We start from the raw sequence: 54,321 nt of genomic DNA, 5'->3' as shown, positions 1-54,321 counted from the left end.
CAACTGCTGGACGCGGCCCTGTCGCACGTTCCCTTTGACGGCTGGTCCGAAGCCACCTTTCGCGCCGCCATCGCTGATACTGAAATCGATGAAGGTCTGGCGCGCGCAATCTGCCCGCGCGGCGCGGTGGACCTCGCCTTGGCGTACCATGCGCGCGGCGACGCCGAGATGCTGCAGCGGCTTGAGGTCGAGGACCTTAGTGATCTGAAATTTCGAGAGAAAATCGCCGCTGCAGTGCGCTTTCGGCTGGAGGCGGTCGTCGACAAGGAAGCGGTGCGTCGCGGCGTGACGCTGTTCTCTCTGCCCACCCATGCCGCCGATGGGGCCAAGGCGATCTGGGGGACTTGCGATCTGATCTGGACCGCGCTTGGGGACACGTCCGAGGATGTGAACTGGTACACCAAGCGCATGACGCTTTCGGGGGTTTATTCCTCGACCGTGCTGTTCTGGCTGGGCGACGACTCGCCCGGTCATCAGGCAACGTGGGAATTTCTTGACCGCCGCATCGGCGATGTCATGCAGTTCGAAAAGGTCAAGGCCCAGGTCAACAAGAACCCGTTGCTCAAACCATTTCTCGCGGTGCCAAACTGGTTGGCGGGACAGGTGCGCGCGCCTTCGAAATCCGACCCGGATTTGCCCGGTTCGCTGTCCCCCCGGAAATAGACACAGAACGGTCGCTTGCGGCTATGCGGTGCGGTTGCCGCCTGCTAGGCAAGTGCCAAAGGAGATATGCCGATGACCCAAACAATGCGCGCCGTCGAAATCACCACCCCCGGTGGGCCGGACGTTCTGCAATTGACCGAACGCCCGATGCCCGAACCGGCAAACGGACAGGTGGTTCTGAAAGTGGCCTATGCAGGCGTCAACCGCCCCGACGCCCTGCAACGCGCAGGGGCCTATGATCCGCCGCCGGGGGCCTCGGACCTGCCCGGTCTGGAAGCCTCGGGCGAGGTGGTCGCCGTCGGCACCGGTGTCGAAGGGGTGTCGGTTGGCGACAAGGTTTGCGCACTATTGCCAGGCGGGGGCTATGCCGAATACGTGGCCACACCCGCCGCGCACTGCCTGCCGGTGCCAGCGGGAATGAATATGAAAGAGGCCGCCTGCCTGCCCGAAACATTCTTCACCGTCTGGTCGAATGTATTCACCCGCGGTGGGTTGAAAGCGGGCGAACGGTTTCTGGTTCATGGAGGATCGAGCGGGATCGGAACAACCGCGATCCAATTGGCCAACGCTTTCGGTGCACGGGTCTTTGCCACTGCCGGATCGGACGAAAAATGTGATGCTTGTGTGAACCTCGGTGCCGAACGGGCGATCAACTACAAGACCGAGGATTTCGTCAAAGTGATGCGCGGCGAAGGTGGAGCGAATCTGATCCTCGACATGGTGGGCGAGGACTATATCCCGCGCAACGTCAAGGCACTGGCCGAGGATGGGCGACTTGTACAAATCGCCTTTCTGCAAGGGCCGGTGGTCGAATTGAACTTTGCCCTGATGATGGTCAAGCGCCTGACACTGACCGGCAGCACCCTGCGCCCGCAAAGCGATCTCGCCAAGGCGCAGATCGCACAAGACCTGCGTGAGGCGGTCTGGCCGCTGTTGGATACGGGCAAGGTGGCGCCGGTGATGGACAGCGAGTTTGATCTGGCCGATGCGGCCAAGGCACACGCGCGTATGGAAAGCTCGGGCCATATCGGCAAGATCGTTTTGAAAGTCGCGGGATAGCCCGACAGGCGGAACGCACCGGCCAAGGGCCGGTGCGCGCTGCGACCAAGGCTCAGGCGATGGCGCGGCGATAGAGGTGCCAAGTCGCGTGGCCCAGAAGCGGCATGACAAAAATCAATCCCAGCAGCAGTGGGATCGATCCAAGCACCAGCAACGCCGCGACGATGAAACCCCAGGTCAGGATGACCACCGGATTGTGGCGCAAGACACGAACCGAGGTGACCACCGCCACCGGCACACCTACCTTGCGGTCAAGCAACAGCGGGAAGCTGACAACACTGATGGCCAGCGCAATCAACGCAAAGCAAAAGCCGACGGCGGTTCCGATGACGATCATCGCCCAGCCTGCGCCCGTCGTCAGGGTGTCGCGGACAAAGGACGACAAAGAGGCCGGCGTTTCCGGGCCAAGAGTGTGCGCATAGATGCTTTGCGCGGTCATCAGCCATACAAGAAACAGCATCGTCAGATAAAATCCGAGAGCGAGGATGGCCCCGAAAGAGGGAGAGCGGAATACGCCAAAGGCGTCCAGCCAGTGCACTTCCTTGCCCATTTCCCTGCGGCGGCTGATTTCATAAAGGCCCACGGCGGCAACCGGACCCAGGATCGCGAAACCGGCGACCAGAGGTGCCAGAAGCGGGACCATATTCTTTTGCAGCCCGAGGCCGAATAGCACGATCCCGGCAAGCGGATAGATGATTGCTATGAAAATGGCATCTGCGCGCGTCGCCAGAAAGTCTTCGCGACCTGCGCGAAGAGACGCCTTGAGATCTTGCATCGTCAGTGTCTGCACCATCGGCGGATGCTCGACATCTGTACTGCCGATCTGACCGATGCTGTCAGTCAGGTGATCGCTGGTGGCGCCGAGATTGCGGGCGGCCCAGCTGATCGGATTTCCGATTGTTTTTGCCATGATCATCCCTTTCCTTGGCGGAGATGCGCCTCGGAATGATCCGGCTGACATGACGCTATTGGCCGGACCGACCGGCAGCGCCTACAAGCATTATAACACGGCCAGGCCTAAAACGCGGATCACCTCTTTGCGATCAGAGGATTGTTCAATGTGCAGGGTATGTTAGCCTGAACAAGAGACAGAGGAGACAGTCATGAACGATACAGCGCGCACCGTGGTCATTCATCAAACAGGTGGACCGGATGCCCTGCGGATCGAGGATCGCGCCGTCGGCGAGCCTGGTCCGGGTGAGATCCGCATTCGCCACCGCGCCTGTGGGTTGAACTTTATCGATGTCTACCAGCGCTCTGGCCTATATCCATTGGCGTTGCCGCACGCTTTGGGGATGGAGGCCTCGGGCGTGATTGAAGCTGTAGGAGAAGGCGTAACTCATCTTGCGCCGGGTCAGCGCGCTGCCTATGCGGCGACCCCGCCCGGAGCCTATTGCAACGCGCGGGTGATGCCGGCCGCACAGGTCTGCCCGCTGCCGGATGAGGTTGGCTTCGATGAAGCGGCGGCTATGATGCTCAAGGGGATGACGGTCGAGTACCTTTTTCATCGCACCACGCCGTTGAAACGCGGGGATACGGTGTTGTTTCATGCGGCGGCAGGCGGAGTCGGTTTGATCGCCTGCCAGTGGGCCAAGTCAGAGGGGATCACCCTGATCGGAACCGCCGGGTCGGAAGAGAAGTGCAAACTTGCCCGTTTTCACGGTGCCGCGCATTGCATCAATTACCGGACTGAGAATTTTGCCGAAAGGGTTCGGGAATTGACCGGAGGTCAGGGGGTTGATGCCGTCATGGACTCTGTGGGCGCGGATACTTTCGAAGGGTCGCTGGATTGCCTCAAACCTTTGGGCATGATGATTTCGTTCGGCAATGCCTCGGGGCCCGTGCCGCCTTTCAATCTGGCGGTTCTGGGGCAAAAGGGCTCGCTAAAAATCACCCGCCCAACGCTGTTCACCCATATTGCCGATCACAGCGTCTGTCAGGCGATGGCGCGGCGCCTGTTCGGCAAGGTCACCGGTGGTGAGGTCAAGATCCGCATAGATCAGCGCTTCCCGCTTGAGCAGGTGGCGGATGCACACCGGGCGCTAGAGGCGCGGCAGACCACAGGCAGCACGATTTTGGAGCTTTAGGATCTGGCCTGGGTAACGATTGTCTGGCGGATAGAGATGGTTGGTTGAGAAAGCGAACGAGGTTTCCGCTGGTTACAGCTTCTCGGAATGAATGAACCGGCGCGGTGGGCGCGCCGGTTCGGGAGGACACCTGCCCCAAATCGGGGAGAGAAGGGCAGGTGATCGAGTTTTGTCAGCCGAAAACGCGGCCCAGAGCGCCGTCAACGGCATCGGTGATCTGATCGATGTCATCCGGCGTCGCAATCAGCGCGGGCGAGAAACACAGGGTGTTGTTGCGGCCCGGCAGCGACCGGTTGGTCACACCGATGATCACGCCCTGCGACATGCAGTCTGCAACTACTGCCTGCGCCAGTTTCTCGTCCACCGGTTCCTTGGTCGAACGGTCGGCGACCAGTTCGGCACCCAGGAACAGGCCCTTGCCGCGCACATCACCGACAACCTTGTGCTTCTCCATCAGTGCCTGCAGGTTGCCCATCATCCGGGCGCCCATTTCGGTGCAGTTGCCCAGCAGGTTCTCGTCCTCGATGATGCGCATATTCTCGATCGCCGCGGCGGGACCGGCGGTGCAGCCACCAAAAGTCGAGATGTCGCGGAAGTAGCCCATCGGATCGCTGGCGTCTTCCTTGAACATGTTGAACACCTCTTCGGTGGTCACCATACAGGCGATCGCGGCATAGCCCGAGGCAACACCCTTGGCCATGGTCACGAAATCCGGCTTGATTCCATATTGCTGGTAACCGAACCAGGTACCGGTGCGGCCAACGCCGCAGACGACCTCGTCAATATGCAACAGCACGTCGTATTTCTTGCAGATTTCCTGCACCCGTTCCCAGTATCCGGTGGGCGCTTCGATCACGCCGCCGCCCGCCGTCACCGGCTCAAGGCACAGCGCGCCGACGGTATCGGGGCCTTCGCGCAGGATCACCTCTTCGATCGCATCTGCCGCTGCACGGCCGAATGCTTCGCCGGACAACTCCTCTTTACCCAGTTCGTGCTTGCGATATTCCATGCAGTGCGGAACGCGTACGAAATCGGGCGCGAACGGGCCGTATTGTGCGTTGCGTTCGTCCTGGCCACCCGCTGACATGGTGGCAAGGGTCGAGCCGTGATAGTCGCGATCGCGATAAAGGATCTTGGTCTTTTTGCCGCCATAGCGCTTGTGCGCGATTTGGCGAACCATCTTGAAGGCCTTCTCGTTCGCCTCGGAGCCGGAGTTGGTGTAATAGACCCGGCTCATGCCCGGCATCTTGTCGATCAGTTTTTCGGCAAAGATCGCACCGGGGATCGAACCGGCGGAATTGGCGAAATAACACAGTTTCATCAGCTGGTCATAGACCGCCTTGCAGATCGATTCGCGGCCATAGCCGACGTTGACGGTCCACACACCGCCGGAAACGGCGTCAAGGTGTTCCTTACCCTTCTGATCCCAGACGCGCATGCCCTTGCCTTCGACAATGATACGCGGGTCATTGGTTTCAAATGGTTTATGCTGGATCAGATGATGCCAGATATGAGCGCGGTCGGCTTCGACCACACGGGAGAGATCGTTTTCGTTGAACGTGCCGTCCATGACATGTCCTTTCAAGATGAAGCGGTGCTCGGTCTACGGGGCACAGCCCGCCAGAGCAGATTGTTTTCCATAAACCAGATCACCGCGAAAGGGCGCAATTATATAGGGCCAGTTCGTTTGATCACTTATCTCCAGACCGTCGACGCATGGGTATTATTACAGGTTTGTCAGATGCTGTGCTTTGTGCTCAAACTTCGGTTCGAAGATCAGGGAGGAAACGGGTGATGACTTTGCCAAATATCTATGAGCGCCATCTGGACCAGAACCGGGCCAACTACACGGCCTTGTCACCACTCAGCTATCTGGAACGCACTGCGGCGGTATATCCCGACTATCCGTCCGTCGTGTACGGTGATCGGCGTTATACATGGGCCGAAACCTATGCCCGTTGCCGACGTCTGGCCAGTGCGCTTTCGGTCCATGGGATCGGGCAGGGCGATACGGTATCGATCATCGCCGCCAACATTCCCGAGATGTACGAGGCGCATTTCGGGGTGCCTATGGCTGGTGCTGTTTTGAACGCGATCAACACGCGGCTGGATGCCCCCATCGTCGCCTTCATTCTGGAGCACGCCGAGGCCAAGGTTCTGTTGGTCGATCCCGAGTTTTCGGGTGTTGTCAAAGACGCTCTTTCCCAGATCGACCTTCCCGATCTTCTGGTGATCGACATCGAAGACCCGAGTTTCGAGCGTGGCGAAAAGCTGGGGACGCTCAGCTATGAAGCGCTTCTGGCCGAGGGCAATCCGGATTTCGCGTGGGGACTGCCTGGTGACGAGTGGGATGCGATTGCACTGAATTACACCTCTGGAACCACCGGAAACCCCAAGGGCGTCGTTTATCACCATCGCGGTGCTGCGCTGAATGCTACGTCCAACATCCTCACCTGGGGAATGCCGCAGCATTCGGTCTATCTTTGGACCCTGCCGATGTTTCATTGCAACGGCTGGTGTTTTCCCTGGACTATGGCCGCGAATGCGGGAACATCGGTCTGTCTGCGCGCCGTGCGGGACGAGCCGATCTTTAACGCTTTTCGGGAAGAGAAGGTCACCCATTTCTGCGGCGCGCCCATCGTGCTGAACATGCTGGCGAACGCGCCCGATCATCTCAAGAATTTTGATTGCCAGATCAAGGCGATGACCGCTGGTGCACCACCACCTGCGGCTGTGATCGAAAAGATGGAGGCGATGGGCGTAGAGGTCACGCATGTCTATGGCCTGACGGAAACTTACGGACCCTCTGTCGTCTGCGCCTGGAAAGAGGAATGGAATCAGAAAGGCGCCGAGGAACGCGCCGCGCTCAAGGTTCGGCAGGGGGTCAAATATCTGGCGCTGTCAGGTCTGATGGTGGCCGACCCCGAGACAATGGAACCGGTCCCGGCCGATGGCGAGACCATGGGCGAGATCTTTATGCAGGGCAATATCGTGATGAAGGGGTATCTGAAGAACCCCGATGCCACCGATAAGGCATTCAAGGACGGCTGGTTCGCGTCGGGCGATCTGGGGGTGATGCACCCTGACGGGTATATCGCGCTCAAGGACCGGTCCAAGGACATTATCATTTCGGGGGGCGAGAATATCTCTTCGGTCGAGGTCGAGGGTATTCTTTACAAGCACCCCTCGGTCATGGAAGCAGCGGTGGTGGCGCGACCGGACGAAAAATGGGGAGAAACACCCTGTGCTTTTGTCGAGCTGAAACCCGGGCGCGAAGCGACGGAGGCGGAATTGATTGCGTTCTGCCGGGACAACATGGCCCATTTCAAGGCACCCAAAACGGTTGTGTTCGGTGCATTGCCGAAGACATCGACCGGCAAGATACAGAAATTCATCCTGCGGGATCAGGCGCGGGCACTGACTTAGTCGTCAAAGCCGTCGAAGATCGACAAATCCAGGTCCAGCATTTCGCCCATCCAGATTGCCCGATCCCGGTGATCGGCCAGATGGTCGCCGGTTTCCGGGTGTGTGAAAATGGTCAGACCCTGCCGGTCGAGCATCAGCCACGGAATCACCCGGTCGAAGGCTTCGGGGCCGAAAGCCAATTGGCAACTCCATCGCGGGTGGGGTCCGACGTTTTTTGAATGCACGCGGCCCATCTTGACCGGAAACAGGCGCGTAGCCTCTTCGCAGATTTGTCGGGCGGTTTCTTGTGTTTTCTCGTCGAAATAGACGTGGGCATGATAGCCGGTGATGTCGGGCATAACGTTCTCCTGGACCAGGTCAGAGAAGACTATCACCCAAGCCAATTCTGGCAATTCATCGCCACCAAACAGATCGTGTGCAACCGTGCGGGCGCGTTTGGCGACGATAAGAAAACGGTTCACAATGGCTCTATTCTCCCTTAGAACGCACCATTCTCTTAAAGTCTGGCCAAGATCATGTCACAGAACCGATCCGAACTGCTGATGCCTGCGGGCAACCTGCGCAAGCTGAAGATGGCGATCCTATACGGGGCCGATGCCGTATATCTGGGTACGCCGGATTTGTCGCTGCGCACGAAATCTGAGTTTTCGCTGGATGAAGTGATTGAGGGCGTCGAATTCTGCCATGAACATGGTCGGCGGGCGTATCTGACGCTGAACCTGTTTTCGCACAACAAGGATATTCCCAAGCTTGATGAATACATTGACACGGTGCGCAAGGTTAAGCCGGACGGCCTGATCGTGGCCGATCCGGGCGTGTTCCAATACGTGCGCGAACGCGCGCCGGAACTGCCGCTGCATGTCTCTACTCAAAGCAACATCTGTTCGTGGCTGTCGGTAAAATTCTGGCAGGATCAGGGGGCCGAGTTGTGTGTTTTGGCGCGTGAGGTATCCTTTGCGGAACTCAAGGAGATCCGCGAGAAATGCCCGAATATCAAGCTTGAGGCCTTTGTGCACGGGGCCATGTGTATGACCTATTCAGGCCGCTGCCTGTTGTCGAATTTCATGGCCGAGCGCGGTGCCAACCAGGGTAACTGCGCCAACTCCTGCCGCTGGAACTATTCATTCCGCATGCGGATGAAGGACGGCACGGTGCAAGATCTAAACATCACGGACGAGAATGCCGATCTGTTCGAGTTTTTGCTGGAAGAAGGGTGCCGCCCCGGCGAGTTGATGCCCATCGAGGAGGATGGGCGGGGATCGTATATCCTGAACTCCAAAGACCTTTGCATCATGCCCAAACTCAACGAGTATCTTGAGATCGGCGTAGATAGCCTAAAGGTCGAAGGGCGTGGCAAGTCGGAATACTATGCCGCCATCGTCGCGCGGGCCTATCGCATGGCCATCGACGACTATTATGCCGATCCCGAGAACTGGGACCCCAAACCTTACATGCGCGAGTTGGAGGCGGTCGGAAACCGGGGGTACACGCTGGCCTTTCATGATGGGCGCCTGTCAAACTATTCGCATGGCTATGAACACACCGCCTCGCTTGCCCAATGGGAATATGCAGGCGTTGTGACCGAGGTGACTGATGATGCATTCCTTGTTGAGGTGAAGAACAAGCTTGAGGCCGGCGAGGTGCTTGAGTTTGTCTCGCCCATCGCGCGTGAAACGGTATTGTTGAGGGCCTACGATTTTGAACGTGCCGAAGATAGCGAGCGTTTGGATGTGATACACGGAAGCACCAAGACCGTGATCCGTCTGCCGTTCACGTTGTTCGATCACGAGGACATCGACGAACTGCGTGGCCGCTTCCCGGTGTTTTCGGTTTTGCGCAAGGAACGTGCCCTGACAGACGAACAGTGGAACAGGGTGCGTTTCGACAAGCTGACGCAAGGTCTGGAAATATCGGGCCGCGACAATCCGAAAGCTTATGAGCGCCGCCGCGACGCACTGGTCGACAGCATCGGCGAAGGGGCGAATGACCGGCGGTTCAAGACCAACCGGGTCGGTACCGAAGGGTGCTGCGGTCGAGGCTGCAACGGATGCCTGATCTTTTGGCAAGACGATCAATATGCTCAGGCGCGCGAGGTTTTGATGAAGCGCAAACAAGGCGAACAGCTTTCCCGCGCCGAAGCGTCGAGCTTGCGCCAGGTTGAAACCGCACGCTAGAGGCTTTTGATCATTTCCAATGACGTGAATTGGAACCGCTCGGGCATAGTGGCCGAGCGGTTTTTTGTCTGGCCCATGGTAACAGAATTTCATTCTTGACAAAAATAATAAGGAAAAATATCCCCTGCCTTCAGACGGAGGCCGCGATGTTTTTTCACCTCGACAGTTTGAGAGCATTTGGAGACCACCCATGTCTGGTTATGGGCGGGGAAAAGGTGACGACCTATGCCGATCTTGCTGACATGGCAGAGGCATTCGGTCGGCGTTTGCCGACAGATCGTGGCGTGATCGCTATCGAGATGACCGCAACGGCGGAGGTCATCGCGGCCTATATCGGTGCATTGGCGGCGGGGTATGCTGTCATGCCTTTGCCTGATGGCGATCTTGAGACAGCGCGCAACCTTGAGACCCGGTTTCACCCAACGGCGAGCTTTCGCTTGACGGGTGGGCGCAGGCGCCTTTTCATGCATGATTGGCAACTGACCGACCTGCATCCCGACCTTGCATTGTTGTTGCAAACGTCCGGCAGCACCGGACATGGGCGCGGGGTTCGTCTGTCGTTTGGCGCGATCGAGGCCAATGCCAGAGCCATCGCTGAATATCTGGAAATCGGGCCGAAGGACCGTGCGGCGCTGGTTCTGCCGCTGCACTACTCCTATGGCCTGTCTGTCCTGCATTCACATCTGGCAAGCGGGGCCAGTCTGTGGCTTGCGCCGGGTTCAATACTGGACGTGGGGTTTTCCGAGCAATTGTCGCAATCCTGTGCGACTAGCCTGGCGGGCGTGCCGCATCATTTCCGTTTGTTGGAAAGCGCCGGTCTCGGAGATACGCTTCCGTCGATTGTCAGGACCCTGACCGTTGCGGGTGGCGCCATGCCACCTGCGCAAGTGTTACAATGGAACGCCAGGATGCAGCGGCGCGGCGGACGGTTTTTCGTGATGTATGGTCAGACCGAAGCTACCGCGCGTATCAGCTGGCTGCCGCCAAAGCTGGCAGCATCGCATCCTGACAGCATCGGCATTGCCATTCCAGGCGGTCGGATGTTTTTGCGAGATGTTGACGGCCTTGAGGTTTCCGAGGCGGAAACCGAAGGGGAACTGGTTTTTACAGGTCCGAACGTGATGATGGGTTATGCCCGCGATTATTTGGACTTGGGCAAACCGGCAGAGTTGGACGCGTTGGCGACTGGCGACCTGGCATGTTGTGGTGCAGATGGCGTATTCCGAATTACTGGACGGCTGTCGCGCATTTCCAAAATTGCTGGGCTGAGAATTGGTCACGACGCGTTGGAAAATGCGTTGGCGGAACTGGGGTTCGAGGTTGCGGTTTGGGGGGATGACAGCTCAATCCGGATTGCCGTTTGTGGTGCGTCTACAGGAGTTGCCGACAAAGCGGCCCGCTTGGCCGGAATTGGCAGTCAGCATTTTCAAGTTGTTCATGTCAGGGCGTTGCCGCGGCGACCGAACGGCAAGATTGACTATCCTGAACTAAAGGCCAAGGCAGCGGCAAGCGATGAACCGCAGGATCGCGGAGTTCTGGTTGCATTCCAGGCTGCATTTGCGCCCAAGATCGTGGGTGGGAACGACAGTTTTGCCTCACTCGGGGGTGACAGCCTGTGCCATGTGGAACTGTCGCTGGCTCTTGACACCTGCCTTGGCGGCGCTCCGGACGGCTGGGAAAAGATGCCGGTCCAAGAGCTTGAGAGAACCAGGCCCAATCGTTCGCCCTACGTGCCGACCGAGATCATGGCCCGCGCGCTGGCCATTCTTGCAGTTGTGACGGCACATCAGACCCTATGGCCGGTCTATGGCGGGGCGGCCGCGATGGTGATGCTGATGGGAATGAGTGTTGCCAGCTATCGCTGGGATGCCTTGAAAACAGGAGACCTGCCCAGTTTCCTGACCCCGATGATCGCAGTTCTGGTTCCGTATTATCTGATCCTTGCAGTCTATGCACTGGTCTGGGGTCAGGTCCCCTGGGCATCGGTCTTTCTGGTCGGGAACTTTGCGTGGACCACACCAGAAACACATCTGATGCTGCCGTACCTTTATTGGTTCGTCGAAGCCTATGTGCAGATGACCCTGTTGCTGGCCGCTCCGTTTCTGTTTCCACCGCTGCGCAACTGGCTGGCACGACAAAGTCGATTTGCGATCGGTCTTGGGTTGTTGGGAATCGCCGTTGGCCTGCGCGTTACGATACCCGAGCTATTCCCGATGCATGGGCGGGCGCAATTCACGGTGCCATGGGTTTTTTACCTGTTCGCGCTTGGGTGGTGCATCGTATCAGCCCGCACAAGGACTCAGCGCCTGATCCTGCTGGTGGCTGCTTGTCTGATCATGCCGCTGGCCGCGTATCTGGGTGGCAACTGGTACGGAGGCTGGATCAAATACTTGAGCCTTCTGGCCCTTGCCGCCCTGTTGGTATTTGTACCGCGCATTCCTGCGCCAAAGGGTTTGGTTCGCCCGATCATGCGGTTGGCGCAAGCGGCGTTCCCCATCTATCTGCTCCACCGCTACGTTCCCGAACTCCTTCTTCCCCTTGCCGGTATTGATGGAGACACGCCGTGGGTCGACGCGCTGGCGATTGCTGGGGGGATCGCGCTTGGTCTGGCGGTTGCAGACCTGCAAAGGCAGATCGGCAATATCGGGTTCGTTTATCGGTCTCGGGAAACCCGCGCCGAGGCGTGAATTCAACGCTCTTTAGTTCGCTGTGGGTGCATTTTCGTCGGGGTGAGCTGCGGCAAAGGCCGGGTGATCCGCGCAGGCGGCTTCGACCGCCAGCAGGCGCGGCAGATCCGAAATCTCAACATCCCAACGGCGGGCGTTGTAGATCTGGGGCATCATGCAGATATCAGCCAGACCGGGTGCAGAGCCAGTGCAATAGGGAGCCTGAGAGTATTCGGACAAGAGTGTATCGAATGCGACCAACCCGGGGCGGATGAAATGGCGCATCCAGTCGCCGGGCATGCCCTCGGCGCCACCGCTCAGCATTGTGGCGTGTTTTGCAACCTGCAGGTTGCAGACGGGATGGATGTCGACCGCAATCGAGTGCGCCAGAGCCTGTGCCTTGGCGCGTTGGGCAGGGTCTTTAGGCAGCAGGTTCAGGCCCCGTGTTTGGTCAAGATAGTCCAGGATGGACAGGGACTGCGTGAGCTTTAGACCATCGATTTCGAGAACCGGGACAAAGCCTTGCGGATTGCGGGCCAGATGTTCGGGGCTACGCTGTTCGCCCTTGGTCAGGTCGATTACAACCGAACGAAAGGCAATCCCCGCCAGATTGAGCGCGATCCGCAGCCTGTAACTGGCTGATGACCGCCAGTAATCATAAAGCACTACATCGTTCATCCTGGTCTCCCAAATGACAAGGCAACCGGTGCGGGGCCGGTTGCCTGTATCGTGTCACCCCTGTCTTCAGAGGTTACTCAGTTCCTTGGCGTGCAGCCAGTCTGCATGTTTGGGTGCCTTCTTGGTCTTTGACCATTCTTCCAGCATCTCCCATTTTACGTCATTCAGCTTGGCCAGCATCTTTTCCTCTTCCGGGTCCGGGCAGGCCAGTTCGATACGGTGGCCGCTGGGGTCGAAGAAATAGATCGAGTGGAAGATCGAGTGATCGGTGACACCCAGAACTTCGACGCCGTTGGCTTCGAGGTGGTCCTTGAACTTCAGCAACTCATCGCGATCCTTCACCTTGAAAGCGATGTGCTGCACCCATTTCGGCGTGTTCGGATCACGACCCATTTCAGGCTTGGTCGGCAGTTCGAAGAACGCCAGCACGTTGCCGTCGCCCGCATCCAGGAATAGGTGCATGTATGGGTCAGGCTCGTGGGTGGATGGAACGTGATCCTCGGCAATCGCCAGAATGAAGTCCATGTTCAGCATCTTGCCGTACCATTCGACGGTTTCCTTGGCGTCCTTGCATCGGTACGCCACATGATGAATTTTCTCGATTTTCATAGGATTCGCTCCTCCTTGAGCGTGGCGGCTTTGATAGCCTCATTCAAAACCGACTGGTCACCGATATGGTTGGCCAGAACCAGAACAAGTCGGGCGTTCAATGCGTCGCTGTCGGCTTTCTCCAGCCCTTCGTGGGCTGCTAGAAGTGCGGCATAGAAATCGTCGGCTTTGTCGATATTGGGTTTCAGGATCAGATCGGCCATGGTCTCACTCCTTGCCGGTGGCCCGGCGGATGGCATGCCGGAACGAGTTTTCTTCGAATGAATCACGACGGGCAGCAACGTGCTGGTCCGGCCGGATCAGGTAGACGCCGCTGTCGGCATCCCCCAGATAGCGGCGTTTGAGTTCCAGCGTCGGATCATCCTTGACCGAAAGCGCCAGACGTTCGACCACGATCCCGTCTTCGTCGATTGTGTCGGGGGCGTCCGCGTCGATGGTGAGCAACGTGAACTTGTCACCGAGCATCGACAGCAAATACCCATCCTTAAGCTTGACGTCCGGGCATGGGGAACCAGGCCGCGTGCGGGCCGGACCGTTCAGCGCATCAGCAGAATTCAGCGGCGAGCCGTCATAGGTGCAGGGCACGCTCAAACGGCCGGAATTTACCAGCGGTCGCGCGAATTCATAACGCTCGCTAAGGTCCAGAACCGCGTCACGCATGATGCGTGACATATCCGATTTCGGTGTGATGAAGTCGGTCGAGCGAGTCGAGTTCATGATGTTTTCGTCAGCACCATGGATGCGTTCATAGTCATAACTGTCCAGCAGGCTTTCGGGGGCCTTGCCCTCAAGCACCAGTTTGAGTTTCCAGATCAGGTTGTCGGTATCCTGCAGGCCCGAATTCGCGCCTCGGGCGCCAAACGGACTGACCTGGTGAGCAGCATCGCCGGCAAAGATCACCCGATCGTGACGGAACTGCTCCATCCGGCGGCATTGGAAGGTATAGATCGAGACCCATTCCAGCTCGAATTTCACATCCTCGCCCAGCATCGCCTTGAGGCGAGGGATCACGTTTTCGGGACGCTTTTCGCGTTCCTTGTCGATGTCCCAGCCAAGTTGCAAGTCGATCCGCCACACATTGTCGGGTTGCTTGTGCAACAGCGCTGATTGGCCTTTGTTGAACGGCGGATCGAACCAGAACCAGCGTTCGGTTGGAAAGTCGGCTTCCATGATGACGTCGGCGATCAGGAAGTTGTCTTCGAACACCCGTCCGACGAAATCCTTGCCGAGCATCGCCCGGATGGGCGAGCCCGCGCCGTCACAGGCGATCAGCCAGTCTGCCTCGAGCGTATAGGAACCTTCTGGAGTTTCCACCTCGACCTTCACGTGGTCGGGATGAGTGCCTACGGCTTCGACCTTGTTACGGCCACGAATTTCGATGGGCGCACCCTCGGCCTGCAACTCGCGGACCCGGTTCACCATGTATTCTTCGAAATAGTATTGCTGAAGGTTGATGAAGGCGGGGCGCTGATGCCCTTCTTCGGGCAGCAAGTTGAAATCATAAACCTGCCGGTCGTCAAAGAAGACCTTGCCGATGTTCCATTCGACGCCCTTGTCGACCATCGGTTGGCCACAGCCGAGCCGGTCGAGGATTTCCAGCGGACGTTTGGCATAGCACACGGCGCGGCTGCCAAAGCTGACCTTGTCGTTGTCGTCCAGCACGACGACCTCGATCCCCTGCTGGGCCAGATCGATGCCGGCGGCCAGACCGATCGGGCCGGCACCGACGACAATCACTTTGTGGCGTACCGGGGCGGACGCATCCTGGTCGGGACTGCGCTCATAGGCATAAAGCGGCACTTCGAAGATTTTGTTCACGGGCTCTCCTCCCATTTGCTCTGCGCAAAAGGCGCAATTCTCCTTTCCTCCGCCACGAGCGCGCCGAAGGGTCTGGTTTATCGTCTCATCGTTTTCAACAGGGCGACACGATCTGGATCAAAGTCGCCCACGACAAGGTCAGCCCTGCAGGGCCTCCCACATCTCCAGATCACGTTGGGCGGTCCAGATGCGTGGGGTATCAATGCCGCGTGCCTCGTCATAAGCGCGCGCTACGTTGAAGGGCAGGCAATGTTCGTAAATCGCGTAGTCGGCGAATTTCGGGTCGCATTCGGCGCGCACTGCGTCCCATGCCTCTTTGAGAGATCCGCCTCGCGCCGCAACCCTGGCTGCCGGGCGGTAGGTGCTTTCGACGAAATCGCGGGTGTTTTCGATGGCGGCATTGACCATGTCCTTGCCAACCAGCGCATCGCCTCGTCCCGGTGCGATGGCGTCGACATCGAACCACTTGATCTCGTCGAGAGTGTCGCCCCAGTCGCTGAAATGCCCGTCGCCGCAATAGCAGGCCGAGTGGTATTCAACGATGTCGCCAGTGAACATCACGTTCTGGTCTGGCACATGGATCACGATATCACCGGCGGTATGCGCGCGCCCCAGATGCATCAGGTCGATCCGGCGGTTGCCCAGATAAACGGTCATCGTGTCGCTGAAGGTGGTTGTGGGCCAGGTCAGGCCGGGGATGCTCTCATGGCCTTCGAAAAGACGCGGGAAACGTTGGAATTCGCTGTCCCAGTCTTCCTGACCGCGTTCGACCACCATGGCGCGGGCCATGTCAGACATCAGGATCTGTTGCGCGCCAAAAGCGCTGGCGCCCAATACCCGCACCGCGTGATAATGGGTCAGCGCCACATGGGTGATCGGTTTGTCGGTCACAGACCGCACGCATTCGATCACCTTGTTGGCTAGACGCGGAGTCGCCTGCGCCTCGACGATCATCACGCTGTCATCGCCGATGATGACGCCCGAGTTCGGGTCGCCCTCGGCGGTGAAAGCATAGAGCCCTTCACCCACTTCGGTGAACGAGATTTTCTTTTCCGACATGTCCCCCTGGGACGCGAATGCTTTGGCCATGGTGAGTTCCTTACCGTGCGTAGGGGTTTTCAAGGGCGGGAAGGATGGTTCCGACGCAATCACCGAAACCGATGGTGTAACCGTCGCCTTTGGCAGAGCCCTTCAGAGTCAGTGTGTCGCCATCCTCGATGAAGCTGCGGGTTTCTCCGGTGTCCAGCGTCAGCGGCTCCTTGCCGCCCCAGCTGAGTTCCAGAAGTGAGCCGCGTTCGGGTTTGGCCGCACCTGAAATCGTACCGGATCCCAGAAGATCACCCGCATTCATCGGGCAACCCGAAGTGGTGTGATGGGCCAGTTGCTGCGCTGCGGAGTAATACATTTCCTTGTAATTCGTCCGCGCGATGGTTGTGGCGTCCTTGCCTTCCGGCGCCATGGTTATTTCGAGATCGATGTCATACAACATCGGGCCACAATCCTTGAGGTGGTCCAATAGCGCGAACTCGCGGGCTGGCGTGTCCCAGCGGAACGGCTCAAGGGCTGCTTTGGTCACGATCCAAGGGCTGATCGAGGTTGCGGTTGCTTTGGCTTGAAACGGACCCAGTGGCTGGTATTCCCATGCCTGGATGTCGCGCGCCGACCAGTCGTTCAGCAGGACGTAACCAAAGATGTGGTCATCCGCTTCCTGCACCGTGATCGGGCCATCCGAGGGCGTGCCGACGATCGCGCCCATCTCAAGTTCGATATCGAACCGGCGGCAGGGCAAAAAGGCGGGCAGGTCCTGATCGGGGGATTTCAGCTGTCCCCAAGGGCGACGGATATCCGTTCCGGACACCACGACCGAGGACGCCCGTCCGTTATAGCCAATCGGAATGTGCAACCAGTTCGGCGGCAGCGCGTTGTCCGGGCCACGGAACATGGTGCCCACATTAAACGCATGGTTCCGACCCGCGTAGAAATCGGTGTATTCGCTGACCGCAAAAGGCAAGTGCATCTCGGCTTCGGCCATTGGAACAAGCAGCGCTTCGACCTTGTCCTGTTCTGCTGATCCTTCGCCTAGCAGGGCGATCAGGCGCTCTCGCAGCGCTGCCCAGACGGCGGGGCCTTCTTCCATCAGATCATTCCAGTAGGGCACGTCGAACAGCGGAATCTCGGCCAGGGCGATCAGACCTTCGGCTTCTGCTTCGGTGACGTCCAGGATCATGTCGCCGATGGCGACGCCGCAATGGGGCTCTTCGCTGGCAGTTGAAAAAACCCCATAGGGCAAGTTGTTCAGCGGAAACGGGTGGTTGGCATCATTGGCCGAAGCTACCCAGGATTTCATCAAAGGCATATCATTTCCTTGTCGTGGTGCGACGGAGGCGAACCCGCCGTCCTCATTTCTTTCCAGGTGCGCCGTCGAACTTCTTTTCAAGCGACGTCCAGCAGTCGATATAGTCATCCTGCAGCGGTGCCTCGTTGGCGGCAAATGTTGTCAAATGCTGCGGGAAACGGGTTTCGAACATGAAGGACATGGTGTTTTCCAGCTTGTCCGGCCCAAGGTTCGAATTCGACGCCTTTTCAAAGGCTTCTTTGTCAGGCCCATGCGGCAGCATCATGTTGTGCAGGCTCATCCCGCCGGGCACAAAGCCCTGCGGCTTGGCGTCATACTGACCATAGATGTTGCCCATCAGTTCCGACATGATGTTCTTGTGATACCAGGGCGGGCGGAACGTGTCCTCCATCACCATCCAGCGTTCGCGGAACAGGACAAAGTCGATATTGGCCGTGCCCGGCTGACCTGAGGGTGCAGTCAGGACGGTAAAAATCGACGGATCTGGATGGTCAAACAGGATCGCGCCAACCGGGCAATAGTTGCGCAGATCGTATTTGCATGGCGCGTAGTTGCCGTGCCAGGCCACCACGTCCAGTGGGCTGTGTCCGATTCTGGTGGTTTGAAACTGACCGCACCATTTTATCGTGACTGTGGATGCAACCTCGCGGTCTTCGAACGCGGCGACCGGCGTCTTGAAGTCGCGTGGATTGGCCATGCAGTTGGCACCGATTGGACCTCGCCCGGGCAGTTCGAACTTCTGACCATAGTTCTCGCAGACAAAACCACGGGCCGGACCTTCCAGTATTTCGACACGGTACAAAAGCCCGCGTGGGATGATGGCGATCTCTTTGGGTTCAAGATCGAGGATGCCCAGTTCCGTGGCAAAGCGCAGGCGTCCCTCCTGCGGAACCACCAGCAATTCGGAATCGGCGGAATAGAAATAATCATCGACCATCGAATCGGTGATCAAATAGATATGGCTTGCCATGCCTACCTGCGTATTCACGTCTCCGGCCGTGGTCATAGTACGCATGCCCGTCAGCCATGTCAGGCCTTCGTCCGAATGCGGGACCGGATCCCAGCGGTACTGGCCAAGGCTGACTACGTCCGGATCTACGCATGGCGCGGATTTCCAAAAGGGTAGGTCGATCTTTTCGTACCGATGCGAATGCTTGACCGAAGGCCGAATGCGATAGCACCAGGTCCGTTCGGGATGCGGCGCGGTAAAGGCCGTTCCGCTGAGCTGTTCACCATATAGTCCATAGTTACATTTTTGCGGGCTGTTCATACCCTGCGGCAGGGCACCGGGCAGGGCCTCGGTTTCAAAGTCGTTTCCAAAGCCGGGCATATAGCCGGGATGCGTGCCCAAAGGCGTACTGGCCTGGGTCATTTCGTGCGGGTCAGCCGGACGGTTCATTGCGCGTTCCTCCGTTTACTGCTTGTCGGATAATAGTTGATTTTGTAACTAACAAGCATGGCAAACGAGAAAATCACCGAAAAAGATGACTTCGACCTGCGAAATTTCCTGCCTTTCCTGCTGAATCAGGCGGCTGAGGAAAGTTCGTTGGAGTTTCAGCGAGTCTACAAGAATCGCTATGGCATGTTGCGTACCGAATGGCGGGTGCTGTTTCACCTGGGCATTCACGGCGAGATAACGGCCAAGGAAATCGGCGAACGCGCCAAGATTCACAAGACCAAGGTCAGCCGCGCCGTCCACAAGCTCGCACAGAGGCGTTATCTGACACGGGAACGCGACGACAAGGACCGGCGGGTAGAGCGATTGGCGCTGACGACAGCGGGTTTTGCAGTTTATCGCGAGCTGCGCGGAATAGCAGAGCAATATGACGCGAAACTGGCATCTCACTTCACCAAGGGAGAGGCGGCGTTGCTGCGAATGATGCTTCGCAGACTGGCAGGGATGGAGTGAGAGGCTGGCAATATGCTGCTATCGTCACAATATGGGCCGTATCATGCCTGAGTTATTCATGTCAAAATCCCTGCATTCCGGCGATAGCGATCGCCTTGTCCGCTGGCTCATGGATCGGGGCCTGGAAGGCGCAGGGCAGCGAGAGATCCTTGAAGGATATTGCGAGCGGCTGGTCGAATTAGGCATTCCGCTCATGCGCTTTCACGCAGCGCAAAGCGCGTTTCATCCGATTTATGGAGGAACAGGGTTCAGTTGGAACCGCGATCTGGGCAGTGAACTGGAAAACTACGAACACAGTGATACGCCGCAGGAGCGATGGACGCGCAGCCCACTTTATGAGTTGCTCCGGTCCGGCGCCGGCGAATTGCGCGAACGTCTGATTGACCGGAACGAACCCAGCCGGTTCCCTTTTCTCAACGACATGTATCAACGCGGGGCAACTGACTATTTTGCGATGGGGTTGATCCTGGAAAAGACGGAACCGGGTGCTGTCATCGACCCCGAAAACACACCCGAAGGTGTATTGCTATCCTGGACAACCGACGACGCCGAAGGGTTTCGGGACGCCGATCTGGATGTAATCCGGAGAGCCTTGCCACACTTGGGACTTGCCCTGAAATCCGCCGCAAATCGCAAGATGGCGCAGGATTTGTTGCGGGTCTATCTCGGCCGGGATGCAGGGCAGCGCGTTTTGTCCGGTGAAATCAGGCGTGGATCGCTGCAAGAAATCGACGCAGTGATCTGGAACTTCGATCTGGCGGGTTTCACTAGCCTGTCGGAGCGCATTCCCGGCCCTGACATCATAGCGATGCTGAACGACTATCTGGCGGTGGCGGTTGGTGCTGTGCATGACTGTGGTGGCAACATCCTGAAATTCATGGGTGATGGCCTGATGGCAATCTTCGACGTAGGTGATAGTCGCGAAGATGCCTTGGCGGCACTGCAGGCGGTTGCCCTGTTGCAGAACAGGATGGATGAAATGAACATGGAGCGGGCCGAGGCGGGGCTGCCGACAACCGGTTTCACTCTTGCACTGCATGCAGGACAAGTCCTTTACGGCAACATCGGTGCTGAAAGCCGATTGGATTTTACCGTAATCGGGCCTGCCGTGAACCAGACGTCTCGGATTGCCGGGATGCATCGTGCGCTGGATCAAAGCATTTTGATGTCCGACGACGTCGCCCGTGCCGCTGAAGGTTGCAAGCATGAACTGGTTTCACTGGGCCGCTACATGCTGCGTGGGGTGACCGAGCCGAAGGAACTGTTCACGTTGTTCCGGAAACCGATTTAGAAGTCCACTTCGACGCCGGGCAGGTTCAGTTCTCGCATCATGTCGCGCAGTTCCTGACGCGCAGCGATGTTCGAGATGTTGAGCTGCTTGACGCCAATGTCCTTTAGGTCCAGCAGGGTCAGGCCGCGCGGGAACAATTCGCGGAAAATGACCCGCTCGGAAAAGCCCGAAGCGATGCGGAAGCCGATGCGCTTGGACAGCATCTCGATCGCGCGCTGCATCTTTTCCTTGTTCACCATGCGCTGGGTGCCGACGCGGTTGCGCACCACCACCCAGTCGATGGGTTTCAACCCTGCCTGTGCCCGCAACTGTCGCGCGTTCCACACCATCTCGGAATAAACCGACGGACCGAGTATCTTTTCCCCTTTGCTGTCGATACGCGCCAGAAGATCGAAATCGATGAAACTGTCATTGAGAGGGGTGATCAACGTGTCGGCCAGTGAATGCGCCACTTGGCTGAGACGGGTGTGCGAGCCAGGGCAATCGATCAGAATGAAATCGCTGTCTCCCTCCAGTCTGGATACGGCAGCCGACAGGCGATGGTCATAGATGTTTTCTCCGGGCTTCAATGTGGCCGGGTCGATTTCGGGTAGATCGTGATGGTCCGGGCTCGGCAGCGCCAGCGTCTCGCCGTTCAGAAAGTTGCGCCGGTTTTCGAAATACCGGCCCAGGCTACGTTGGCGGAGGTCAAGGTCCAGTGTCGTGACCGAGTGGCCAAGACGGGCAAGCGCCGTAGCGACATGCATCGAAACCGTCGATTTACCCGCGCCACCTTTTTCGTTCCCGACCACGATAATGTGTGCCATGCCTGTCCTTCTCGTCTCCCACGCCCTTGTCGGCGAATTGTTGCCGCACACTATATGTTGTGTGAATGGCGAAGGGAAGCAGAGTCACCTGTACTTCGTGTCGAATTTCCGCCTTGCGGAAACCTATGCAAGCGCCCCTGCGGCAGGACAGAAACCCTTGGCTCCACGTAACGGTCGGAAAAGGTTTGCCAATGCGGCCATCGCGGGTAGATTTCCTAAATCTTATCGTCAACAAGAAAGGTTTTCAGATCATGGCAGGGAAATTTGAGCTTTACACGGATAAGGCCGGTGAATTCCGTTTCCGACTCAAAGCAGGCAACGGACAGGTCATTCTGGCGAGCGAAGGTTACAAGCAACGCGCCAGCGCTGAAAACGGAATCGAGTCTGTGCAGAAGAACGCACAAGATGACGCGCGATTCGAGCGCAAGGATACCAGCAACGGCAAATGGATGTTCAACCTGAAAGCTACCAATGGTCAGGTCATAGGCACCAGCGAAGTCTATGAAAGCGCTGCTGCGCGGGACAACGGCATCGAGTCGGTCAAGAAAAACGCGCCTGATGCAGACACGGTGGATCTTACCTGAGCCGGGGTCGGGAAAAAGAAAAGGCCGCCTTTTTCGGGCGGCCTTTGTCTTGAGAAGGTGACGGGATTAGAAGCCCAAACCTTCGTATTTCTTCTTGAACTTCGAAACGCGACCGCCCGCGTCCATCAGGCGCGACGAACCGCCGGTCCATGCCGGGTGCGACGAGGGGTCGATTTCCAGGGCCAGGGTATCACCCTCGGAGCCCCAGGTGGATTTCATCTGAACCACGGTGCCGTCGGTCATCTTGACGTCGATGATGTGGTAGTCGGGATGGATGTCTTTTTTCATCTTTCCGCTCCTTACGCCTCGGCGCCAGCCTTGGGCTTGTAGTTGGTAACTTCTGCGATCCGGGCCGATTTGCCGCGGCGCGAACGCAGGTAATACAGTTTGGCGCGGCGGACTTTACCGCGGCGAACGACGGTGATGCTTTCGATGTTGGTCGAATACAACGGGAACACACGTTCCACACCTTCGCCGAACGAGATTTTGCGAACGGTGAACGAACCGGCAATTCCGCTGCCGTTCTTACGCGAAATGCAGACGCCTTCGTAGTTCTGTACGCGGGTGCGCGAGCCTTCGGTCACCTTGTATCCGACGCGGATGGTGTCGCCGGCTTTGAAGTCGGGGATCTCTTTCCCCAGGGCGGCAATCTGTTCCGCCTCGAGCTGTGCGATCAGGTCCATCGCAATTCTCCTATCTGCTCGTGGTTGGTCCACGAAGTTGAGAACGGCCTGAGAGCTCTTGGTCTTCATCGGGTTCCGCGTGTGCAGCCCGCCAGAGGTCAGGTCGAATGTTTCCTCGGTTCAGCCTGCCCGCAAGTGCCCGGGCTGAAGAAAGCCGGACGAAAGGATGCGAAACAAACCAAAACACCGGAGTCGCAAAAAGCGATTCCGGATTGCGGTCGTTTACGGAATTACGCGCTTGGATTCAAGCCCTCATTCGTGGTGGTGGATCGGCGAATTTCCAACTTTCATGAACTTGGAATGTTGTCTTTCCACGCAGAACGCGCATCCTGTCAGCCTGAGGCAAATAGCACTAATAACATTTGAGTCGGAGCAGTCCAATGCGTCTTCTATTGCCGATTTTATTATCTCTTTTTGTCATTGCATCATGTGGGCGGCGCGTACCTGAATCTGAACCCAACCTGCAAACTGACTATTCAGCCATGGCCCTGACCCTGGTGACCTATCCCGAATTCGGCGATGCCGACCCGCATAGTTGGGAAGGACGCGGCCCAGAGTCCTTTCCTATTCATGGCATAGATGTGTCCCGCTGGCAGGGAGATATCGATTGGCCCACCGCCAGATCTGCGGGCGTAAATTTCGTGTTCATCAAAGCGACCGAGGGCGGCGATGTAGTTGACCCTATGTTTGACAACCACAGGCGCGGGGCGCAGGCGGCAGGGGTGCCTTGGGGGGCCTATCACTATTTTTACTTCTGCCGCCCTGCAGCAGAACAGGCGCGTTGGTTCATTCGTCATGTCCCCAAAGGAGCGGATCTGCCGCATGTGCTGGACATGGAATGGAACCACCGCTCGAAAACCTGTCCACTGCGGCCGGATGGCACCAAGATCAGAGCTGAGGCGGAACGTTTCCTGACCATTCTCGAAGCGCACTATGGTCGACGTCCTATTGTTTATACCACTGTCGATTTCTATCGAGACACCGGAATCGGAAAGCTGCATGGAACGGATTTCTGGCTACGTTCCGTGGCTGGGCATCCGCGTCAGGTGTATCCCGGGGCATTCTGGAGGTTTTGGCAATATACTGGAACGGGTCTGGTTCCAGGTGTGAACGGAAAGGTCGATATCAACGTCTTTCGCAGCGGGCCCGAAGTCTGGTTGCGATGGAAGGCGGGAGAGATCGGATAGGGATTCGGGCAAGGCAATTGCATGTTCTGTTGTGCGCAATGCAAGCCGCAAATATGCCGGGGTAAGTCACTTTTTCACGACGGTGTCGAAGTTTCACGCTGACAGCCCTCGTAGAAGCTTGACATAGCTCCGTTTTCACAATGTTAACAAATACGCGTCGTCTTTTTGACACCGGTCGGGCAAAAGTTGACGCCAAGTAAAAGGGAAGGGCAACATGGCAGAAATCTACTGGGCGCGGACCGACAGCAACACGGCCAATAACGCTAACTTGAACCTAACGGGTGCTCCGGCCGTTCAGATCGAGTTTCTCGACCAAACGCTCGGCGGAGCTGATGGGGATTTCGTACTTGAGGGCGATGCCGTGACGCCTGACCCCGATACTGTGGTGTCGATTGGGGGGCAGGTTTACAGTTTCTCGCTGGACATGGTCGCAACGCTTCCCACATTGAACAATCAGGGGGCTGGTCAGGTTCCAGACCAGTTCGAGGGCGATCCGGTCTACACTATCGTCGTTTATGACTATCCGACAGCTGGCGAAACAACCCGTCTGACATTCCTGCCGGAAAGCGACGCGACGCAGGCCGAAATGGATGCTTTTGGCAATGGTGCCATCGAAGTTCAGAACACTGACCTAAATCCGCCTCCGACACCTCTGTGTTTTGCTGAAGGAACGAAGATTCTGACGCCTCGGGGAGAGGTATCGGTTGAGGAAATGCAGGTTGGGGATACTGTTCTGGTCGCAGACGGCGCCCCGATGGCGATCCGTTGGATTGGTGCAAGCCGTTATGAACTGTCGAACGCAGACCAAAACGTGGCCCCGATCAAGATCGAAACCGGCGCATTCGGAGCGGATCTTCCTTCGCGGCCGCTGATCCTGTCACCGCAACACAAGATTGCCGTTTCCGGAGCGGGGCTAGAGATGCATTTCGGTGTGGACGAAGCCCTTGCGCCTGCGTGTGGCTTTGTCGGCCATCCGGGCGTAACGGTTCTGGAAGGGCAAGAAAGCGTGACCTACTACCATATCCTGCTGGAAAAACACGCGCTGGTCTATGCTCACGGGGTCGCGTCGGAGAGCTTCTATCCGGGTGAAATGTCGATGACCCTTGTAAGCGCTAACCAAAAACTACGCCTTTCACGCGTGTTGACCCGGATGGGCGTGCGTGGCGGGGAAGGATTCGGACCAACCGCGCGCGCATCGCTTACTAGGCGCGAAATCGAGCAGCTTGTCGCGACAGGATCAGTTCGTGTGTTGGGGTATGAAGAATACGACGCGCCAAGTGAAGCGTTGAGTGCATAGCAAACCGCAAAAATTTGCATCCGTGGTACTGACGAATAGCTCGGATATCAAAATCAAATGAGGGCAACACGAGGATGTTTGCCCTCATTTAGAACCGGATCAGTTTTTTGCTGGATTTTTCTCCCGTTGGTATGTCTCCCAAAGGTCCGGCCTGCGGGTCCGGGTAATTTCTTTCGATTGATCGTGTCGCCACTCGGCCACTTTACCATGGTGACCTGACATTAGCACGTCGGGGATGGGCCGATTCTTCCATTCGGCGGGGCGGGTGTATTGCGGGTGTTCCAACAGGCCCGAAGAAAAGCTCTCTTCCTCTGCCGAAGCCTGATTGCCCAGAACGCCGGGGATCAGGCGAACAGTGGCGTCGATGAGAGCCTGCGCAGCGATTTCGCCGCCGGTCATCACGAAATCCCCGAGACTGACTTCCTGAACGCCATAGTGTTCTAGAACGCGCTCGTCGACGCCTTCGAACCGACCGCACAGAAGGGTCACGCCTTCGCATCGTGCAAGGTTCTCCATCAGTGGCTGGTCCATCCGTCGTCCGCGTGGGCTGAGATAGATCAGGGGCCAATTACCCCGAACGCCGTCCATCGCGTGTTCGATTGCGGCACCCAGAACATCGGCGCGCAACACCATGCCCGCCCCGCCACCCGCCGGTGTATCGTCGACATTTCGATGCTTTCCGATGCCGAACTGGCGCAGGTCGATAGTTTCGAGTTGCCACAGCCCTTCCTGCAGCGCCTTACCAGTCAGGCTTTCGCCGAGCACGCCGGGAAAGGCCGACGGGAACAGCGTGATGATCTTGGCCTTCCAGACACCGTGCAGATCGGGTGTCGGCTCGATAAGCTCACGGGGTTTCAGAGACGGGCGAATGGCCTTTCGGCCATGCGAACGGGCGGGAGCGTCGGTCATGTTTCAAAACAACCCCTCTGGCGGGTCGGCAATGATGCGGCCAGAAGTCAGATCCACAGTTGGAACCGCAGCCATTGTGAACGGTAAAAGTACGTTGTTTTTTAACTCCGGCCCCTGAATTTCTAGTAGGTCGGACGCACCGTGGTTCTGGACTGATTTGACCTTGCCCAGTACCGCCCCGCCTGTGTCGACCACTTCAAGCCCGATCAGATCCGCATGATAGAATTCGTCATCCGGCAACGAAGGCAATTGATCGCGGCGCGCGAACAGGCGCAAGCCCTTAAGTGCGTCGGCTTGTTCCTTGGTTTCGACCCCACCCAGACGGGCAGCGAAACCACTCTTGATCGGGCGAGTAATAATGAGGTGGTAACGCTCCGAGCCGCCTTCATCGGTCAGAGGGGAGTAGGTTTCGATATCCTCGGGATTGGCGCAGAAGCTCTTCAGGCGCACTTCGCCCCGCACCCCAAAAGAGCCCGCAACCGTGCCGACGCAAATCAGGTCGCTCATCTTTGCCCTCCTTCACATAGTCTGGACACAACACGCCCCCCGGCATCAAGGCATCTTTCCGCATAAGCATTGCGTTCGTACAATACTCCGACAACAAAGGCGATTGCCATGAACAGAACTAGTCGGATGGGCCTGAACATATGCTTCTACCGTGTTCGGACTGTCAGTTGCTGGTCACGTGCTTCCCAGCCTGCGGTTTCCAGTTCTGGCGTGTCGGATTCTTCGTGCGGCCAGCCCAAACAAAAATATCCGATAAGTCGCCAATTTTCCGGCACGTCCAGATCGCGGTTCAGCCGATCAGGGTCAAGGATCGAAACCCAACCCAGTCCCAGCCCTTCGGCCCGCAAGCTGAGCCAGAACAGGGTGATCGCCGCAACGACGAAATAGTGCCGCATCTCGGGTATCGTGGCCGCGCCCAGTCCCTGTCCCTTGTCAGTCGCATCATCACAGAATACCGCCAATTGAATTGGGGCGTCTTTCATGCCCGACAGTTTCAGCCGACTGTATGTCCGGGCACGTTCGCCGGAATAGCCAGACAGCGCTTCGGCGTTAGCGGTTTCGAAATTCTCAAGTGCAGCTCTGCGAGCCGCTTGGGTTTCGACGCGGATCACGCGCCAGGGTTCGCTCAATCCTACCGATGGGGCTAGCCGAAATGCGTCGAGGCAGTGCGCCAGCACTGCCTCGTCCACAGGATCGGTGCGGAACCGGCGCACGTCGCGCCGGAGCCGCAACAACAGGTCGAACTGCGTGCGGAAATCTGCGCTGAAGACCTGATCCTGCACGCGCGCCCTGCTTATTCTTCGGCCGGTGCGGCGGCTTCAGCGGCCTTCGCTGCTTTCTCTTCGGCACGCTCCTGAGCTTTCTTGCCCGGAGTGCCTTTTTTCGGATTGCTGCGTTCGGCCTTGTCTTTGGCGCCAGCGGCTTCGAGCATGCGCGCAATACGGTCGGTAGGCTGCGCGCCCTGATCCAGCCAGTATTGGACCCGCTCCATATCCATCTTCACGCGTTCTTCGCTGTCTTTCGGCAGCAGCGGGTTATAGGTGCCCAGCTTTTCGATGAAGCGGCCGTCGCGCGGCATGCGGCTGTCAGCCGCCACGATGCGATAGAAGGGGCGCTTTTTCGAGCCGCCACGGGCCAGACGAATTTTCATTGCCATTGTGTGTCTCCTTTGATGGCGTTGACGGGACGCATCCCGTTATTCCTGGTGTTTCTTGTGGTGTCTGATGACTTCCTGAATGATGAAATTCAAGAAAGCCTTGGCGAAATCGGGGTCCAGGTCGGCCGTTTTCGCCAGATCTTCTAGTCGTGCGATCTGTGCCTCTTCGCGGGCTGGATCGGACGGGGGAAGGTCGTGTTCTGCCTTGAGCTTGCCAACGGCCTGCGTGTGCTTGAACCGCTCGCCCAGCGTATAGACAAGTATCGCATCCAGGCGATCGATGCTTTCGCGGTGCTCTTTCAGCAGTTCTGCGGCGCGTGCTGCGGGATCGGATATGGGTTCAGTCAAGGGCCCATCCTTTCGGTTTGAACAGTGGGTCGGCATAGTGTCCGATCTCCATCTCGATACCATGCGCCAGCTGCGAGCTGCGCAGCTTTTCCGGCGACGGGTGGCGATAGACCGCGTCGCTGCCGTCGATCGTCGCTGCCTCGTGATCCTTTTGGGCCCCGAGCCGTTCCGCAAGACGGATCGAGTCGAGGTTTTTCGGATCGATATAGCTTACGGCGGTTTCCCAGCCGAGTATGTCATAGAAGTAGCGCCGCGCCGCGTGGGTGGCTTCAAGCGCATAGCCCTGACCCGCCGCATCCGGCCAGATCACCCAGGCGATCTCGGCCTCGGGCCAGCCCGCCGGTTTCCATCCGCCGGCCATGCCATAGGTCTTGTCGGTTTTTTTGTCGTGGATCATCCACATGCCATAGCCGCGAATCTGCCAATGGCCGATCTCGGCAGCATAGAGAATCCACGATTCATAAGGGTTCAGGGGTCCACCCATGAAGCGGGCGCGATAGCTGGTGAACGTGGCCTTGAAATTCGGGTAATCCTCGGGTTCGGGTCCGCGCAGGATCAGCCGTTTGGTTTCGAGGGTCGGGATGGAGTTGGTCACGCGTAGGCCTCCACGCCGCCATTCACCAGATCAGCCGGGGCGGGATGCCGCCAGATTTCCGTAGTGCCGAATTTTGGGTGTTCATAGTGGTAATCGAACTCTGCACCCAACCGTTTGGCGACAGCTTTGCTGGCCAAGTTTGCCGGATCGATCAGCGAAATTGCGGTTTCCCAGCCTAAAACGTCATAAGCATAGCTGCGCGCGGCCAGCGCGGCCTCGGTCGCATAGCCTTTGCCAGTGGCATGGCTCATCAGTGTCCAGCCGATTTCGGGCTCTGGCCAGCCTTCGGGAAACCAAAGACCGATCCGGCCCACGTAAGCGCCGGTGTCTTTTTCTTCGGCACCCCAGAAACCAAAACCGCGAATTGCCCAGTGGCCTAGCAACATGGCAATCGATCGCCAGGTTTCATCCTTGCGAAGTGGCCCGCCGACGAACCTTGCCGCGTCAGAGGCGAAAAACTCGGCCTCCGCTTCTAGATCGTCAACAGACGGCGCGCGCAGGATCAGGCGCTCGGTTGTCAGAGTGGGAATTTGAAGGTCGATCATGCGTATGCCTCCATCCCGCCGTTGGCGTCACTGGGAGAATGGCGATACACATGAATGGGTTCGTCGAAGACAGTTTCAGCCTGCGTGTCGCGCAATGCCCCGACACGGCGGGCCACTGCCGCAGAGCGGACATTGCCCGGGTCAACATAGCTGACCAAAGAGGGCAGATCGTGGATTTCCAGCGCAAAGCTGCGCGCGGCGGCAACGGCTTCTGAGGCGACGCCCCGACCTTCGGCGGTAGCGGTCAGCATATAGCCCAGTTCATGCTCATGATCGCCAAACTCCATGGCGACCGAAACAAAACCCATCACGGCGCCGCCTGCACGATCTTCGACCGTCCAAACACCTGCGCCACGTAACATCCACCCGGCCACGTATTGCGTGAAGTCCTGCCAAGCACCTTTGCGGTCAAACGGGCCGTCCATATAGCGCGCGCGGCATGACATCAAAATTTCGGCATAATCCTCGAAATCCCGCAGTGCGGGCGCGCGCAGGATCAGACGCGCGGTCTCGATGCGCGGCACCATAGCACCCAACTGCGCAGCCAGCGCGGCTGCGGGGCCGGTGGCCGGAGCCTCCCAGGGATATGCCGATGGGGCGTTCATTACTTCTTCTTGCCAAACCCGCTCAGGCCCTGAGGCAGACCCATGCCGCCGCCCAGGCCGGGCAGACCGCCGGGCATTTTGCCGCCCATCGCCTTGGCCGCCTGTTCCAGTGCCTTGGGGTCCATGCCGGCTGCCATGTCTTCGGGGCTGGGGCCGCCTTTGCCGAACATGCCCTTCATGGCCTGTTTCAGCATCTTGCCTTTGCCCATCTTGCCCATCTTCTTCATCATGTCCGACATCTGACGGTGCATCTTGAGCAGCTTGTTGAGGTCGCTGACCTCCATCCCCGAACCGGCTGCAATCCGTTTCTTGCGGCTGGCTTGCAGCAGCTGCGGGTTGGCGCGTTCGCGTTTGGTCATGGACTGGATCAAGGCGATCTGCTGGCGCAGGATCTTGTCGTCCAGACCCGCTTGATCCATTTGCTTGGCCATTTTGCCCATGCCCGGCATCATGCCCATCATGCCCTGCATGCCGCCCATCTGGATCATCTGTTCCAGCTGCATCTTCAGGTCGTTCATGTTGAACTGACCTTTGACCATGCGCTTCATCATGCGCTCGGTCTGTTCCATCTCCATCGTTTCCTGGGCCTTTTCGACCAGGGCAACGATGTCGCCCATGCCCAGAATACGACCGGCGATCCGGTCCGGCTCGAAGGTCTCCAGCGCGTCCATCTTCTCGCCCAGACCGACAAAGCGAATGGGCTTGCCAGTCACTGCGCGCATCGACAGCGCCGCACCACCGCGCCCGTCGCCGTCCATCCGCGTCAAGACCACGCCCGAGATGCCGACCTTGGCGTCGAATTCTTCGGCCACCTCGACGGCGACCTGACCGGTCAGGCCGTCAACCACTAGCAGGGTTTCGCGCGGGTCAACCGCATTGCGGACCTGCTCGACCTCGTCCATCAGCACTTCGTCGATATGCAGGCGACCGGCGGTATCCAGCATATAGACGTCATAGCCGCCCAAAGTGGCCTGCTGCTTGGCGCGCTTGGCGATGTCGACAGGTTTCTGGCCCGGTACAATCGGCAGCGTATCAACGCCGACCTGCGCGCCCAGAACCGCCAGCTGGTCCATCGCCGCCGGGCGATAAACGTCGAGCGAGGCCATCAGGACCTTCTTGCCCTCTTTCTCTTTCAGGCGCTTGGCCAGCTTGCCGGTGGTGGTGGTCTTACCCGAACCCTGCAAACCGACCATCAGGATCGGGGCGGGCGGGTTGTCGATCTTCAGCTTGCCGGGGTCTTCCTCGCCGCGCAGGGTATCGACCAGCGCGTCATGCACGATCTTGACGACCTGCTGACCGGGGGTGATCGACTTGGTCACCGCCTGACCGGTCGCCTGGCCCTGCACTTTCTTGACGAATTCACGCGCCACCGGCAGCGAGACGTCGGCCTCAAGCAGGGCAACGCGGACCTCGCGCAGGGCGGTCTTGACGTCTTCCTCGGACAGGGCACCCTGTTTGGTCAGCCGGTCAAAGACGCCGGAAAGGCGTTCGGATAGATTTTCAAACATGCCTTCGGCCTCCTTAGCCGGTTTAGATGTGGCACTCCCTAGCTAGGTCGCGCCGGTTAAATACACAATTGCCCCCACGGGCGAAACTCGCTGGTGGGGGGCGATCCCTGAATGACTCAAGGGACCGGAAGGTTTCACACTTCCGGATGTTTGCGCGGGCTTAAGCCGATTTACCGTCTGAGTCAACCTCCCGGGCGGGAAGCCAGTCATTGACGGCCGTGACAAGCCGGTGCGAGCCTTGTCCGCTGGAAAATGTCTCGACAATTGGGTGCCTGCCCTTGCTCATACCGCCGCGTAGAACCAGAACGGGGCGATAAACCGTCGTTGTTCCATTGTCGCGTTTGGCGGTCGTGCTTTCGATCTCTGCATGAGACAGGTTCGACAATATGTGTTCGACCGCTTCGTAGCCAAAAACCGACTGGCGGCGGATGGTGATGCGGTTGCGGTGCCGGTCCAATATCACCTGCACTCGCCGAATAAAGACGCAAAAGGCGGCAATCCCCAATCCACCCCCCATGACGGCAAACGCCAAGCCAAACCAGATGTTCTCACCACCGGTGCTCATCAACAGAATACCGGGGCCGACGAAGGCCAGAATAAAGAAGATCAGCATGATGCCAATGAACCAGGGTGTGTCGGCAAGGATCAGTTGTTCGGGAGTATTTCGCGTGATTTTCATGACCAGAGGTTAACACCGGTTTGACCGCGTGGATCAAGCGGTTGCATTGCGCGACCTGTTGCGTCATGAGCATTTCGCGATTTCAGGAGGGTTTCATGGACGCATCATCAGCATTTCAGGACAGTCTCCCGCTCAGTTCCGACGCGTTGCTGGAACAGCTTGCGGCATGGGAGATCAACTACAAATTGCACAAGCATATTCCCCTGCGCACTGTTGAGGAGTCGAAGGCCGTTGAAGATCAATTCATGGTTCCGGACGAAAACGCCCTTCGGATCAAGAACCTTTATCTGCGCGACAAGAAGAAACGCAACTATTTGGTGACGCTGGAGCAAAACCGCGAAATCGACCTGAAGGCACTCGGAGCTGAGCTGGGCGTCGGGAACCTGTCCTTTGGCTCTGCTGATCGCCTGATGCAGAATTTGGGCATTCGACCCGGAGCGGTCAGTCCGCTGGCGATGATCAACGGCGTTGAAAACGGGGTCAGCTTCTTCATGGACACGGCTGCGAAAGAGGCCGAAGTTATTTATATGCATCCTCTGGTCAATGACCGTACGCTTGCCATGTCCCGAGATGATGTCATGGCGTTCTTTGAGCGGATCGGGTGTACCGTGAACTGGTTGACATGACATGACGCGCCTTTCGGCGCGTGTTTGCGACGGGAGTATCAATTAAAAGATGAAGGCTGGTCGCTCAATCGTCGGCCAGCGCCTCTTGGAGCGCTGATGCGACATGGGCGGCAGAAGGGTTGATGAACAGGTGCCCACCGGCTTGGAAGCTCGGGTCATCCAAGTTTTCGGGAAAGGCCAGTGGCAATTCGGTGCAGGCCAACAGGATTGCAGTGCCTGGTTCGGCGTGGCGGTCGCAATATGCCAAAAGCCTGTCGCGGGCCGTCTTAGACGCGCCGCCGTAGAAATCGCTGTCAATCATCGCCTGCATTTCGGCGATATCAGCGTCGGACAGGGGCGCATTTGCCGAGATGTTTTCCCGCGAGAGCCTGTCCGCGTAATCTCTGGCCTGCATCGTGACGGAGGTTCCAAGAACCAGCGCGGTCTCGGCTTTTGTGGCTGCAGTGGCTTTGGCAATGGCGTCGAAGATGCTGAGGATAGGGATATCGACACCCCGTCGAATGGCATGCAGCCGGGCGTGTGGTGTGTTCGAGGCGATGATAGCGAAATCACAACTCGCGTTTTGCAAAACCAGCATGGCGTTGCGAAAAACGGCATCGAAACCGGCCCAGCTTTCTTCATCGCCGGGCTGACCGCGCAGCGCACGGGTGTGGGCCTGAGTTACAGATTCGATGGTCATTGGTGGCACCGGAAGCGGCGAGCCATGCCCGAGTTTGGCAAAATGCCGACCTGCTCCTTCGGAAATGGCCCGGTAGTAGTCCACCGTCGAAGCCCAGCCGACGCCGCCGAGAATGCCGATCTTTTTCATGAACCCGTCCAATCCGATTGATGAAACCAGAGTTCAGATTGGACGGTAAAGCCGACCTTGGCCAGCGGAGATATCAGGCCGCCAGTTTTGCAACCGCTTCCTGGGCGGATTTCAAAGCTATTTCCGGAGCAATCGCCATCTTGTCGGCGGCGATGATGTCAATGTCATTTATTCCGATGAACCCCAGAACGTGGCGGATATAACCGGTGGCGAAGTCGATTTCCGAGTCGACAGCGGTGCCACCGGAAGCGATGGCAAGAATGGCCCGCTTTCCGTCCAGAAGCCCACGAGGGCCGGAGTCGCTGTAGGCAAAGGTAAGACCGGCGCGGGCAATCAGGTCTACCCATGCCTTGAAGGCGGCGGGGACCGAAAAATTGTAGATCGGCAAACCTATGACAATAGTGTCAGCGGCCTGCAATTCACTGACTAATTCATCCGAAAGGGACAGCAAGTCTTGCTGAGTTGCGCTGCGATCGTCTTTCGATGTGAAGTTGGCGTCGATCCAGTCTTCGGTCAGAAGCGGCAAAGGTGTCGCCAGATCGCGACGGATGATACGCTGGGCACCGAGGTGCTTGACGATACGGTTTGAAAGATCGCGCGTGGTTGAGCCGGTGCGGCGGGCCGAAGCGTCGATGTGGAGAATTGTGCGGGTCATTTCGTGATATCCAGTGGTTGGCGAATTCATGTGATACGCCTCATATGTTTGTTGCATCAGCGAACAAAACTCAGATATATTAACAGCTATTGTTGGAATTCGCACATTGGAAAGCACGTATCATGGACAATTGGGACGAAGTGCGCACCGCGTATCAGGTGGCTCGCATGGGAACCGTCAGCGGTGCGGCCGATGTGCTGGGTGTTCATCATGCCACGGTTATTCGCCACATAGACGCGATCGAGGCGCGATTGGGTGTCAAACTTTTTCAGCGGCACGCGCGTGGCTACACGCCGACCGAGGCCGGAGAAGACCTGTTACGGGTGGCGCAGGCAACCGAGGATCAGTTCAATCAGCTGGCCGGCCGGATGAAGGGGCGTGGCGATGATGTGTCGGGTGAGTTGGTGGTTACGTCTTTGGCGTCGCTGGCGCCGTTGATCGTGCCGGTTCTTTCAGAGTTCAGGGCTCTGCATTCCGGCCTGATCGTGCGCTATCTGACCGGCGACAGGTTGTTTCGTTTGGAATATGGTGAGGCTCATGTTGCGATCCGTGCAGGGGCGGCCCCGGATCAGCCGGACAATGTCGTGCAACCCTTCATCCCGCAGGATGTCGGCCTTTATGCCAGCCAATCCTATTTGGGTCGCAATGGATTGCCAAAGGATATATCTGAATTTGCAGACCATTCTTTTGTCGGATACGACGATGAAAACAGTCGCGCGCCCTTTGCCATTTGGCTGCGCCAGAACGCGCCGAATGAGGCGATTGGTTTTCGGTGCACGAACAACTATTCGGCTCGTGAGGCAGTGCTGGCCGGGGCAGGCATCGGTTTCATGGCGCGATGGGATGCGGCCCGATATCCTGAGTTGGTCGAGGTCATGGAGCCTCTGCCCGAATGGTCAGGCAAACTTTGGTTGGTCACGCATGTCGATCTGCACCGGACGACAAAGGTTCAGGCGTTCCTGAAGTTCATCAAACAACGGGCCAAGGACTGGAAAACATGAGCCCCGAGACCCGCGGCCATCTGGCCATGCTGGCGTTTTCGGCGCTGGTCGCGGGCAGCTTTTCGTTGGGATCGATGATCGCAAACGAGATTTCGCCTGCCGCTCTGAATGCTGCGCGTTTTGTCATTGCCGCTGTCGTTATCGGAGTGGCGGCCGCAATGACGACCGGCCTTCCGATTGGTGCAGCCAAGGCCCCTTGGCGATATTTCGTTCTGGGCGGGTTGTTTGCGGCGTATTTCGTGCTGATGTTCGAGGGGCTGAAAACCGCGCCTCCTGTCAGTGCTGCGGCCGTGTTTACCCTGACTCCGATCCTGTCGGCACTCGCGGGCTGGATATTGTTGCGGCAGATTACCACAAGCTATATGGCAACGGCGCTCTTGATCGGTGCCATCGGCGCGCTTTGGGTCATCTTTCGTGCGGATTGGCTTGCATTCAAAGCTTTTGAGATCGGGCAGGGCGAAGTCATCTATTTCTGGGGCTGCGTGGCCCATGCGATCTATACCCCAATGGTGCGCAAGTTGAACCGGGGAGAGCCGCCGGTGGTGTTTACATTTGGCATGCTGCTGGCGGGATGCTGCCTTCTCACAGCATATGGTTGGTCGGATCTGGTTGCTACGGATTGGCTGGCTCTGCCTGCCATCGTGTGGATTGGCCTTTTCTATGTCGCCATCTGTGCCAGTGCGGTCACTTTCGTGCTGTTGCAATATGCGACGCTTCACCTGCCGTCGGCCAAGGTGATGGCTTATACATATCTAACGCCAAGCTGGGTGATCCTATGGGAAATTGCTTTGGGCAAAGGCGTTCCGGGGCCGCTGGTGCTGGTCGGAATCGCGCTGACCGTATTGGCTTTGCTGCTCTTGTTAAAAGGACGCACGTCGGTTCAGGCAGGCTCGATCAGTATTCCGGATTGAGGCTTGAATTTGTTGGAGAATATGGCAGCGTTGCGGTCATCATGCGAACAGGTAATCGGGGAAGGGCAAACATGAAGGCATATGGCATGACGCTGATATTGGGCGTCGTTGTGGCGTGTGGATCGACGAGCAAGCAGGAACAGTCGGCGCTGCAGGAAAGTTGTGAGGCGCTGGTCGCAGCAGAAAGCGTTACACGGCCAAGCGGTGTCGAGACTGTTTCGATTGACGCGGATTCAGCGGGAACCTCACTGACTGTGAGTGTTGCGGGATCCACGACGCTTTGGCGGTGTCGGGCGGACGCGTCCGGCGCCATAGTCTCGGTTGAGGCAATTCAAGGCGTATAGCCTAGCCCTGTTCGCCGGGCTGTTTGTCCAGTTCAGTTCTCAGAAAACGTTCAAATGCATCCAGATTCACTGGTTCGAATTGCCCGAACCCTTGCATCCAGACCGAAGCATCGCGCATTGCGTCCGGTTCCAGTTTGCACCATTTCACCCGCCCGCGTTTTTCCTGTGAGATCAGGCCGGCGCGGGTGAGGATCATCAGATGCTTCGAGATCGCGGCGAGCGACATTTCGAATGGCTCGGCCACGTCCGTCACGGCCATGTCGTCCTCTAGCAGCATCGCCAGAATGGCGCGCCGGGTGGGGTCGGCAAGGGCCGAGAAAATGGTGTCGAGATCATCGTTCATGCTCTGGCAGAACCACATGCGTGTATTTTCGTCAACCATTTGGTTGAATATGTGGAATCCAGGTATTTGGCGCTAACAGAGCGGCGGGCGTCAAAGGTCGACAAGTGTGATTTTTGAAAAAATCATTTAATAATAGTTTGTTATGACGATTCATCTGCCGCAATCAACGGCGTTGACTCTGCCCCGTCGCGCCCTTAGCACCATGTCCAAGACTGTGCGAAGGAAACGCCTGTGACCGAAGATGACCAAAAGCAGCGTATGGCGCAGCTTGAGGCCAAGATCGACGCGGCAAAAAAGGCCAAACAGCCCAAGCCTCGCGCGGACGCTGACATATCCGGCGGCGAACTTGCCTGGAGGATGGTCATCGAAATGGTATCCGGTCTCGGGATCGGATTTGGCATCGGATACGGGTTGGATAGCCTGTTCGGGACAATCCCGATTTTTCTGGTGCTCTTCACATTGCTGGGCCTTGCCGCCGGGGTGAAAGTCATGCTCCGCAGCGCGCAAGAGGTTCAGGCGAAACAGAAAGCGGCCGATGCTGAGGCCGGCAAGGACGAGAGGGACTGAACGTGGCGACCGAGACCACCACAGCACACGGAGCCGAAGGCGCGGAACACGCCGCAGAAGGCAGCAGCCTGGTTTTCCACCCGATGGACCAGTTTATCGTCAAGCCGCTGTTTGGCGGTGACGCGATTGCCTGGTACACGCCGACCAACGTGACGTTGTGGATGTTCTTTGCGGTTTTGGCGATCATCGGCCTGCTGGTGCTGAGCACTTCCAAGCGCGGTATCGTCCCGACGCGGATGCAGTCGATTGCCGAACTGGCCTATGGCTTCATCTACAAGATGCTTGAGGATATTTGCGGCAAGGAAGGCGTCAAGTACTTCCCTTATGTCATGACACTGTTCATGTTTATCGTCACCGCGAACTTCCTGGGGCTGATCCCGACCTCTTTCACGACGACATCACATTTCGCTGTCACCATTCCGTTGGCACTATCGGTGTTCCTGACCGTGACTGTCCTGGGTTTCGTCAAGAACGGCGCAGGCTTTCTGAGCTTGTTCTGGGTGTCCAGCGCGCCATTGGCGCTGCGTCCGATCCTGGCGGTTATCGAGCTGATTTCGTACTTCGTGCGCCCTGTCAGTCACTCCATTCGTCTTGCCGGTAACGTCATGGCAGGCCACGCGGTGATCAAGGTGTTCGCAGGTTTTGCCGCTGTCGCTGTGATCTCGCCGGTCTCGATTTTGGCGATCACCGCAATGTACGGTCTCGAAATTCTGGTGGCCTTCATCCAGGCCTACGTATTCACCATTCTGACCTGTGTGTATCTCAAGGACGCTCTGCATCCGCATCATTGATCAGGGGCTACCCTGAACACAGGAACGATAACCTAACATCGAAACTTCCAAATCGTAAGGAGAACTCATCATGGAAGGCGATCTCGCACACATCGGCGCAGGCCTGGCAGCAATCGGTTCCGGCGCAGCCGCAATCGGGGTGGGCAACGTTGCAGGCAACTTCCTGGCCGGCGCCCTGCGCAACCCTTCGGCAGCTGCTTCGCAGACTGCAACCCTGTTCATCGGTATCGCATTCGCAGAAGCGCTGGGGATCTTCGCATTCCTGGTCTCGCTGCTGCTGATGTTCGCCGTCTAATCTGCGGAACCTGATCCTTACGCGCAGGTGGGCCCAGGCCATAGCGGCCCACCTGTTGTAAAGACAACGTTCCGACGGAGGACAACATGGCGACTGAACCCATTGCCGAAGAAATTGTAGGCGCATGCGTGGATTCCCATGGCTCGGCCATCGGGATGCCGCAGCTCTGCTTTGACTGGTTCCCGAACCAGATCTTCTGGCTCGTCGTTACGCTGGTCGTCGTCTTTCTGGTCCTGTCGCGCGTGGCTCTGCCCCGTATTGCGGCAATTCTGGCCGAGCGGACGGGAACCATCACCAACGATCTCGCCGCAGCCGAAGACCTGAAGGCCAAGGCGGTCGAGGCTGAAGATGCCTATAACAAAGCGCTGGCCGATGCCCGGACTGAGGCACAGCGTATCGCTGCCGAGGCCCGTGCGGAAATCCAGGCCGATCTGGATGACGCCATCGCCAAGGCAGATGCGGAAATCGCAGCCAAGGCGGCTGAATCGGAAAAGGCGATCGCCGAAATCCGTGCCGGTGCGCTGGAGAGCATTCAGGTGGTTGCCAAGGATACGGCGGCCGAGCTTGTTGCCGCTCTGGGTGGTCAGGCCGATGCCGGCGCTATCGCTGGTGCCGTCGATACACGAGTGAAAGGATAAGAGTCATGCGCAACATTCTTGCCCTTATCCTGACTACAGGCGCAGCCAGCCCGGCCTTTGCTGCCACTGGCCCGTTCTTCTCACTGGGCAATACCGACTTCGTGGTGCTCATCGCGTTCCTTGTGTTCATTGCGGTCCTGTTCTACTTCAAGGTGCCGTCGATGATCGGTGGCGCATTGGATAACCGTGCCGCGGGCATCCAGGCGGAACTGGACGAAGCACGCGCACTGCGTGAAGAAGCCCAGACGTTGCTGGCCTCGTACGAGCGCAAGCAGCGTGAAGTGCAGGAAAAGGCCGACGCCATCGTCGCCGCAGCCAAGCAAGATGCTGTTCTGGCCGCTGAGCAGGCCAAGGTCGATCTTGAGAAGTCCATCGCCCGCCGTCTGGCTGCTGCGCGTGATCAGATCGCTTCCGCCGAGGCCTCGGCCATCAAGGAAGTGCGTGACCAGGCCGTTTCGGTAGCCGTGGCCGCAGCTGGCGAGGTTCTGGCCAAACAGATGACCGCCGCGCAGGCCAACAAGCTGATCGACGCGTCCATCGCGGACGTCGAGGCGAAGCTGCATTGATTGGAAACGGCCTTCGGGCCGTTTCTTTATTGCCAAATCTACCCGCATTGCTAGAGTTTGGCTGTCATAGATGTTGTCGCAATCTTTAAATATTATTGGCGTGGTACGAGACGGTGGTGATGCGCTGGTCAAAACGCTTGCCCGGATCGACGATTTGTGCGGACGACTGGATCAAAGCCGGATAGTAATCGCGACGAATGACAATTCCGATGGAACGGGAAAGGTTCTTGCAAGCTTTGCTAACCGCTTGCCGCAAGCCGAAATCCTCACACTTGATGGCTTGTCGAATGAAATACCGAACCGGGTGGAACGGATTACGTTTGCTCGAAATGCGGTTTTGGAGCGGTTGTTTTCTGTGCAACCTCTCTACGATGCGACGCTGATTCTCGACCTTGATGGACCCAACACGCACCTAAGCGCGGATTCTGTTCTGAGGGCGTTGGAGCGTGGAACGCCAAATTGGGATGGCGTGTTCGGGAACGCTTTACCGGCATATTATGATCTTTATGCTTTGCGATGCGCTGGTTGGTGTGAGGAAGACGTCTGGCAACGTATTCATTCTTCGAGAAAACCGTTGTTTCATCGCCGCCGGTGGCGGCAACAACTACTGAAGGATGTAATTTTCGGTCGCCAGTATCACATACCCATAGAGGCCCAGATGATCCCGGTTCAAAGTGCGTTCGCCGGATTGGGCCTCTATCGCACCAAGAGGCTTGAGGGGTTGAAATACGATTGTCGAGATGGTGACGGCCGTTTAGTTTGCGAACATGTCATGCTGCATCAGCTCATGTTGTCTCGCGGAGCGCGGCTTTATATCGATCCGGGATTGACGACAGTTGCACCCTCTGAACATCTGGGAGAGGGAAGCGGGGCGCCTCTTCCAGCCCATCTACCCATCGAAATGAATGGACAAGACTGAGCATGCCCAAATCTCCGCTGACAGGTCAGGAAGGATCATTTCTGTTCAATCAGAAGGTCATTGGGCGTCACGAGGCGAACTATTTTTTGGATAACAGCTGCGGTTACATCTGGGTCGAAGGCCCGCATTGGCTGGATGAGGCTTATAGCGATGCGATTGCCCTGACCGACACGGGGATTCTGGCACGCAATCTTGCAAACATCCGTATCGTGTCCACCGCCATGAGAGCCAATGGGCTGGATGAAGCCAGAGGAATTGATATTGGAGCCGGCTATGGGCTTCTTGTCCGCGGACTAAGGGACAACGGGTTGAATTTCCACTGGTCGGACCCGTATGCCGACAACTTGCTTGCACGCGGTTTTGAAGCCGATGGAGGGAAGTATCAAGTGGCGGCGGCGTTCGAAGTGCTCGAGCATTTGCCAAACCCGCTGGATTACCTTCGGGATGCGCGCAAGCAGTTTGGTTTCGATACGTTGTTTTTTTCGGCAACTTGTTTTGATCCGACCGCCATTCCTGAGACTGATTGGTGGTACTGGGCTTTTGAAACCGGCCAGCACATCAGTTTCTTTTCAGAACAGTGTCTGGATTTGATCGCCGACGAACTGGGGATGAAAAAAATTCGGATCAAAGGTGATGTCTACGCTTTCACGACATTACCTAACCTCAAATGGCCGAATGGTTGGAAGCGGCGGAGGTTGGACCGCCAGTTCCGGAAGTCCAGTCTGGGAGAGCAGGACTACAACGAAATGAAAAAACGCGTTTATAAGTAAGGGATTGTGTCCAGAGGGTTATGAAACCCCGGTCTCATGCTGCAAGCGCTGCCGCGCAATGGCTTCGTTCTGTTCGGCCTTCTGTTGGTCAGCAAGGCACTGCTCCACAAAACTGAGATGCCGCTCGATTGCGCTGCGTGCACCGTCTGGATCTCGCGCCTGCAGGGCGGCGTTTATGGCCCTGTGCTGGCCCAGGATTGCTTCTCGCGTTGTGCGCTGATGGAACATGATTTTTCGATTATAGAATACGCCCTGGCGAAGCAGATCGAACATTGACCGCATCATGTGCAGCATCACGACGTTGTGGCTGGCCTCGATGATGGCCATGTGAAACTGTGCGTCCAACTGAGCTTCATCGTCGCCCGCGCGGTGTTTGTGAGCGGCTTCCATCTTGTCCAGAATTGTCTGGATCACTTTCAGGTCGCTGTCCGATCCCAGCCGCGCGGCGCGCTCAGCGGCCAAGCCTTCCATATCCTTGCGAAAGGACAGATAGTCGAACACCGCCTCGTCGTGGGTGCCAAACAGCCGAATTAGCGCAGGGGAAAACGCCGACCCCAGAACCTCGGCAACATAGATGCCCGAACCTGCTTTGGCGGCCAGCAGTCCCTGCTCCTGCAACTCGGCAATTGCATCGCGCAGCGACGGTCGCGACACACCAAGTCGCTCGGCAAGTTCGCGTTCCGAGGGCAGCCTCTCACCCGGGCGCAGGATCCCGCGGAGGATCAGCAATTCGATCTGACGGACGACAGCTGTAGACAGTTTTTCTGACTGGATTTTCTGGAAAGGCATGCAGAACTCGTTCGAATTGGTAAGAACACATGACCACGGGGCGTCAGATTTCGCAAGATCGGTCCTTTGCTGATCACGAGGATTGAAACATTAGGTCAGATTTATTGACTTTATTTTTGGCCTTCCTAGGCTCTGCAATCGCATTGTCGGAGAAAAGCCATGTCATTGGACCAGATATTTGCAACCCGTGCGTCTCGCATGAAGGCATCGGAAATCCGCGAGTTGCTCAAACTGCTGGACCAGCCGGGCATCATCTCTTTTGCCGGCGGTATTCCTGACCCGGCGCTTTTCCCCGCGGACGCCTTTGCCGAGGCGTTTGCCACGACCCTTGATCCTGCGCATCAGGCGCAGGCGCTACAATACTCAGTAAGCGAAGGATACCACCCGTTGAGGCGCTGGATCTCAGAAGAGATGGCCCGAATCGGGATCGTTTGCGACATCGACAACATCCTGATCACGTCAGGTTCGCAGCAGGCGCTCGACTATCTGGGTAAGCTGTTCCTGTCGCCGGGGGACACAGCGCTGGTTGGCTGGCCCACATATCTTGGGGCATTGGCCGCATTCAATGCCTACGAACCGCGTTTTGACCAATTGTCGATAAATGGCAATCGTCCCGCGTTGGATTATCAAGATGCCGCGCGTCAGGCGGGTGGGCAGGTCAAGGTCGCCTATCTCTCACCGGATTTTGCCAACCCGACCGGCGAAACCGTCGATCTTCGCGGACGCAAGGCGTTACTGGATTTGGCCGAAGAACTGGATTGCGCCGTGATCGAGGATGCAGCCTACCAGTCGCTGCGCTATGATGGCGAAGACGTACCACCGATGCTCGCCTTGGAAATTGAGCGGAAAGGGTCGATTGAAGACTGCCGCACTATCTATTGTGGCAGTTTTTCGAAAACCCTTGCTCCGGGTTTGCGCGTGGGCTGGGCAGTTGCGGCCAAGCCGGTCATATCGCAGATGGTATTGCTGAAACAGGCGGCCGATCTGCATTCTTCGACTATCAACCAGATGGCAATCGCCCACGTCGCGGAAAACTGCTTTGAAACGCACATTCCCAAGCTGCGTGCCGTCTATCAACGGCGGAGGGATGCAATGCTGGACGCTTTGGTGCGGCACGTGCCAGACGGCGTGAAATGGACCCGTCCAGAGGGCGGCATGTTCATTTGGGTTACGTTACCGGCAGAGATGAATGGGGCAGATTTGTTGGCACGTTCGCTGGACACCGTCAAGGTCGCCTTTGTTCCCGGCCAGGCGTTTTTTGCCGACGGGTCCGGGGCCAACACCCTGCGGCTGAGTTTCTCCTGTTCGGACGAACCAACGATTCAGGAAGGCATCCGTCGGTTGAGTCAGGTCCTGTTGTCGGCATAGCTCGTTGGAAACATTCCGTTAACCAATAACTGCGACTGGTAGGCATGCTGCGTTGTCTGCCCTTCGTCCTCCTCGCTTCCTGCGCGACAGCCACCCCTCATTTCAAGGGCGTTACGCCAACGCGTGTCGATATCGACGGCAGTATATTCGACGTGAGGGTAAGGGGCAATCTGGCTGAGGCTGTTCGGGTCAACGGTCAATACGCTCCCCGGCTGGGGCCGATCCGCCAGCGCGCAGGGATGGCGATGGCCCAGGTTTCCGGATGCGAAGTTCTGGACGTTCTGGGCGATTCCGCCGTGACCACCGGCATTCTCGGATGCGACAGGGCTACAGGAGAGAAGCTGTTGCAGATTGCCAGGTCCACGCCCAACTACGATTGTTTCGAAGTCGCCGGTCCCTACTACACAGATTTTGAGTGCTACCCTTACTAAGGTCCCTGAACTGGGGGAATTGGCAAGATCCTGAACTGGGGGAATTGGCAAGATATTGTGGATAACTGGCGCGATTGCGCCATATACAGCGTATCGGCGTTGACACAGGCCCCTTCCATTGCGCAGACTCGGACACCTACGGGAATCAAGGGACAGGTCCACCGTTGCGTTTCAACAAGCTCAGACTGACCGGCTTCAAAAGCTTCGTCGATCCGACCGATCTGATCATAGCGGACGGTTTGACAGGCGTGGTCGGCCCAAACGGCTGCGGCAAGTCCAACCTGCTTGAGGCACTGCGCTGGGTAATGGGTGAAAACCGTCCCAAGGCGATGCGCGGCGGCGGGATGGAGGACGTGATCTTTGCAGGTGCCGCCACCCGGCCCGCCCGCAATTTCGCCGAGGTGGCGCTGACAATCGACAATTCGGAACGTCTGGCCCCGTCTGGCTTCAATGACAGCGACCAGTTGGAAATTATCCGTCGCATCACCCGAGATGTCGGCAGTGCCTACAAAACCAACGGCAAGGACGTTCGGGCGCGTGACGTTCAGATGCTCTTTGCTGACGCCTCGACAGGTGCGCATTCGCCGGCGCTGGTCCGTCAGGGCCAGATTGCCGAACTGATCAACGCCAAGCCCAAGGCGCGACGTCGCATTCTGGAAGAGGCGGCGGGGATCTCGGGTCTCTATCAGCGCCGGCACGAGGCCGAGCTGAAGCTGAAAGGCACCGAAACCAACCTCACCCGCGTCGATGATGTGTTGGAACAACTGGGTGCGCAGTTGGCGCAATTGGCACGCCAGGCCCGACAGGCTGCGCGCTATCGCGAAATCGGAGAACAGCTGCGCCAGGCCGAAGGCATGCTGCTGTATCGCCGTTGGAAGGAAGCAGATCTTGCCCGCCAAATGGCTGAGGACAAGCTGCGCGAACGTATTACCGAGGCGTCGAGGGCCGAGGCCGGGGCGCGGCAGGCCGAAGCGGCACGTGCAAAAGCCGACGAGGTTCTGCCACCACTGCGCGAGGAAGAGGCAATCGCTGCCGCCATCCTGCAGCGCCAGCAGGTTCAGCGCGATGCGCTTGCCGATCAGGAGACCCGCGCCCGTCAGACCATCGAAACCCTGACGGCCCGCATTCTGCAACTGGCCCGCGATATCGAGCGCGAGACCGGCTTGAATCGTGACGCGGGCGAAACCATAGAGCGGCTGGAATGGGAATCACGCGAACTCGCGAAAGCCGCCGAAGGTCATGGTGACAAGCTTGCCGAGGCTGCCGAAACCGCGCGCGAAGCGGCGGCGGTACTGCAGGAACGCGAAAATCACCTGTCTCAGGAAACCGAGGATATGGCCCGCCTCGTCGCCCGCCACCAATCGGCGCAGCGCCTAGTCGAAGACAGTCGCAAGACTTTGGCGCGTTCGGAGACCGAAGAGGAGAAGGCTCGTGCCGCGATGGACGACGCCCACGAAGCGCTAAGCCGCGCGGAGGAGGCGTACGGGGCGGCTCAGGAGGCCGAAGAAGAAGCCCGCGAAGCCGCCGAAGTGGCCGAAGAGGCGCTCGCCGCTGCCGATGAACTGCGCAGCGATACGCAAGCGCGCGAGGCAGATGCGCGCGCCAAGCGGTCAGAGGCCGAAGGTGAACTTGGCGCGATCCGCGCTGAAACCAGCGCATTGGCCAAGCTTGTGGCACGCGACACTGCCGAGGGCGGGCAGGTGATGGACCTTCTTCGTGTCGATCCTGGCTTTGAAAAAGCTTTGGGTGCGGCTTTGGCTGACGATTTGCGTGCTCCGGTGGTCGAAAGAGACGGCCCGTCCGGTTGGGTCAAGGTGCCCGGCTATGATGAAGACCAACATTTGCCGGATGGAGCGGAACCGTTGGCTTTGCATGTCTCGGGTCCCGACCGTCTGAGCCGACGTATTGCTCAGATCGGCATCGTCGAAACAGAACAGGGCGCGCGGCTGCAGCCCCTGCTGAAACCCGGGCAGCGACTGGTGTCGCAATCGGGGGATCTGTGGCGTTGGGACGGATTCCGTACCTGGGCCGAAGATGCGCCAAGTGCTGCCGCGATGCGCTTGGAACAGTTGAACCGTCTCGAAGCGCTGAAACAGGAACTGGCCCGCACCGAAGCACAGGCCGATGGTGCCCGAGCCGCCCATGACAGCCTGTCGCGCAAACTGGCCGAAGTGACCGAGGCCGACCGCCGCGCTCGCGAGGCGCGCCGCGCTGCCGATCAGCGTGTGGCCGAAACCGCCCGCTCGCTCAGCCGTGCTGAGGCGGATCGAAATCTTGCACAGGGCAAGCTGGAAACCCTGTCCTTGTCAGTGGACCGCCACAAGGAAGACGCCATGGCCGCCCGCGTGCAACTGCGCGAGGCCGAGGGCGCCTTGGCGAGTTTGGGCGATGTCAACAGCGCCCGCGCCCATGTCGAGGACATCAAGCAGACAGTCGAAGCCGCGCGGATCACGATGTTGACCCACCGTTCGACCCATGACGAATTGCGCCGCGAGGGCGAGGCGCGCACGCGCCGCTCTCAGGAAGTGGCGAAGGATCTGAGTGGCTGGCGGCATCGGCTTGAAACTGCAGGCAAGCGGATTGGGGAACTGACCGAGCGAAAGGCAGCCTCAGAAGAGGAGTTGTCCGAAGCCATGGCGCTGCCGGGAGAAATTGCAGAGGCCCGCGAAAATCTGAACGAACAGATCGAAGCCGCCGAGGCGCGACGGGCCGAAGCAGCTGATCGGTTGGCTGAGGCCGAAAACCAACAGCGCGCCGCCATTCTGGCTGAGCGTGAGGCGGAACGATTGGCCTCCGAAGTGCGCGAGGCACGGGCCGCCGCCGAAGCGCGTTGCGAGGCGGCGCGCGAAACAGTTCAGACCGCGGCGGAGCGGATCGCCGAGGATCAGCAACTGACCCCCAACCAGCTATTGAACCAGTTGGATGTCGATCCCGACCGGATGCCGTCGGCAGATGCGCTGGAGGCCGAGGTGAACCGCCACAAGCGTCAGCGTGATGCGATGGGCGCGGTAAACCTGCGAGCCGAGGAGGACGCTCGTGAGGTTCAGGAAGAATACGATACTCTGAATTCCGAGAAATCCGATCTGGAAGAGGCGGTAAAGGCCCTGCGCAGTGGCATCTCAAGCCTGAACCGTGAGGGGCGCGAGCGGTTGTTGACGGCGTTCGAGCAGGTGAACACCAACTTTGCTATGCTGTTCAAGCATCTGTTTAACGGCGGCGAGGCCAATCTGGTCATGGTCGAAAGCGACGATCCATTGGATGCCGGCCTGGAAATCATGTGTCAGCCGCCGGGCAAAAAACTTTCGACTCTCAGCCTTCTGTCGGGGGGCGAGCAGACGCTGACCGCAATGGCCCTGATCTTTGCCGTGTTCCTGGCCAACCCAGCCCCGATCTGCGTGCTTGACGAGGTGGACGCACCGTTGGACGATGCCAACGTGACCCGGTTCTGCGACCTTCTGGACGAAATGTGCCGCCAGACCGACACCCGTTTCTTGATCATTACCCACCACGCGGTGACGATGGCACGGATGGACAGGCTGTTTGGCGTGACTATGCAGGAACAGGGCGTCAGCCAGTTGGTCTCGGTCGACCTCAAGAAAGCCGAGGCGATGGTCGCCTAGACAATCAAAGTGGCAAAACGTCAAGATTTCTGCTATCATCTTAGTATGTTAGTTGTACTTATGTTTTGTGTTCTGGCGATCATGTCCGCGCCGTCGCAGGCGCAAGACATCCAATCTGCGCAGTTCTGGTCTATGGGCGGCGAAACTGCCTACCCGACCACTCCTCGTTTGTCTAAATCCCTGCTGCTTGACACTTCGACCAGACACGCACCAGTTCACCACGCGCATTCGCTGAGGGAACGGTTTGGCGATGGGATTTCAATTGGAATGGTTCAGTTCAAATGGCACGGCGCATTTTGCGTCAGCCTTCGAAAGGTGTTCAGCCGTTGTGATTTTCTGATCGAAAAAGATCAGCTGATGCTCTATTCGCGAAAAGGGACCGGCCAAATGCGCCTGCGGGTTCAGTTCAGCGTGCGGCCTTAAGTCGGTCTGCTCACCGCATCGTTACTCCCTGTCCAAGGCAATGTGCGCCAAAATCGCCCAATGAAAACTGTCGCCGTATTTTTCTTGTTGTCCGCGACCCCGGTCGCTGCAGCCGATTGGCATACCCGTCCTGGGGACGTCCCTCTCAGCCACGAAGAACTGAAAAATCTCCCTGGCCAAACGTTGACGTTCTATGATGATGGTCAATCCAAATACTCTGCCGGAGGTGCCTATTCCTATACTTATTCGCTGGCAAACGGCGGTGGGACTGCGTTTGGAACATATCGGATTGCAGAAGATGGCAGCGTCTGCACAGAGTTCCAAAATGGGTTCAACAGGTGTGATCTCTATGTTCGCAACGGTGGTCGTCTGATCCTGATAAACGAGAAAGGCGAGCGCTATCCGGTGCGATCCAAATAACATGCTCGGTCGATCAACGGGATAGTGCCTGTTGCCATCGTGACAGGAATTGGGCTGATTTCATCCGGTCCATAGCAACAAGGAGTGGTGGTCCAAGCTGTATCAATCGCGTTCTGGCGGTCGTTTCCTCTAACTCATCCGCGGAAAACGGCGCCATGGAGGGGGTCACCAGATGAGATTTTGTCATCATCAGTTGCCCTTCTGTGGACAGTATGTAATCCAAAAACGCTGTGGCGTGTGGGCTGGGCTGGCTTCCTGGCAGGATAGCAGCCCGTGACAGGATCAGCGTGTAGTCTTCCGGTGCGACGATGCCGAGTGTGGGGTCAGCGGTCGCAGCCTCGGCTGCGTATGACCCCAGAACGTTGTAGGCGACCAGATAATCACCGTTGCTCACGCCTGAAATGATCTCGGCCGAACAGCAGGTTGCGACGGCGCCGGATCTTGCAAAGGCTTCCAGCAACCCGCCAAAACTCGTCGCCTCTTGCGAATCCATGTAGGCAAATAGATATCCAAGCCCGGAGGATTCAATGTCATAAGTGGCGACTCGCCCGGCATAGGGCGATCCGTCCGGCCTCAGCAGATCTAGCAGATCGAAACGGGTGCGCGGGACCTCGTCCGGTGGCACCAGATCCCGATTATAGACCATCACCGCCGGTTCACGTGAAATGCCCCAGACCTGGTCACGCCAGCGCAGCGATTCTGGCAGGGAACGGGTTTCCGGAGACATCCAGGTTGCTGCGCAGTTGTCGTTGACCAGCTTCACAACCTGATGAACGCCGGAGCTGATCACAATATCGGCTCCCGCCGCTCCAATAGTGCAATCGCGTGCCGTCTGGGTGTAAAGTTCGTTTGATCCCCATTGTTCATATCGGATCGACAGATCCGGTCGTGTGGCAAGAAAATCGGTGATGGTTGGCGCAAAAATCGAAATGTCGGTTGTCGTGCGAAGGGTAAGGCTGATTACGGCATCAGGTGGGCCAAACATGCGAACGTCTTCTTGCGCGCCTGCCGGACTTGCCATGAAGCCGAAGCAAAGCAGGATCGCAGAGATGATACAGCGGATCATCAGGCCACCTTTCCGGGCAACACGATTGAGGCACGGAATCCTTGCGCACCCGCCTCCATCTCCAGCCGCCCGCCAAAAGCGTTGGCCACTGCTTGGGCAATCGACAGGCCAAGACCCGTACCGCGCGCGCTTCGGGTTGTGAATCTTTGACCATGAGCCTTGAGGATGTCAGCAGACGGGCCTGGACCGGAATCCTGCACCCAAAGGCAGACCGTCTTTCCGCTCTGATGAACGCCTATCGTCACCGGAGAGCGCCCGTGTGCCAGTGCGTTGCCAAGTAGATTCTTGGCCGCCTCGGTCAGGGACAGCGCGTCGGCCATGACAAACACAGGCGTTTCGCCGATCTCCAACCGGATTTCGGCTTGCGGTGCGAGTAGGCGGTAGTCGCCCTCCTCGAAGATATCAAGCGCAATGTCTCGCAGGTCGACTTGTTCGCGGCGGGCTGCATCGCCACGATGGATGACCATGGCACGCGACAGCATCTGATCCAGCAGGTGACTGAGGCGAACCGTTCCGTCATGAATCTGTTCCACGATTTGAGCGCGTTGGGCCGCGTCGGTTTCGTCCGCGGCCAGATCAGCCTGAGCACGCAGAGCAGCAACCGGTGTGCGCAGCTGGTGGGCGGTGTCAGATATAAGGTTCTTCATTGTCGCGAACTGCTGATTCAATCGGCCCATGAAACCATTGATGGCCTGCACCATCGTGTCCACTTCACGCGGGACCGATGCGTCGATGCGGGTCAGGTCGCGGGGGTCTCGCGCCGTCAGACTGTTGGCAAGACGGTCGAGCGGGCGCAGCGACCGGCGCACGACAACAACCGCAAAGGCGAGCATGGCCAACCCGCCCACGGCGAGCCCGCCGAGCGCATTCCGTGTGATGTCGAATGCCAGTTCGTTGCGGGCAAGCATCGTTTGTCCGACGACAATTTCGATCTGCCCGGAAAAGCGGCGTTCGGCAAACCTTCTCGTCACCCTGATGAACCGAGCCGCCTCGCCGCTGATCTCAGCATCATACATAACCGTATCCGGCGCATTGTCGGGCGGAAGTGGAAGGCTGTCGTAACCCGTCAGCACTTGGCCATCCGGGCCGCGCAGCTGATAGGCGACGCGATCGTCGGACGCGAGGGCCAGAAGTTCAAATGCCGAAACCGGCAGATCGACGATGGGCAGGCCGTCAATAACCGAGACCGAGGCTGCAATGTCATTGGCGGCACCCATCAGCAACCTGTCATAGGCCTCTCGCGCCGCCGCACGGCCATAGGCAAAGGCCGCCATTGAAAGGACCACGCCCCCGATGATCAAGAGCCCGGTCAAACCGATTACCAAACGGGCCGATAGCGACAGGGACGGAGTGGTGCGGGCAGGTTTGGTCATGGAATCCGATCGCGCTCTTCCACAGCGTCAGTCGCGTCCAGTTTGTAGCCAAGCCCGCGCAGGGTTTGAATCTCGACATTGCCGCCAGCCAGCCGTTTGCGCAGGCGCGCCACGTAAAGCTCGATGGCGTTCACCCCTGGCGCCGCGTCATCAAAGGCGTAAAGCCCATCGATCAGCCGCTCTTTTGACAGAACCTGCCCGCGGTTCTTAACCAGAAGCCCCAGTAGTGAGAACTCACGCCGGGTCAGATCAAGGGGCCGACCGGCAAGCGTGGCGATGCCGGACGTCGCGTTATAGCTCAGCTCCCCCACAATCTGTTCGGCTGATCTGTCAGCCTGTTCGCGGCGCAGGATTGCGTGAAGCCGTGCTTCCAGTTCGCGATGATCAAAGGGTTTCACCAGATAATCGTCAGCTCCAAGGCTGAAGGCCGACAGCTTGTCATCGACAGAGAACTGCGCTGTCAGCATCAATACCGGGACGACCTGCCCGGCGCGCCGCATTTCGCTCAAGAGGTCTGTTCCGGCGCCGTCGGGCAGATTTATATCCAATATGACGGCATCATAGGATTGAACCTCGAAACAGGCCCGCGCATCGGCCAGGTTCGCCGCCAGATCACAGGCCATCCCCGAACGCGACAACCGCCGTTGGGTGGCCTCGGCCAAATCCTCGGAATCTTCGACCAGCAGAACCCGCATCCGCCCTCCTTCCTTTCGAAAAGGATGTGACAGGTTGGTGACAGCTTCAACCTGTATTGTGCTCGGGAACTTCGGCTGAGGAGATGAGCCGGAGACCACAGAGGAGAAATGTTATGGCATTAAATCTGGTTCGCGCGGCCATTGCGGCTGCGGGTCTTGGCCTTGCTACCGGCGCCGCGGCGCAGGAATGCATCGCGCCAGCCAACCCCGGCGGAGGATGGGATTTCACCTGCCGGCAAGTGGGCAAATCGCTTCAGGATCTCGGGCTGATCGACAAGACGATGCAGGTGGTCAATCTGGCTGGCGGCGGCGGCGGCGTGGCTTTTGCCGAGGTGGTCAACAAGCGTGGCGATGACAACGAGCTGATCGTTGCGGCCTCGTCGGCTACGGCAACCCGCCTGGCACAAGGGGCCTATCCCGGCAACACAATGGATCAGGTGCGCTGGCTGGCCTCGATCGGTGCCGATTACGGCGTGATCGCGGTGTCCAAGGACAGTCCAGTTCAGACGCTTCCCGAGCTGCTAGACCAGATCAAGGCGGACCCGACCAGTGTGTCGATTGCAGGCGGTTCAGCCGTGGGAGGCTGGGATCACCTGAAAGTACTGATCGCCGCAAACGCCTATGGGATCGACGATGTGCGCAGCGTGAAATACATTGCCTTTGACGGCGGTGGTGAGGCAGTGACACAGTTGCTTGCCGGTTCGGTTCAGGCCTTCACCGGTGATATCTCAGAGGCCAAGGGGTTCGTCGATTCAGGCGATATCCGCGTTATCGCGGTGCTAAGTCCTGAACGTTTGACAGGCGAATTCGCGGATTTCCCGACGGCGAAGGAACAGGGCATTGATGCAATTGGCGCCAACTGGCGTGGTTTCTATGCGCCCGGTGGCATGTCCGACGAGGCCTATGGAGAATGGGTCGAGAAGATCGGGACCCTCTACGCTTCGGACGAGTGGAAAGAGGTGATGGCAGCCAACGGTCTGGCCCCGCTTGACCTGCAAGGGGCCGATTTCCAAGCCTTCGTGTCCGACTCCGTGGTGCAGATCCAGCAGATCTCGCGCGACATCGGAATCATCAAATAACGCTTTAACCACGTGCCGTGGCGGGGCCGTGCCCTGCCGCGCACCCAATTCAGGGAGAACCGCATGAGCGATCGCATTTTCGGAGCCTTCGGCATTTGTCTGGCACTGTTCTATGCATGGGCGACGCTGCAGATTGAAGAAAGCTTTCTGTCGGACGCCGTCGGGCCGAAAACCTTTCCGCTCGCAATTGCCGTGATCCTGGGCCTGTCCTCGCTTGCTATTTTACTGCGCCCCGATGCCGAGCCGGAGTGGCCAAGCCTCGCGCGGCTGGCCGAGATCTTTGCCGCTGTTGTGGTGATGGTTCTCTATGCAGAATTGCTTGGCTCTCTGGGCTTTGTCATCGCCACTGCATTGGCTGCCACCTACCTGACCTGGCGGCTTGGAACCGGGCCACTGCAGGCGGTTCTGGTCGGCGTTTTGACCTCGGTCGGCATTTACGTCGTATTCAAACTCATTCTTGGACTGTCGCTTGCACGCGGTCCGCTCGGATTCTGAGAAAGGGATACTCTGATGGACATTCTTGCCTCGCTCGGCGACGGCTTTGCCACCGCACTTTCCCTCCAGAACCTCGCGCTTGCCCTGCTTGGCACGTTTCTGGGGACTATGATGGGCGCTTTGCCGGGGCTTGGCCCCTCGAACGGCGTCGCCATCCTCATTCCCTTGGCTTTCACGCTTGGGCTAGGGGCTACGCCTTCGCTGATCCTGCTCACCTCGGTCTACTACGGGGCCATGTATGGAGGCCGGATTTCCTCGATCCTTCTCAATATACCCGGAGATGAGCCAGCGATGATGACGTGCCTGGACGGCCATCCGATGGCGTTGAAGGGACAGGCGGGCGAAGCGCTTTCGTTATCTGGTGTGGCAAGCTTTGTCGGCGCATTTCTGGCCACCTGGGGCCTCATCCTGCTGGCGCCGCAACTGGTCAAGTTTGCCCTGCTCTTCGGCCCCGCCGAATATTTCGCGCTGTTCGTACTGGCCTTCGCGACGCTAGGAGGCGTGTCGTCAACCAATCAGGCGAAATCTGCCTTTGCCGCGATGCTAGGGCTTGGTCTTGCCGTGATCGGGGTAGATACCCAGACTGGCGTGCCGCGGCTGACTTTCGGCGAGGTGCATCTCTATGATGGCCTCGACTTTCTTGTTGCCATCGTCGGGCTGTTCGCCTTGTCAGAGGTCTTTATCTTCCTCGAACATCGCCACGGCGAGGCCGACGCCGATAGAAAAAAAGTTCAGGTGGGTCGATTGACGCCCTCGTGGAGCATGTTGAAATCGACCTTTGCCACCATGCTGCGGGCATCCGGTCTGGGCTTTATCGCGGGCGTTTTGCCGGGTGCGGGGGCATCGCTTGGGTCTTTCATCTCCTACTCGATGGAAAAGCGGTTGGTCGACCGGAAAAACAGCTTCGGCACAGGCGACCCGCGAGGGGTGGCCGCGCCCGAAGCGGGAAACAATGCCGCCGCCGGTGGCGCGCTGGTGCCCATGCTGGCGTTGGGTGTGCCGGGATCTGGTACCACGGCGGTGTTGCTAGCCGTTCTTCTTTCGCTCAATATCACGCCTGGCCCGTTGCTGTTCTCACAGAACCCGGATGTTGTCTGGGGGCTGATCGCCGCACTTTTCATTGCAAACTTTATGCTTCTGGCCATGAACATACCAATGGTCGGGCTGTTTACCCGCGTACTCA

General features: G+C 58.2%; 59 protein-coding genes (2 of these 59 only partly in view). 29 read left to right on the top strand and 30 right to left on the bottom strand.

The window, feature by feature from the left end:
• A protein-coding gene (locus tag ACR0LZ_RS15305; protein WP_480750708.1) for a COQ9 family protein crosses the window boundary here: on the top strand, positions 1-663 show its 3' portion. Its footprint begins 30 nt before the window's first position; the window shows 663 of its 693 coding nt (coding positions 31-693); its start codon lies off the left edge, out of view; it ends in the stop codon at positions 661-663.
• 72 nt (positions 664-735) lie between these two features.
• Positions 736-1,722 (top strand): NAD(P)H-quinone oxidoreductase, encoded by a 987-nt coding sequence (locus ACR0LZ_RS15300; RefSeq protein WP_480750707.1) that lies wholly within the window; start codon positions 736-738, stop codon positions 1,720-1,722.
• Positions 1,723-1,774: 52 nt separating this feature from the next.
• Here ACR0LZ_RS15300 and ACR0LZ_RS15295 read toward each other — a convergent pair whose 3' ends face one another.
• Positions 1,775-2,632, bottom strand: coding sequence for a DUF2189 domain-containing protein (locus ACR0LZ_RS15295; protein ID WP_480750706.1), 858 nt, complete (start codon positions 2,630-2,632; stop codon positions 1,775-1,777).
• Positions 2,633-2,825: 193 nt separating this feature from the next.
• Here ACR0LZ_RS15295 and ACR0LZ_RS15290 point away from each other — a divergent pair, with 193 nt between their 5' ends.
• Complete coding sequence (locus ACR0LZ_RS15290; protein WP_480750705.1) at positions 2,826-3,809, top strand: quinone oxidoreductase family protein; 984 nt, start codon at positions 2,826-2,828, stop codon at positions 3,807-3,809.
• 172 nt (positions 3,810-3,981) lie between these two features.
• Here ACR0LZ_RS15290 and ACR0LZ_RS15285 read toward each other — a convergent pair whose 3' ends face one another.
• Entirely contained in the window at positions 3,982-5,379 is a 1,398-nt protein-coding gene (locus ACR0LZ_RS15285; protein ID WP_480750704.1) for an aminotransferase family protein, read from the bottom strand.
• A 224-nt stretch (positions 5,380-5,603) separates the two neighbouring features.
• Here ACR0LZ_RS15285 and ACR0LZ_RS15280 point away from each other — a divergent pair, with 224 nt between their 5' ends.
• Positions 5,604-7,235, top strand: a complete 1,632-nt coding sequence (locus ACR0LZ_RS15280) for an acyl-CoA synthetase (RefSeq protein ID WP_480750703.1) — start codon at positions 5,604-5,606, stop codon at positions 7,233-7,235.
• On the opposite strand, the gene ACR0LZ_RS15275 is transcribed toward ACR0LZ_RS15280, so the two are convergent.
• Positions 7,232-7,573, bottom strand: coding sequence for a DOPA 4,5-dioxygenase family protein (locus ACR0LZ_RS15275; RefSeq protein WP_480750702.1), 342 nt, complete (start codon positions 7,571-7,573; stop codon positions 7,232-7,234). The two genes, ACR0LZ_RS15280 and ACR0LZ_RS15275, sit on opposite strands and share 4 nt — an antisense overlap.
• Before the next feature lie 177 nt (positions 7,574-7,750).
• On the opposite strand from ACR0LZ_RS15275, the gene ACR0LZ_RS15270 reads away from it, so the two are divergent.
• Together ACR0LZ_RS15270 and ACR0LZ_RS15265 are read left to right on the top strand one after the other, a co-directional pair.
• Positions 7,751-9,409, top strand: coding sequence for a U32 family peptidase (locus tag ACR0LZ_RS15270; RefSeq protein ID WP_480750701.1), 1,659 nt, complete (start codon positions 7,751-7,753; stop codon positions 9,407-9,409).
• 146 nt (positions 9,410-9,555) lie between these two features.
• On the top strand, positions 9,556-12,096 hold the full coding sequence (locus ACR0LZ_RS15265; protein WP_480750700.1) for an AMP-binding protein: 2,541 nt from the start codon (positions 9,556-9,558) through the stop codon (positions 12,094-12,096).
• 12 nt (positions 12,097-12,108) lie between these two features.
• On the opposite strand, the gene maiA is transcribed toward ACR0LZ_RS15265, so the two are convergent.
• The 7 genes from maiA to hmgA all read right to left on the bottom strand — a co-directional run bounded on the left by maiA (position 12,109) and on the right by hmgA (position 18,935).
• Positions 12,109-12,753 carry a maleylacetoacetate isomerase gene (gene maiA, locus ACR0LZ_RS15260; protein ID WP_480750699.1) on the bottom strand — a complete coding sequence of 215 codons (645 nt, stop codon included), beginning with the start codon at positions 12,751-12,753 and terminating at the stop codon, positions 12,109-12,111.
• 66 nt (positions 12,754-12,819) lie between these two features.
• Positions 12,820-13,362 carry a VOC family protein gene (locus ACR0LZ_RS15255; protein ID WP_480750698.1) on the bottom strand — a complete coding sequence of 181 codons (543 nt, stop codon included), beginning with the start codon at positions 13,360-13,362 and terminating at the stop codon, positions 12,820-12,822.
• Positions 13,359-13,565 (bottom strand): DUF2783 domain-containing protein, encoded by a 207-nt coding sequence (locus tag ACR0LZ_RS15250; RefSeq protein ID WP_480750697.1) that lies wholly within the window; start codon positions 13,563-13,565, stop codon positions 13,359-13,361. The genes ACR0LZ_RS15255 and ACR0LZ_RS15250 overlap by 4 nt, the downstream gene beginning before the upstream one ends.
• A gap of 4 nt (positions 13,566-13,569) precedes the next feature.
• Positions 13,570-15,180 (bottom strand): FAD-dependent oxidoreductase, encoded by a 1,611-nt coding sequence (locus tag ACR0LZ_RS15245; protein ID WP_480750696.1) that lies wholly within the window; start codon positions 15,178-15,180, stop codon positions 13,570-13,572.
• A 138-nt stretch (positions 15,181-15,318) separates the two neighbouring features.
• A complete protein-coding gene (locus ACR0LZ_RS15240; protein WP_480750695.1) occupies positions 15,319-16,269 on the bottom strand; it encodes an MBL fold metallo-hydrolase in 951 nt (316 codons plus the stop codon).
• 10 nt (positions 16,270-16,279) lie between these two features.
• Positions 16,280-17,536 carry a fumarylacetoacetase gene (fahA, locus tag ACR0LZ_RS15235; protein ID WP_480750694.1) on the bottom strand — a complete coding sequence of 419 codons (1,257 nt, stop codon included), beginning with the start codon at positions 17,534-17,536 and terminating at the stop codon, positions 16,280-16,282.
• A gap of 43 nt (positions 17,537-17,579) precedes the next feature.
• Positions 17,580-18,935, bottom strand: a complete 1,356-nt coding sequence (gene hmgA / locus ACR0LZ_RS15230) for a homogentisate 1,2-dioxygenase (RefSeq protein ID WP_480750693.1) — start codon at positions 18,933-18,935, stop codon at positions 17,580-17,582.
• Positions 18,936-18,992: 57 nt separating this feature from the next.
• Between hmgA and ACR0LZ_RS15225 the strand changes: the two genes are divergently transcribed.
• Together ACR0LZ_RS15225 and ACR0LZ_RS15220 are read left to right on the top strand one after the other, a co-directional pair.
• Positions 18,993-19,445, top strand: a complete 453-nt coding sequence (locus ACR0LZ_RS15225; RefSeq protein WP_480750692.1) for a MarR family winged helix-turn-helix transcriptional regulator — start codon at positions 18,993-18,995, stop codon at positions 19,443-19,445.
• A 58-nt stretch (positions 19,446-19,503) separates the two neighbouring features.
• Complete coding sequence (locus ACR0LZ_RS15220; RefSeq protein WP_480750691.1) at positions 19,504-20,736, top strand: adenylate/guanylate cyclase domain-containing protein; 1,233 nt, start codon at positions 19,504-19,506, stop codon at positions 20,734-20,736.
• On the opposite strand, the gene ACR0LZ_RS15215 is transcribed toward ACR0LZ_RS15220, so the two are convergent.
• Positions 20,733-21,542 carry a division plane positioning ATPase MipZ gene (locus ACR0LZ_RS15215; RefSeq protein ID WP_480750690.1) on the bottom strand — a complete coding sequence of 270 codons (810 nt, stop codon included), beginning with the start codon at positions 21,540-21,542 and terminating at the stop codon, positions 20,733-20,735. The genes ACR0LZ_RS15220 and ACR0LZ_RS15215 overlap by 4 nt on opposite strands.
• A 251-nt stretch (positions 21,543-21,793) precedes the next feature.
• On the opposite strand from ACR0LZ_RS15215, the gene ACR0LZ_RS15210 reads away from it, so the two are divergent.
• On the top strand, positions 21,794-22,126 hold the full coding sequence (locus tag ACR0LZ_RS15210) for a YegP family protein (protein ID WP_480750689.1): 333 nt from the start codon (positions 21,794-21,796) through the stop codon (positions 22,124-22,126).
• A 66-nt stretch (positions 22,127-22,192) separates the two neighbouring features.
• On the opposite strand, the gene rpmE is transcribed toward ACR0LZ_RS15210, so the two are convergent.
• Together rpmE and rplS are read right to left on the bottom strand one after the other, a co-directional pair.
• Positions 22,193-22,414 (bottom strand): 50S ribosomal protein L31, encoded by a 222-nt coding sequence (gene rpmE / locus ACR0LZ_RS15205; protein WP_480750688.1) that lies wholly within the window; start codon positions 22,412-22,414, stop codon positions 22,193-22,195.
• An 11-nt stretch (positions 22,415-22,425) separates the two neighbouring features.
• A complete protein-coding gene (rplS, locus tag ACR0LZ_RS15200) occupies positions 22,426-22,809 on the bottom strand; it encodes a 50S ribosomal protein L19 (protein WP_480750687.1) in 384 nt (127 codons plus the stop codon).
• Between the two features lie 380 nt (positions 22,810-23,189).
• On the opposite strand from rplS, the gene ACR0LZ_RS15195 reads away from it, so the two are divergent.
• A complete protein-coding gene (locus ACR0LZ_RS15195) occupies positions 23,190-23,996 on the top strand; it encodes a glycoside hydrolase family 25 protein (RefSeq protein WP_480750686.1) in 807 nt (268 codons plus the stop codon).
• 214 nt (positions 23,997-24,210) lie between these two features.
• A complete protein-coding gene (locus ACR0LZ_RS15190) occupies positions 24,211-25,293 on the top strand; it encodes a Hint domain-containing protein (protein ID WP_480750685.1) in 1,083 nt (360 codons plus the stop codon).
• Positions 25,294-25,392: 99 nt separating this feature from the next.
• Here the strand turns inward: ACR0LZ_RS15190 and trmD are convergent, their stop codons facing one another.
• From trmD to ACR0LZ_RS15140, 10 genes are all read right to left on the bottom strand, one after another.
• Entirely contained in the window at positions 25,393-26,202 is an 810-nt protein-coding gene (gene trmD, locus ACR0LZ_RS15185; RefSeq protein WP_480750684.1) for a tRNA (guanosine(37)-N1)-methyltransferase TrmD, read from the bottom strand.
• Between the two features lie 3 nt (positions 26,203-26,205).
• Entirely contained in the window at positions 26,206-26,709 is a 504-nt protein-coding gene (gene rimM / locus ACR0LZ_RS15180; RefSeq protein ID WP_480750683.1) for a ribosome maturation factor RimM, read from the bottom strand.
• Positions 26,710-26,855: 146 nt separating this feature from the next.
• Positions 26,856-27,491, bottom strand: a complete 636-nt coding sequence (gene bluB / locus ACR0LZ_RS15175) for a 5,6-dimethylbenzimidazole synthase (RefSeq protein WP_480750682.1) — start codon at positions 27,489-27,491, stop codon at positions 26,856-26,858.
• Positions 27,492-27,502: 11 nt separating this feature from the next.
• Complete coding sequence (gene rpsP / locus ACR0LZ_RS15170) at positions 27,503-27,865, bottom strand: 30S ribosomal protein S16 (protein ID WP_480750681.1); 363 nt, start codon at positions 27,863-27,865, stop codon at positions 27,503-27,505.
• 39 nt (positions 27,866-27,904) lie between these two features.
• A complete protein-coding gene (locus ACR0LZ_RS15165; protein WP_480750680.1) occupies positions 27,905-28,213 on the bottom strand; it encodes a chorismate mutase in 309 nt (102 codons plus the stop codon).
• Entirely contained in the window at positions 28,206-28,808 is a 603-nt protein-coding gene (locus ACR0LZ_RS15160) for a GNAT family N-acetyltransferase (RefSeq protein WP_480750679.1), read from the bottom strand. Before ACR0LZ_RS15160 ends, ACR0LZ_RS15165 begins: the two co-directional genes overlap by 8 nt.
• Entirely contained in the window at positions 28,805-29,353 is a 549-nt protein-coding gene (locus tag ACR0LZ_RS15155; RefSeq protein WP_480750678.1) for a GNAT family N-acetyltransferase, read from the bottom strand. The genes ACR0LZ_RS15160 and ACR0LZ_RS15155 overlap by 4 nt, the downstream gene beginning before the upstream one ends.
• Positions 29,350-29,958: a GNAT family N-acetyltransferase gene (locus ACR0LZ_RS15150; protein WP_480750677.1), complete on the bottom strand. Its 609-nt coding sequence runs from the start codon at positions 29,956-29,958 to the stop codon at positions 29,350-29,352. The genes ACR0LZ_RS15155 and ACR0LZ_RS15150 overlap by 4 nt, the downstream gene beginning before the upstream one ends.
• The gene (ffh, locus tag ACR0LZ_RS15145; protein WP_480750676.1) at positions 29,958-31,466 is read right to left on the bottom strand and encodes a signal recognition particle protein; all 1,509 of its coding nucleotides are present in this window, start codon (positions 31,464-31,466) and stop codon (positions 29,958-29,960) included. The genes ACR0LZ_RS15150 and ffh overlap by 1 nt, the downstream gene beginning before the upstream one ends.
• Positions 31,467-31,626: 160 nt before the next feature.
• Complete coding sequence (locus tag ACR0LZ_RS15140; RefSeq protein ID WP_480750675.1) at positions 31,627-32,145, bottom strand: hypothetical protein; 519 nt, start codon at positions 32,143-32,145, stop codon at positions 31,627-31,629.
• Between the two features lie 95 nt (positions 32,146-32,240).
• Between ACR0LZ_RS15140 and ACR0LZ_RS15135 the strand changes: the two genes are divergently transcribed.
• Positions 32,241-32,771, top strand: coding sequence for a prolyl-tRNA synthetase associated domain-containing protein (locus ACR0LZ_RS15135; RefSeq protein ID WP_480750674.1), 531 nt, complete (start codon positions 32,241-32,243; stop codon positions 32,769-32,771).
• A gap of 64 nt (positions 32,772-32,835) precedes the next feature.
• Here the strand turns inward: ACR0LZ_RS15135 and ACR0LZ_RS15130 are convergent, their stop codons facing one another.
• Positions 32,836-33,579, bottom strand: coding sequence for an aspartate/glutamate racemase family protein (locus tag ACR0LZ_RS15130; RefSeq protein WP_480750673.1), 744 nt, complete (start codon positions 33,577-33,579; stop codon positions 32,836-32,838).
• A gap of 73 nt (positions 33,580-33,652) precedes the next feature.
• Positions 33,653-34,234, bottom strand: a complete 582-nt coding sequence (locus tag ACR0LZ_RS15125; RefSeq protein ID WP_480750672.1) for an FMN-dependent NADH-azoreductase — start codon at positions 34,232-34,234, stop codon at positions 33,653-33,655.
• 122 nt (positions 34,235-34,356) lie between these two features.
• Between ACR0LZ_RS15125 and ACR0LZ_RS15120 the strand changes: the two genes are divergently transcribed.
• Both ACR0LZ_RS15120 and ACR0LZ_RS15115 read left to right on the top strand, forming a co-directional pair.
• On the top strand, positions 34,357-35,235 hold the full coding sequence (locus tag ACR0LZ_RS15120; RefSeq protein ID WP_480750671.1) for a LysR family transcriptional regulator: 879 nt from the start codon (positions 34,357-34,359) through the stop codon (positions 35,233-35,235).
• Positions 35,232-36,146, top strand: coding sequence for a DMT family transporter (locus tag ACR0LZ_RS15115; RefSeq protein ID WP_480750670.1), 915 nt, complete (start codon positions 35,232-35,234; stop codon positions 36,144-36,146). The genes ACR0LZ_RS15120 and ACR0LZ_RS15115 overlap by 4 nt, the downstream gene beginning before the upstream one ends.
• Before the next feature lie 345 nt (positions 36,147-36,491).
• Here ACR0LZ_RS15115 and ACR0LZ_RS15110 read toward each other — a convergent pair whose 3' ends face one another.
• The gene (locus tag ACR0LZ_RS15110; RefSeq protein ID WP_480750669.1) at positions 36,492-36,833 is read right to left on the bottom strand and encodes an ArsR/SmtB family transcription factor; all 342 of its coding nucleotides are present in this window, start codon (positions 36,831-36,833) and stop codon (positions 36,492-36,494) included.
• A 231-nt stretch (positions 36,834-37,064) separates the two neighbouring features.
• Between ACR0LZ_RS15110 and ACR0LZ_RS15105 the strand changes: the two genes are divergently transcribed.
• The 7 genes from ACR0LZ_RS15105 to ACR0LZ_RS15075 all read left to right on the top strand — a co-directional run bounded on the left by ACR0LZ_RS15105 (position 37,065) and on the right by ACR0LZ_RS15075 (position 41,379).
• Positions 37,065-37,400 carry an AtpZ/AtpI family protein gene (locus ACR0LZ_RS15105; RefSeq protein WP_480750668.1) on the top strand — a complete coding sequence of 112 codons (336 nt, stop codon included), beginning with the start codon at positions 37,065-37,067 and terminating at the stop codon, positions 37,398-37,400.
• Between the two features lie 2 nt (positions 37,401-37,402).
• Complete coding sequence (locus ACR0LZ_RS15100; RefSeq protein ID WP_480750667.1) at positions 37,403-38,191, top strand: F0F1 ATP synthase subunit A; 789 nt, start codon at positions 37,403-37,405, stop codon at positions 38,189-38,191.
• 70 nt (positions 38,192-38,261) lie between these two features.
• Positions 38,262-38,486, top strand: coding sequence for a F0F1 ATP synthase subunit C (locus ACR0LZ_RS15095; protein ID WP_005981269.1), 225 nt, complete (start codon positions 38,262-38,264; stop codon positions 38,484-38,486).
• 86 nt (positions 38,487-38,572) lie between these two features.
• The gene (locus tag ACR0LZ_RS15090; RefSeq protein WP_480750666.1) at positions 38,573-39,124 is read left to right on the top strand and encodes a F0F1 ATP synthase subunit B'; all 552 of its coding nucleotides are present in this window, start codon (positions 38,573-38,575) and stop codon (positions 39,122-39,124) included.
• Positions 39,125-39,129: 5 nt separating this feature from the next.
• Positions 39,130-39,690, top strand: a complete 561-nt coding sequence (locus ACR0LZ_RS15085) for a F0F1 ATP synthase subunit B (RefSeq protein WP_480750665.1) — start codon at positions 39,130-39,132, stop codon at positions 39,688-39,690.
• A 70-nt stretch (positions 39,691-39,760) separates the two neighbouring features.
• Positions 39,761-40,609, top strand: a complete 849-nt coding sequence (locus tag ACR0LZ_RS15080; protein ID WP_480750664.1) for a hypothetical protein — start codon at positions 39,761-39,763, stop codon at positions 40,607-40,609.
• Positions 40,610-40,611: 2 nt separating this feature from the next.
• The gene (locus ACR0LZ_RS15075) at positions 40,612-41,379 is read left to right on the top strand and encodes a class I SAM-dependent methyltransferase (RefSeq protein ID WP_480750663.1); all 768 of its coding nucleotides are present in this window, start codon (positions 40,612-40,614) and stop codon (positions 41,377-41,379) included.
• Between the two features lie 18 nt (positions 41,380-41,397).
• Here the strand turns inward: ACR0LZ_RS15075 and ACR0LZ_RS15070 are convergent, their stop codons facing one another.
• On the bottom strand, positions 41,398-42,168 hold the full coding sequence (locus ACR0LZ_RS15070) for a FadR/GntR family transcriptional regulator (protein WP_480750662.1): 771 nt from the start codon (positions 42,166-42,168) through the stop codon (positions 41,398-41,400).
• Between the two features lie 159 nt (positions 42,169-42,327).
• Here ACR0LZ_RS15070 and ACR0LZ_RS15065 point away from each other — a divergent pair, with 159 nt between their 5' ends.
• The 5 genes from ACR0LZ_RS15065 (at position 42,328) to ACR0LZ_RS15045 (ending at position 48,430) form a co-directional block, all read left to right on the top strand.
• Positions 42,328-43,536 carry an aminotransferase-like domain-containing protein gene (locus ACR0LZ_RS15065; protein ID WP_480750661.1) on the top strand — a complete coding sequence of 403 codons (1,209 nt, stop codon included), beginning with the start codon at positions 42,328-42,330 and terminating at the stop codon, positions 43,534-43,536.
• A 44-nt stretch (positions 43,537-43,580) separates the two neighbouring features.
• The gene (locus tag ACR0LZ_RS15060) at positions 43,581-43,967 is read left to right on the top strand and encodes a hypothetical protein (protein ID WP_480750660.1); all 387 of its coding nucleotides are present in this window, start codon (positions 43,581-43,583) and stop codon (positions 43,965-43,967) included.
• Between the two features lie 164 nt (positions 43,968-44,131).
• A complete protein-coding gene (locus ACR0LZ_RS15055) occupies positions 44,132-47,587 on the top strand; it encodes a chromosome segregation SMC family protein (RefSeq protein ID WP_480750659.1) in 3,456 nt (1,151 codons plus the stop codon).
• A gap of 9 nt (positions 47,588-47,596) precedes the next feature.
• On the top strand, positions 47,597-48,010 hold the full coding sequence (locus ACR0LZ_RS15050; protein WP_480750658.1) for a hypothetical protein: 414 nt from the start codon (positions 47,597-47,599) through the stop codon (positions 48,008-48,010).
• 60 nt (positions 48,011-48,070) lie between these two features.
• Positions 48,071-48,430 carry a hypothetical protein gene (locus ACR0LZ_RS15045; RefSeq protein ID WP_480750657.1) on the top strand — a complete coding sequence of 120 codons (360 nt, stop codon included), beginning with the start codon at positions 48,071-48,073 and terminating at the stop codon, positions 48,428-48,430.
• A gap of 13 nt (positions 48,431-48,443) precedes the next feature.
• On the opposite strand, the gene ACR0LZ_RS15040 is transcribed toward ACR0LZ_RS15045, so the two are convergent.
• The 3 genes from ACR0LZ_RS15040 to ACR0LZ_RS15030 are packed head-to-tail and all read right to left on the bottom strand — an operon-like array spanning position 48,444 to position 51,564.
• Positions 48,444-49,496: an ABC transporter substrate-binding protein gene (locus ACR0LZ_RS15040; protein WP_480750656.1), complete on the bottom strand. Its 1,053-nt coding sequence runs from the start codon at positions 49,494-49,496 to the stop codon at positions 48,444-48,446.
• Positions 49,496-50,869: a sensor histidine kinase gene (locus tag ACR0LZ_RS15035; RefSeq protein WP_480750655.1), complete on the bottom strand. Its 1,374-nt coding sequence runs from the start codon at positions 50,867-50,869 to the stop codon at positions 49,496-49,498. Before ACR0LZ_RS15035 ends, ACR0LZ_RS15040 begins: the two co-directional genes overlap by 1 nt.
• Positions 50,866-51,564: a response regulator gene (locus ACR0LZ_RS15030; protein ID WP_480750654.1), complete on the bottom strand. Its 699-nt coding sequence runs from the start codon at positions 51,562-51,564 to the stop codon at positions 50,866-50,868. The genes ACR0LZ_RS15035 and ACR0LZ_RS15030 overlap by 4 nt, the downstream gene beginning before the upstream one ends.
• A gap of 113 nt (positions 51,565-51,677) precedes the next feature.
• Between ACR0LZ_RS15030 and ACR0LZ_RS15025 the strand changes: the two genes are divergently transcribed.
• The 3 genes from ACR0LZ_RS15025 to ACR0LZ_RS15015 form a co-directional block, all read left to right on the top strand.
• Positions 51,678-52,643 (top strand): Bug family tripartite tricarboxylate transporter substrate binding protein, encoded by a 966-nt coding sequence (locus tag ACR0LZ_RS15025; RefSeq protein ID WP_480750653.1) that lies wholly within the window; start codon positions 51,678-51,680, stop codon positions 52,641-52,643.
• Positions 52,644-52,706: 63 nt separating this feature from the next.
• The gene (locus ACR0LZ_RS15020; RefSeq protein WP_480750652.1) at positions 52,707-53,138 is read left to right on the top strand and encodes a tripartite tricarboxylate transporter TctB family protein; all 432 of its coding nucleotides are present in this window, start codon (positions 52,707-52,709) and stop codon (positions 53,136-53,138) included.
• A 15-nt stretch (positions 53,139-53,153) separates the two neighbouring features.
• A protein-coding gene (locus ACR0LZ_RS15015) for a tripartite tricarboxylate transporter permease (RefSeq protein WP_480750651.1) crosses the window boundary here: on the top strand, positions 53,154-54,321 show its 5' portion. Its footprint extends 371 nt past the window's final position; 1,168 of the gene's 1,539 nt are visible here — the first part of the coding sequence; it begins with the start codon at positions 53,154-53,156; the stop codon falls past the right edge of the window.

This window comes from Ruegeria sp. CI1 (genome assembly GCF_056536925.1).
Note: the sequence above shows the minus strand (reverse complement) of the source record. Positions and strands in the feature narration are given on the sequence as shown.

Bases quoted from the DNA above. Each gene is read 5' to 3' on its own strand.
- ACR0LZ_RS15300 (WP_480750707.1), top strand. From the start codon at position 736: ATGACCCAAACAATGCGCGCCGTCGAAATCACCACCCCCGGTGGGCCG.
- ACR0LZ_RS15295 (WP_480750706.1), bottom strand. From the start codon at position 2,632: ATGGCAAAAACAATCGGAAATCCGATCAGCTGGGCCGCCCGCAATCTC.
- ACR0LZ_RS15290 (WP_480750705.1), top strand. From the start codon at position 2,826: ATGAACGATACAGCGCGCACCGTGGTCATTCATCAAACAGGTGGACCG.
- ACR0LZ_RS15285 (WP_480750704.1), bottom strand. From the start codon at position 5,379: ATGGACGGCACGTTCAACGAAAACGATCTCTCCCGTGTGGTCGAAGCC.
- ACR0LZ_RS15280 (WP_480750703.1), top strand. From the start codon at position 5,604: ATGACTTTGCCAAATATCTATGAGCGCCATCTGGACCAGAACCGGGCC.
- ACR0LZ_RS15275 (WP_480750702.1), bottom strand. From the start codon at position 7,573: ATGCCCGACATCACCGGCTATCATGCCCACGTCTATTTCGACGAGAAA.
- ACR0LZ_RS15270 (WP_480750701.1), top strand. From the start codon at position 7,751: ATGTCACAGAACCGATCCGAACTGCTGATGCCTGCGGGCAACCTGCGC.
- ACR0LZ_RS15265 (WP_480750700.1), top strand. From the start codon at position 9,556: ATGTTTTTTCACCTCGACAGTTTGAGAGCATTTGGAGACCACCCATGT.
- maiA (WP_480750699.1), bottom strand. From the start codon at position 12,753: ATGAACGATGTAGTGCTTTATGATTACTGGCGGTCATCAGCCAGTTAC.
- ACR0LZ_RS15255 (WP_480750698.1), bottom strand. From the start codon at position 13,362: ATGAAAATCGAGAAAATTCATCATGTGGCGTACCGATGCAAGGACGCC.
- ACR0LZ_RS15250 (WP_480750697.1), bottom strand. From the start codon at position 13,565: ATGGCCGATCTGATCCTGAAACCCAATATCGACAAAGCCGACGATTTC.
- ACR0LZ_RS15240 (WP_480750695.1), bottom strand. From the start codon at position 16,269: ATGGCCAAAGCATTCGCGTCCCAGGGGGACATGTCGGAAAAGAAAATC.
- fahA (WP_480750694.1), bottom strand. From the start codon at position 17,536: ATGCCTTTGATGAAATCCTGGGTAGCTTCGGCCAATGATGCCAACCAC.
- hmgA (WP_480750693.1), bottom strand. From the start codon at position 18,935: ATGAACCGTCCGGCTGACCCGCACGAAATGACCCAGGCCAGTACGCCT.
- ACR0LZ_RS15225 (WP_480750692.1), top strand. From the start codon at position 18,993: ATGGCAAACGAGAAAATCACCGAAAAAGATGACTTCGACCTGCGAAAT.
- ACR0LZ_RS15220 (WP_480750691.1), top strand. From the start codon at position 19,504: ATGTCAAAATCCCTGCATTCCGGCGATAGCGATCGCCTTGTCCGCTGG.
- ACR0LZ_RS15215 (WP_480750690.1), bottom strand. From the start codon at position 21,542: ATGGCACACATTATCGTGGTCGGGAACGAAAAAGGTGGCGCGGGTAAA.
- ACR0LZ_RS15210 (WP_480750689.1), top strand. From the start codon at position 21,794: ATGGCAGGGAAATTTGAGCTTTACACGGATAAGGCCGGTGAATTCCGT.
- rpmE (WP_480750688.1), bottom strand. From the start codon at position 22,414: ATGAAAAAAGACATCCATCCCGACTACCACATCATCGACGTCAAGATG.
- rplS (WP_480750687.1), bottom strand. From the start codon at position 22,809: ATGGACCTGATCGCACAGCTCGAGGCGGAACAGATTGCCGCCCTGGGG.
- ACR0LZ_RS15195 (WP_480750686.1), top strand. From the start codon at position 23,190: ATGCGTCTTCTATTGCCGATTTTATTATCTCTTTTTGTCATTGCATCA.
- ACR0LZ_RS15190 (WP_480750685.1), top strand. From the start codon at position 24,211: ATGGCAGAAATCTACTGGGCGCGGACCGACAGCAACACGGCCAATAAC.
- trmD (WP_480750684.1), bottom strand. From the start codon at position 26,202: ATGACCGACGCTCCCGCCCGTTCGCATGGCCGAAAGGCCATTCGCCCG.
- rimM (WP_480750683.1), bottom strand. From the start codon at position 26,709: ATGAGCGACCTGATTTGCGTCGGCACGGTTGCGGGCTCTTTTGGGGTG.
- rpsP (WP_480750681.1), bottom strand. From the start codon at position 27,865: ATGGCAATGAAAATTCGTCTGGCCCGTGGCGGCTCGAAAAAGCGCCCC.
- ACR0LZ_RS15155 (WP_480750678.1), bottom strand. From the start codon at position 29,353: ATGATCGACCTTCAAATTCCCACTCTGACAACCGAGCGCCTGATCCTG.
- ACR0LZ_RS15150 (WP_480750677.1), bottom strand. From the start codon at position 29,958: ATGAACGCCCCATCGGCATATCCCTGGGAGGCTCCGGCCACCGGCCCC.
- ffh (WP_480750676.1), bottom strand. From the start codon at position 31,466: ATGTTTGAAAATCTATCCGAACGCCTTTCCGGCGTCTTTGACCGGCTG.
- ACR0LZ_RS15140 (WP_480750675.1), bottom strand. From the start codon at position 32,145: ATGAAAATCACGCGAAATACTCCCGAACAACTGATCCTTGCCGACACA.
- ACR0LZ_RS15135 (WP_480750674.1), top strand. From the start codon at position 32,241: ATGGACGCATCATCAGCATTTCAGGACAGTCTCCCGCTCAGTTCCGAC.
- ACR0LZ_RS15130 (WP_480750673.1), bottom strand. From the start codon at position 33,579: ATGAAAAAGATCGGCATTCTCGGCGGCGTCGGCTGGGCTTCGACGGTG.
- ACR0LZ_RS15125 (WP_480750672.1), bottom strand. From the start codon at position 34,234: ATGACCCGCACAATTCTCCACATCGACGCTTCGGCCCGCCGCACCGGC.
- ACR0LZ_RS15120 (WP_480750671.1), top strand. From the start codon at position 34,357: ATGGACAATTGGGACGAAGTGCGCACCGCGTATCAGGTGGCTCGCATG.
- ACR0LZ_RS15115 (WP_480750670.1), top strand. From the start codon at position 35,232: ATGAGCCCCGAGACCCGCGGCCATCTGGCCATGCTGGCGTTTTCGGCG.
- ACR0LZ_RS15110 (WP_480750669.1), bottom strand. From the start codon at position 36,833: ATGAACGATGATCTCGACACCATTTTCTCGGCCCTTGCCGACCCCACC.
- ACR0LZ_RS15095 (WP_005981269.1), top strand. From the start codon at position 38,262: ATGGAAGGCGATCTCGCACACATCGGCGCAGGCCTGGCAGCAATCGGT.
- ACR0LZ_RS15090 (WP_480750666.1), top strand. From the start codon at position 38,573: ATGGCGACTGAACCCATTGCCGAAGAAATTGTAGGCGCATGCGTGGAT.
- ACR0LZ_RS15085 (WP_480750665.1), top strand. From the start codon at position 39,130: ATGCGCAACATTCTTGCCCTTATCCTGACTACAGGCGCAGCCAGCCCG.
- ACR0LZ_RS15080 (WP_480750664.1), top strand. From the start codon at position 39,761: ATGTTGTCGCAATCTTTAAATATTATTGGCGTGGTACGAGACGGTGGT.
- ACR0LZ_RS15075 (WP_480750663.1), top strand. From the start codon at position 40,612: ATGCCCAAATCTCCGCTGACAGGTCAGGAAGGATCATTTCTGTTCAAT.
- ACR0LZ_RS15070 (WP_480750662.1), bottom strand. From the start codon at position 42,168: ATGCCTTTCCAGAAAATCCAGTCAGAAAAACTGTCTACAGCTGTCGTC.
- ACR0LZ_RS15065 (WP_480750661.1), top strand. From the start codon at position 42,328: ATGTCATTGGACCAGATATTTGCAACCCGTGCGTCTCGCATGAAGGCA.
- ACR0LZ_RS15060 (WP_480750660.1), top strand. From the start codon at position 43,581: ATGCTGCGTTGTCTGCCCTTCGTCCTCCTCGCTTCCTGCGCGACAGCC.
- ACR0LZ_RS15045 (WP_480750657.1), top strand. From the start codon at position 48,071: ATGAAAACTGTCGCCGTATTTTTCTTGTTGTCCGCGACCCCGGTCGCT.
- ACR0LZ_RS15040 (WP_480750656.1), bottom strand. From the start codon at position 49,496: ATGATCCGCTGTATCATCTCTGCGATCCTGCTTTGCTTCGGCTTCATG.
- ACR0LZ_RS15035 (WP_480750655.1), bottom strand. From the start codon at position 50,869: ATGACCAAACCTGCCCGCACCACTCCGTCCCTGTCGCTATCGGCCCGT.
- ACR0LZ_RS15030 (WP_480750654.1), bottom strand. From the start codon at position 51,564: ATGCGGGTTCTGCTGGTCGAAGATTCCGAGGATTTGGCCGAGGCCACC.
- ACR0LZ_RS15025 (WP_480750653.1), top strand. From the start codon at position 51,678: ATGGCATTAAATCTGGTTCGCGCGGCCATTGCGGCTGCGGGTCTTGGC.
- ACR0LZ_RS15020 (WP_480750652.1), top strand. From the start codon at position 52,707: ATGAGCGATCGCATTTTCGGAGCCTTCGGCATTTGTCTGGCACTGTTC.